Annotated in this window: 60 protein-coding genes and 5 tRNA genes (1 of these 65 running past the window's edge); 43 read left to right on the top strand and 22 right to left on the bottom strand. The window is 37.6% G+C overall.

The features are described 5' to 3' along the window. A protein-coding gene (locus tag LI241_RS02345; protein WP_227150982.1) for an ABC transporter permease crosses the window boundary here: on the bottom strand, positions 1-1341 show its 5' portion. Its footprint begins 1035 nt before the window's first position; the window shows 1341 of its 2376 coding nt (coding positions 1-1341); its start codon is at positions 1339-1341; its stop codon lies off the left edge, out of view. Between the two features lie 619 nt (positions 1342-1960). Between LI241_RS02345 and LI241_RS02340 the strand changes: the two genes are divergently transcribed. Then, positions 1961-2464: a hypothetical protein gene (locus LI241_RS02340; RefSeq protein WP_008979282.1), complete on the top strand. Its 504-nt coding sequence runs from the start codon at positions 1961-1963 to the stop codon at positions 2462-2464. Between the two features lie 2 nt (positions 2465-2466). On the opposite strand, the gene LI241_RS02335 is transcribed toward LI241_RS02340, so the two are convergent. After that, complete coding sequence (locus tag LI241_RS02335; protein WP_117548029.1) at positions 2467-3252, bottom strand: HAD family hydrolase; 786 nt, start codon at positions 3250-3252, stop codon at positions 2467-2469. A gap of 323 nt (positions 3253-3575) precedes the next feature. Between LI241_RS02335 and LI241_RS02330 the strand changes: the two genes are divergently transcribed. The 8 genes from LI241_RS02330 (at position 3576) to bilS (ending at position 10534) form a co-directional block, all read left to right on the top strand. Then, positions 3576-4376: a Cof-type HAD-IIB family hydrolase gene (locus LI241_RS02330; protein WP_117548030.1), complete on the top strand. Its 801-nt coding sequence runs from the start codon at positions 3576-3578 to the stop codon at positions 4374-4376. Between the two features lie 2 nt (positions 4377-4378). Then, complete coding sequence (locus tag LI241_RS02325) at positions 4379-5341, top strand: type I phosphomannose isomerase catalytic subunit (RefSeq protein WP_008690757.1); 963 nt, start codon at positions 4379-4381, stop codon at positions 5339-5341. Positions 5342-5398: 57 nt separating this feature from the next. Next, complete coding sequence (locus LI241_RS02320; protein WP_008690758.1) at positions 5399-6220, top strand: Cof-type HAD-IIB family hydrolase; 822 nt, start codon at positions 5399-5401, stop codon at positions 6218-6220. Positions 6221-6618: 398 nt separating this feature from the next. Then, positions 6619-7368 (top strand): DeoR/GlpR family DNA-binding transcription regulator, encoded by a 750-nt coding sequence (locus LI241_RS02315; RefSeq protein ID WP_008690759.1) that lies wholly within the window; start codon positions 6619-6621, stop codon positions 7366-7368. Continuing rightward, positions 7365-8282 carry a 1-phosphofructokinase gene (gene pfkB / locus LI241_RS02310; RefSeq protein ID WP_117548032.1) on the top strand — a complete coding sequence of 306 codons (918 nt, stop codon included), beginning with the start codon at positions 7365-7367 and terminating at the stop codon, positions 8280-8282. Before LI241_RS02315 ends, pfkB begins: the two co-directional genes overlap by 4 nt. Then, a complete protein-coding gene (rpiA, locus tag LI241_RS02305; RefSeq protein WP_227150984.1) occupies positions 8279-8950 on the top strand; it encodes a ribose 5-phosphate isomerase A in 672 nt (223 codons plus the stop codon). Before pfkB ends, rpiA begins: the two co-directional genes overlap by 4 nt. 3 nt (positions 8951-8953) lie before the next feature. Then, positions 8954-9910, top strand: coding sequence for a Gfo/Idh/MocA family protein (locus LI241_RS02300; RefSeq protein WP_227150986.1), 957 nt, complete (start codon positions 8954-8956; stop codon positions 9908-9910). 117 nt (positions 9911-10027) lie between these two features. After that, positions 10028-10534: a flavodoxin family protein BilS gene (gene bilS, locus LI241_RS02295; protein WP_008690765.1), complete on the top strand. Its 507-nt coding sequence runs from the start codon at positions 10028-10030 to the stop codon at positions 10532-10534. A 202-nt stretch (positions 10535-10736) separates the two neighbouring features. Here the strand turns inward: bilS and LI241_RS02290 are convergent, their stop codons facing one another. Next, positions 10737-11501, bottom strand: coding sequence for a DeoR/GlpR family DNA-binding transcription regulator (locus LI241_RS02290; protein ID WP_008690767.1), 765 nt, complete (start codon positions 11499-11501; stop codon positions 10737-10739). Positions 11502-11690: 189 nt separating this feature from the next. On the opposite strand from LI241_RS02290, the gene LI241_RS02285 reads away from it, so the two are divergent. From LI241_RS02285 to LI241_RS02265, 5 genes are all read left to right on the top strand, one after another. Next, entirely contained in the window at positions 11691-12110 is a 420-nt protein-coding gene (locus tag LI241_RS02285; protein ID WP_008690769.1) for a PaaI family thioesterase, read from the top strand. Between the two features lie 115 nt (positions 12111-12225). Then, on the top strand, positions 12226-12729 hold the full coding sequence (locus tag LI241_RS02280) for an NAD(P)H-dependent oxidoreductase (RefSeq protein WP_008690771.1): 504 nt from the start codon (positions 12226-12228) through the stop codon (positions 12727-12729). 73 nt (positions 12730-12802) lie between these two features. Continuing rightward, a complete protein-coding gene (locus tag LI241_RS02275) occupies positions 12803-13450 on the top strand; it encodes an NAD(P)H-dependent oxidoreductase (protein ID WP_008690772.1) in 648 nt (215 codons plus the stop codon). Between the two features lie 35 nt (positions 13451-13485). Then, a complete protein-coding gene (locus LI241_RS02270) occupies positions 13486-13806 on the top strand; it encodes a TfoX/Sxy family protein (protein WP_008690773.1) in 321 nt (106 codons plus the stop codon). Positions 13807-14055: 249 nt separating this feature from the next. Next, positions 14056-15264 (top strand): MFS transporter, encoded by a 1209-nt coding sequence (locus LI241_RS02265; protein ID WP_008690774.1) that lies wholly within the window; start codon positions 14056-14058, stop codon positions 15262-15264. 1099 nt (positions 15265-16363) lie between these two features. On the opposite strand, the gene LI241_RS02260 is transcribed toward LI241_RS02265, so the two are convergent. Together LI241_RS02260 and LI241_RS02255 are read right to left on the bottom strand one after the other, a co-directional pair. Then, positions 16364-16449, bottom strand: a tRNA-Leu gene (locus LI241_RS02260). A gap of 373 nt (positions 16450-16822) precedes the next feature. Next, positions 16823-16908 (bottom strand) — tRNA-Leu (locus LI241_RS02255). Positions 16909-17189: 281 nt separating this feature from the next. Between LI241_RS02255 and LI241_RS02250 the strand changes: the two genes are divergently transcribed. Continuing rightward, positions 17190-17573, top strand: a complete 384-nt coding sequence (locus LI241_RS02250; RefSeq protein WP_117548042.1) for a hypothetical protein — start codon at positions 17190-17192, stop codon at positions 17571-17573. Between the two features lie 98 nt (positions 17574-17671). After that, positions 17672-17821, top strand: a complete 150-nt coding sequence (locus LI241_RS02245) for a hypothetical protein (RefSeq protein ID WP_008690778.1) — start codon at positions 17672-17674, stop codon at positions 17819-17821. A gap of 78 nt (positions 17822-17899) precedes the next feature. Here LI241_RS02245 and LI241_RS02240 read toward each other — a convergent pair whose 3' ends face one another. Genes LI241_RS02240 through LI241_RS02230 form a run of 3 tightly spaced genes read right to left on the bottom strand, consistent with a single transcriptional unit; the run spans position 17900 to position 21436 of the window. Next, positions 17900-18916, bottom strand: coding sequence for an aspartate-semialdehyde dehydrogenase (locus LI241_RS02240; protein ID WP_117548043.1), 1017 nt, complete (start codon positions 18914-18916; stop codon positions 17900-17902). A 25-nt stretch (positions 18917-18941) separates the two neighbouring features. After that, the gene (locus tag LI241_RS02235; protein ID WP_117548044.1) at positions 18942-20258 is read right to left on the bottom strand and encodes an aspartate kinase; all 1317 of its coding nucleotides are present in this window, start codon (positions 20256-20258) and stop codon (positions 18942-18944) included. Beyond that, positions 20258-21436: a homoserine dehydrogenase gene (locus LI241_RS02230; RefSeq protein ID WP_008690782.1), complete on the bottom strand. Its 1179-nt coding sequence runs from the start codon at positions 21434-21436 to the stop codon at positions 20258-20260. Before LI241_RS02230 ends, LI241_RS02235 begins: the two co-directional genes overlap by 1 nt. A 117-nt stretch (positions 21437-21553) precedes the next feature. On the opposite strand from LI241_RS02230, the gene thrC reads away from it, so the two are divergent. The 6 genes from thrC to LI241_RS02200 all read left to right on the top strand — a co-directional run bounded on the left by thrC (position 21554) and on the right by LI241_RS02200 (position 26311). Further along, entirely contained in the window at positions 21554-23056 is a 1503-nt protein-coding gene (gene thrC / locus LI241_RS02225; protein WP_117548045.1) for a threonine synthase, read from the top strand. Beyond that, positions 23049-23930: a homoserine kinase gene (thrB, locus tag LI241_RS02220; RefSeq protein WP_117548046.1), complete on the top strand. Its 882-nt coding sequence runs from the start codon at positions 23049-23051 to the stop codon at positions 23928-23930. The genes thrC and thrB overlap by 8 nt, the downstream gene beginning before the upstream one ends. After that, positions 23930-24364 (top strand): ACT domain-containing protein, encoded by a 435-nt coding sequence (locus LI241_RS02215; protein WP_008690788.1) that lies wholly within the window; start codon positions 23930-23932, stop codon positions 24362-24364. Before thrB ends, LI241_RS02215 begins: the two co-directional genes overlap by 1 nt. 414 nt (positions 24365-24778) lie before the next feature. After that, positions 24779-25513 (top strand): TIGR01906 family membrane protein, encoded by a 735-nt coding sequence (locus LI241_RS02210; RefSeq protein WP_008690791.1) that lies wholly within the window; start codon positions 24779-24781, stop codon positions 25511-25513. Next, complete coding sequence (locus tag LI241_RS02205; protein ID WP_333485610.1) at positions 25506-26072, top strand: Maf family protein; 567 nt, start codon at positions 25506-25508, stop codon at positions 26070-26072. Before LI241_RS02210 ends, LI241_RS02205 begins: the two co-directional genes overlap by 8 nt. Before the next feature lie 165 nt (positions 26073-26237). After that, positions 26238-26311 (top strand) — tRNA-Thr (locus tag LI241_RS02200). A gap of 138 nt (positions 26312-26449) precedes the next feature. Here the strand turns inward: LI241_RS02200 and LI241_RS02195 are convergent. Next, positions 26450-26540, bottom strand: a tRNA-Ser gene (locus LI241_RS02195). A gap of 208 nt (positions 26541-26748) precedes the next feature. On the opposite strand from LI241_RS02195, the gene LI241_RS02190 reads away from it, so the two are divergent. The 3 genes from LI241_RS02190 (at position 26749) to LI241_RS02180 (ending at position 28698) form a co-directional block, all read left to right on the top strand. Then, on the top strand, positions 26749-27210 hold the full coding sequence (locus LI241_RS02190; RefSeq protein ID WP_117548048.1) for a hypothetical protein: 462 nt from the start codon (positions 26749-26751) through the stop codon (positions 27208-27210). Between the two features lie 262 nt (positions 27211-27472). Continuing rightward, complete coding sequence (locus LI241_RS02185; RefSeq protein WP_227150988.1) at positions 27473-28258, top strand: DUF2812 domain-containing protein; 786 nt, start codon at positions 27473-27475, stop codon at positions 28256-28258. A 98-nt stretch (positions 28259-28356) separates the two neighbouring features. Further along, positions 28357-28698, top strand: a complete 342-nt coding sequence (locus LI241_RS02180; RefSeq protein WP_008686853.1) for a hypothetical protein — start codon at positions 28357-28359, stop codon at positions 28696-28698. A gap of 110 nt (positions 28699-28808) precedes the next feature. On the opposite strand, the gene LI241_RS02175 is transcribed toward LI241_RS02180, so the two are convergent. From LI241_RS02175 to LI241_RS02160, 4 genes are all read right to left on the bottom strand, one after another. After that, positions 28809-29021 (bottom strand): zinc ribbon domain-containing protein, encoded by a 213-nt coding sequence (locus LI241_RS02175; protein ID WP_008686854.1) that lies wholly within the window; start codon positions 29019-29021, stop codon positions 28809-28811. A gap of 149 nt (positions 29022-29170) precedes the next feature. Continuing rightward, a complete protein-coding gene (locus LI241_RS02170) occupies positions 29171-31420 on the bottom strand; it encodes a hypothetical protein (protein ID WP_008686855.1) in 2250 nt (749 codons plus the stop codon). A gap of 26 nt (positions 31421-31446) precedes the next feature. Further along, positions 31447-33519, bottom strand: a complete 2073-nt coding sequence (locus LI241_RS02165) for an RND family transporter (protein ID WP_008686857.1) — start codon at positions 33517-33519, stop codon at positions 31447-31449. A gap of 23 nt (positions 33520-33542) precedes the next feature. Continuing rightward, positions 33543-34136: a TetR/AcrR family transcriptional regulator gene (locus LI241_RS02160; protein WP_008686859.1), complete on the bottom strand. Its 594-nt coding sequence runs from the start codon at positions 34134-34136 to the stop codon at positions 33543-33545. 494 nt (positions 34137-34630) lie between these two features. Here LI241_RS02160 and LI241_RS02155 point away from each other — a divergent pair, with 494 nt between their 5' ends. Beyond that, positions 34631-35353 (top strand): ABC transporter ATP-binding protein, encoded by a 723-nt coding sequence (locus LI241_RS02155; RefSeq protein WP_117548052.1) that lies wholly within the window; start codon positions 34631-34633, stop codon positions 35351-35353. Then, complete coding sequence (locus LI241_RS02150) at positions 35346-36053, top strand: ABC transporter permease (RefSeq protein ID WP_117548053.1); 708 nt, start codon at positions 35346-35348, stop codon at positions 36051-36053. Before LI241_RS02155 ends, LI241_RS02150 begins: the two co-directional genes overlap by 8 nt. A gap of 217 nt (positions 36054-36270) precedes the next feature. On the opposite strand, the gene LI241_RS02145 is transcribed toward LI241_RS02150, so the two are convergent. From LI241_RS02145 to LI241_RS02130, 4 genes are read right to left on the bottom strand one after another with little or no spacing between them, the layout of a single operon-like run. Next, positions 36271-37035, bottom strand: a complete 765-nt coding sequence (locus LI241_RS02145) for an ABC transporter permease (protein WP_117548054.1) — start codon at positions 37033-37035, stop codon at positions 36271-36273. Beyond that, positions 37032-37940: an ABC transporter ATP-binding protein gene (locus LI241_RS02140; RefSeq protein WP_117548055.1), complete on the bottom strand. Its 909-nt coding sequence runs from the start codon at positions 37938-37940 to the stop codon at positions 37032-37034. Before LI241_RS02140 ends, LI241_RS02145 begins: the two co-directional genes overlap by 4 nt. Continuing rightward, positions 37937-38137, bottom strand: coding sequence for a PLD nuclease N-terminal domain-containing protein (locus LI241_RS02135; RefSeq protein ID WP_008686870.1), 201 nt, complete (start codon positions 38135-38137; stop codon positions 37937-37939). Before LI241_RS02135 ends, LI241_RS02140 begins: the two co-directional genes overlap by 4 nt. Further along, positions 38125-39240: a helix-turn-helix domain-containing protein gene (locus LI241_RS02130; RefSeq protein ID WP_119983305.1), complete on the bottom strand. Its 1116-nt coding sequence runs from the start codon at positions 39238-39240 to the stop codon at positions 38125-38127. Before LI241_RS02130 ends, LI241_RS02135 begins: the two co-directional genes overlap by 13 nt. A 226-nt stretch (positions 39241-39466) precedes the next feature. On the opposite strand from LI241_RS02130, the gene LI241_RS02125 reads away from it, so the two are divergent. Both LI241_RS02125 and LI241_RS02120 read left to right on the top strand, forming a co-directional pair. Further along, positions 39467-39542 (top strand) — tRNA-Val (locus LI241_RS02125). 329 nt (positions 39543-39871) lie between these two features. Next, entirely contained in the window at positions 39872-40438 is a 567-nt protein-coding gene (locus LI241_RS02120; RefSeq protein WP_119983306.1) for a sugar O-acetyltransferase, read from the top strand. A 101-nt stretch (positions 40439-40539) separates the two neighbouring features. Here LI241_RS02120 and LI241_RS02115 read toward each other — a convergent pair whose 3' ends face one another. Beyond that, positions 40540-40962 carry a hypothetical protein gene (locus LI241_RS02115; RefSeq protein ID WP_227150990.1) on the bottom strand — a complete coding sequence of 141 codons (423 nt, stop codon included), beginning with the start codon at positions 40960-40962 and terminating at the stop codon, positions 40540-40542. Positions 40963-41170: 208 nt separating this feature from the next. Between LI241_RS02115 and LI241_RS02110 the strand changes: the two genes are divergently transcribed. Continuing rightward, entirely contained in the window at positions 41171-42709 is a 1539-nt protein-coding gene (locus LI241_RS02110; RefSeq protein ID WP_117548059.1) for a nitrite/sulfite reductase, read from the top strand. A gap of 162 nt (positions 42710-42871) precedes the next feature. On the opposite strand, the gene LI241_RS02105 is transcribed toward LI241_RS02110, so the two are convergent. From LI241_RS02105 to LI241_RS02090, 4 genes are all read right to left on the bottom strand, one after another. After that, positions 42872-43279 (bottom strand): DUF2000 domain-containing protein, encoded by a 408-nt coding sequence (locus LI241_RS02105; protein WP_117548060.1) that lies wholly within the window; start codon positions 43277-43279, stop codon positions 42872-42874. Positions 43280-43367: 88 nt separating this feature from the next. Next, a complete protein-coding gene (locus LI241_RS02100) occupies positions 43368-44315 on the bottom strand; it encodes a DMT family transporter (protein ID WP_117548061.1) in 948 nt (315 codons plus the stop codon). After that, positions 44305-45132: an AraC family transcriptional regulator gene (locus LI241_RS02095; RefSeq protein ID WP_008686884.1), complete on the bottom strand. Its 828-nt coding sequence runs from the start codon at positions 45130-45132 to the stop codon at positions 44305-44307. The genes LI241_RS02100 and LI241_RS02095 overlap by 11 nt, the downstream gene beginning before the upstream one ends. A gap of 131 nt (positions 45133-45263) precedes the next feature. Further along, on the bottom strand, positions 45264-46589 hold the full coding sequence (locus tag LI241_RS02090; protein ID WP_117548062.1) for a 6-phospho-beta-glucosidase: 1326 nt from the start codon (positions 46587-46589) through the stop codon (positions 45264-45266). A 316-nt stretch (positions 46590-46905) separates the two neighbouring features. On the opposite strand from LI241_RS02090, the gene LI241_RS02085 reads away from it, so the two are divergent. The 13 genes from LI241_RS02085 to cls all read left to right on the top strand — a co-directional run bounded on the left by LI241_RS02085 (position 46906) and on the right by cls (position 57587). Continuing rightward, a complete protein-coding gene (locus LI241_RS02085; protein ID WP_008686887.1) occupies positions 46906-47208 on the top strand; it encodes a PTS sugar transporter subunit IIB in 303 nt (100 codons plus the stop codon). A gap of 64 nt (positions 47209-47272) precedes the next feature. Further along, on the top strand, positions 47273-48697 hold the full coding sequence (locus LI241_RS02080) for a PTS sugar transporter subunit IIC (RefSeq protein ID WP_008686890.1): 1425 nt from the start codon (positions 47273-47275) through the stop codon (positions 48695-48697). 63 nt (positions 48698-48760) lie between these two features. Beyond that, a complete protein-coding gene (locus LI241_RS02075) occupies positions 48761-49075 on the top strand; it encodes a PTS lactose/cellobiose transporter subunit IIA (protein ID WP_008686891.1) in 315 nt (104 codons plus the stop codon). Positions 49076-49117: 42 nt separating this feature from the next. Then, the gene (locus LI241_RS02070; RefSeq protein ID WP_008686893.1) at positions 49118-49300 is read left to right on the top strand and encodes a hypothetical protein; all 183 of its coding nucleotides are present in this window, start codon (positions 49118-49120) and stop codon (positions 49298-49300) included. After that, positions 49294-50673 (top strand): glycoside hydrolase family 1 protein, encoded by a 1380-nt coding sequence (locus LI241_RS02065; protein WP_008686895.1) that lies wholly within the window; start codon positions 49294-49296, stop codon positions 50671-50673. Before LI241_RS02070 ends, LI241_RS02065 begins: the two co-directional genes overlap by 7 nt. Before the next feature lie 67 nt (positions 50674-50740). Continuing rightward, the gene (locus tag LI241_RS02060; RefSeq protein WP_008686897.1) at positions 50741-51220 is read left to right on the top strand and encodes a DUF3284 domain-containing protein; all 480 of its coding nucleotides are present in this window, start codon (positions 50741-50743) and stop codon (positions 51218-51220) included. 25 nt (positions 51221-51245) lie between these two features. Beyond that, positions 51246-52331, top strand: a complete 1086-nt coding sequence (locus LI241_RS02055; RefSeq protein WP_008686899.1) for a DUF871 domain-containing protein — start codon at positions 51246-51248, stop codon at positions 52329-52331. Positions 52332-52356: 25 nt separating this feature from the next. Then, on the top strand, positions 52357-53031 hold the full coding sequence (locus LI241_RS02050) for a GntR family transcriptional regulator (protein ID WP_008979241.1): 675 nt from the start codon (positions 52357-52359) through the stop codon (positions 53029-53031). A 402-nt stretch (positions 53032-53433) separates the two neighbouring features. Continuing rightward, entirely contained in the window at positions 53434-53904 is a 471-nt protein-coding gene (locus tag LI241_RS02045) for a hypothetical protein (RefSeq protein WP_008686903.1), read from the top strand. A gap of 244 nt (positions 53905-54148) precedes the next feature. Further along, complete coding sequence (locus LI241_RS02040; RefSeq protein ID WP_008686904.1) at positions 54149-54346, top strand: hypothetical protein; 198 nt, start codon at positions 54149-54151, stop codon at positions 54344-54346. 37 nt (positions 54347-54383) lie between these two features. Continuing rightward, positions 54384-54506 (top strand): hypothetical protein, encoded by a 123-nt coding sequence (locus tag LI241_RS15775; protein WP_008686905.1) that lies wholly within the window; start codon positions 54384-54386, stop codon positions 54504-54506. Positions 54507-55069: 563 nt separating this feature from the next. Continuing rightward, on the top strand, positions 55070-56029 hold the full coding sequence (locus tag LI241_RS02035; protein ID WP_008686906.1) for a hypothetical protein: 960 nt from the start codon (positions 55070-55072) through the stop codon (positions 56027-56029). A gap of 19 nt (positions 56030-56048) precedes the next feature. Next, positions 56049-57587 (top strand): cardiolipin synthase, encoded by a 1539-nt coding sequence (gene cls / locus LI241_RS02030; protein ID WP_008686907.1) that lies wholly within the window; start codon positions 56049-56051, stop codon positions 57585-57587. Positions 57588-57671: the final 84 nt, after the last annotated feature.

Below are 57671 nucleotides of genomic sequence, written 5' to 3'. Positions count from 1 at the left end.
ACAAGTTTCTTGTTGCATATTGGCATAGCTTATTTTTATATCACTGCGTATGTGAAAGGCGCGTACACTTGTTACATGGGGGATGCTCTTAAGTCCTGTTATATCCAGTTCACGTATCTTTTTTGATTCTGGATTTACGTTGAATGAAGCACGATAATCGCCAATTCCTCGTCGCTTTTGATAGTCTTGCCATTGCATATAGGCATTTGCTTGTGTTTGTATGCATAGGAGGAAGGTACTTAAGACGATTACATGCAATACTATGATAATAACAGTGTGATGCGATAATGTAGTAAGATTTCGCCAAGCCAAGCGCCATGGCGTGATCTTTTTCCATGGATGGCGTATCGTCAGCTTATGTATATGTGTTTTCTTTATCATTTTTTCTTGTTTGCGATTCGTCAATAAATTGGCGAGTAGGATAGTTAGCAACAAGCCAAGAAGAAAAATACCACCAACGTACCAAGAAGCAACAACTTCAATGTGTAGTGCATCATTTAATAGATCACTTCCTAAGGCACTGCCTCCATAATATAGCAAATAGGCACAAAGAATTGGCAGACGCAAGAGATAGATGAAAAACCAAAAGCGAATCCATCGTATTTGCTTACGCGATGCTCCCAATTGTTTTAGGATGTGATCTTCTTTTTCATAACTCATAAGAATATCTCGAATGATGAAATACATAAATACAAGAATCATACACAACGCAAACATCATCCCTATTAAGAAACGACTGCTATTGCCATTTAACCAAACCATATTATCATAAGCATAGGTATTGATAGCAGAAACACCTGGTATGGAAGGATAGTCTTCGTTTACGCGTACATCTTTTAACCATAAGGAAGAAAGACTACCTTTCGCTTTGACAAAAGCAGCAGATAAAGAATTGCTGTCTTGCACATTCCACATCGAACGATAGGGCTTTATGATTCCTGTTAGATAAAACTTATGCATTTTTCCATCGCTTAACAATAGCTGTATCGATTGATGAAGCTGATAGGAATAACCTAAATAACTCAACACATCGGCCTCGATGATGATATCATTGTTCTTTTGCGGATAGCTGCCATCTAATAGTTCTAAGTGAAACAAGTCCATGGCTTCTTTTGTATATTGAGAAACTTCTCCAATTTGGGCATAGCCATCTTGATTTTTTACCATGATCTGTCCTAAAGATGGCAAAGGTAAGACAGTATCTAAATGTGCTTTTTTAGCAGTTTCCACATCTTTTTGTTCTACGTTGAAAATAACGCGATTCCACTCTCCATAATGAGCAAAAGCTTGTCTTTGTTGTGTGCGTATATAGCTTAGACAACCATTTCCAATCAGTAACATACAGAATGTCAAAAAGAAGAGCGCGCTACGATGAACTCTTCTTTTGGGATTATGCTTAATTTCGTCTTTAGCAAAGGTGCGATAAAAGGACATTGTTGTGTACGATTTCATGTATACATTATACACTGGTTAAAAATGTAAGATCATATTGTTAATGATTCTTAAGAAAAAATATAGTGTATTATGTTGCTTAATTATGACCTTTGAATGTCAGCTATCTTGAGCTATTTAATGTATTTTGTTATAGATAAGGAAAAGGAAAGTGAGGTAAGATGGGGAAGACACCGTTTCGTATACAGGGGAAGAGGTATACAGCGTACAATTATTTGAAGAAAATACGACAGTTAAGATAAAAGAGAAGATTACAGAAACAGCCGTTCTTACGTATTTGCATACAAAAAGTGATGCTAAAAGTTCATATGTAACGGTTAGCTTGAATTTTCTAAATGAAAACGGCGATGTTGTGCATGTTTATAACATCGTGTCACCAAAAAATGAGATAAAAGTTTATGAATAAAGGCTCGTTACGGAGCCTTTTCCTTATGTGTATTTGTAAAAGACACCTATATTTATGGTATACTAATAATGTATATTAACAAAATAGCTTGAAGGTGATGAAATGAAGAAAATAGGATTGGGGATGAGTGCTGTAATTGTGGCAATTGGCTTATTTCTGTTTTGGCGATATGCTACATATGGACATTCTCAGGAACAGCCTGCCTCGAATGTACATATGCAACAGGTATTAGAAAAGTTTTATCAAAATCCGGGTAATTATAATTTCTTTGATAAAGATGGTAACAGCATGAATGCCTATATTATGAGTCGTGAAAAAGCCTTTCAATTACACCCGCAAGATGTCACAAAAGAAGTTGCACAAAAAGTCAATGATTATTCAGAAGAGGTCGTTCAAGAGCTTTTAGAATTACATAGTGATGAAGAATGGATACATGCCTTTCAAGAATATTATAAAAAACCATACATATATTCACTATATGATAAAAAAGGCGATTCTATGAAAGAATACGCCTTGAATCAAAAGGAAGCTTTTGAAAAATCCCCCCAAAAAACCATTCAGGATATTAAAAAACATATTAATGAAGTATATAAAATCGTAGAATAGTTTTATTTATCATCAATATAATGATGCATAAGGAGATAATCACGCAGAGAAGGCTCCCAGCTGGGACCAATCACTTCATCTGCGTATTTTTTTAATTCTTCATGTCCATTGCCCATGACAACACCAATTCCTGCCTCTTGGATCATTTGCAAATCGTTCATAGAATCGCCAAAGGCCAAGTAAGCATGAGCCGGCAATTGCCAGTATTTCATCAGATGAGCGATACCTCTTGCTTTGTTTACACTTGTCTTCATAAAATCCACACATGTTAAAGATGGATGCTGCACTTCTATGCCTTCAATACCATCAAACATATGCCAGTCAAAGCCAGGTTTTTCATAGGCACTTAACGCAACTAAAGGTTCATGATCCCACTCTCTCACAATAGGTACTTGACAATGAAATTGGTCAAACGCGGCTTTGGAATAGGCATTTAACGGTTTTGTCATAAACTCATATTTGCCATGAGAATTAATACATATATCATATTCCTTCCCTAAGGCAAAGATGCGCTCACATTGCGCTGCTGTAAAAGTATCTTCAAAAATGATGTTCATTTGTTCATTATATACACTGACACCCGCACCACCAACATAGCCATCCCAGGGAAACAGTTGCAAGACTCCTAACTGCTCTGCCATTTCTTTTGCGCGTCCACTACATAAAGCTACCTTATAACCATTTGCTTTTAATTGTTTGATCGCATCCATCGTTTCCGATAACACCTGATTGCTGTGATGGTCAAAAAAAGTACCATCAATATCAAAAAACACTGCTTTTATCTCCATCCTATCCCTCTTCTCATGGTTTTATTTTAGCATGTAAGCGATGCTTGTACAATTCTCATTTCAGCAGAAAATAGGGAGGAAATGCAATATGGTCGGAAAAAGAACAGAAAGCGTTTATCCATCTTCATAGCGAATTCATGCTGTTGCTACGCATCTTATAATTGTTTTCTTATGCAAAGAAACGATTCTTTATCTGATGCAGATGGAAGCTGTTCATGATCGGTTAGCTATGCTTTTCGCTACACTTGCTTTTCCTGAATTCCTTCTTAAATACATTGCAATCAAACCATATTTCTCCTATAATTAAACCATGGAGGATGAATATGGTAAAAGGTTTGGTATTGTATGATTACGATGGTACGCTGGTAGATGAGCGTGATGCGATTTATGTACCAAGTAATATCACAAAAAAGACGATTTCCCGATTGCAGGATATGGGATATCTGTGTGTATTAGCCACAGGAAGAGCATTGAGTTATATCCCAAGCGGTGCGAAGGATTTGCATCTGGATGGTTATGTCACATGTAATGGGGCATATGTCACGGTGCATGGTAAAGTGATTCATAAAGTTATCTTTGAAGATGAGGAGCTTGCGGCATTGATTGCTTATATGGATGCGCATGGTATTAATTACATACTGGAAAGTAATGATTTCTGTTATGTAAAAGATTTAAAGGATCCAAGTTATCTGCATTTTATGGATAATTTTCAGCTTCCGAAAGACAATTTTGTCCAGTATAAGAGTTTGCAGCAGGTGCATGGATGTATTTCTAAGATAACCTTAGCATTTGGCAATCGTTCATCCTTGCAAAAAAGCGAGCAGTTATTACGTCCGCATTATCAGATGAGCCTACATCGAAATTGTGACACCTTGGATATTGGGAAAAAAGCGGTGCATAAGGGTGTTGGCGCAAAAGCTATCATGGAGCATTATGGAATACCTTATGAGGCAACTTATGCTTTTGGTGATGGTGATAACGATGTGGAACTACTTGCCAGTGTGCGGTATGGCATAGCTATGCGCAAACACGATCCACTGCTGGATGATGTTGCTTATATGGTAACAGGCACAGTCAAAGAAGAAGGTATATTTGAAGCATTAAAGAAATTGGAGGTAATTTAATTATGGCAATGGTACGATTGCTCCCTGCATTTAAGGATTATTTATGGGGAGGCACAAAGTTAAAGGAAAACTACAACAAAAAAAGTGATTTAGACATTGTCGCTGAAAGCTGGGAACTTTCTACGCACAAGGATGGGCAAAGTATTGTCGACAGTGGTGAGGATCAAGGAATGCTGTTTGGCGATTATTTGCAGAAGTTGGGAAAAGAAGCACTTGGTACAAAAGGTGCGGCTTTTGAGAATTTCCCTATTTTAATTAAATTTATTGACGCAAAGGGGAACTTATCCATTCAGGTTCATCCAAATAATGAATACGCAATGCGCGTAGAAAAAGAATATGGGAAAACCGAAATGTGGTATATTCTGGATGCAGAAGAAGGGGCTTCCCTGTATTATGGAACAAATAAAGAAATCACAAAGGAAGAATTCCGTGAACGTATTGAAAATAATACATTACTAGATGTATTAAAGAGTGTCCCTGTACACAAGGGAGATGTATTCTTCATTGAGGCTGGTACCATTCATGCCATCGGTGAAGGTATCGTGATTTGTGAGATTCAGCAAAATTCAAATACGACCTATCGCGTATATGACTTTGGCCGTGTTGGTGCTGATGGAAAACCGAGAGAATTGCATATTGATAAAGCTATTGATGTATCAAATCTGACTCCATTAGAAAGTGATTTTAAGCCTTGTGGTGAAGTTAAGACATATGATGGCTATCAGGTAGCCATGATGGCATCCTGTGATTACTTTACGACTTATATTTATGAGGTAAAAAGTGAATGCAGTGTCAAGGTGGATGAAGAAAGCTTTGCTTCTTTCGTTATCGTTGATGGGGAAGGAACGATTGAAAGTGATGATACGATGCTGAGTATCCGCAAGGGAGACAGCATTTTCGCAACAGCTGGAACAGGCAGTGTAAGAGTAAAAGGAAATTGCCGTTTCATTCTGTCAAGAGTATAAGAGAGAAAGCCTTGCGCAGTTTTGCTCGCGTAAGGTTTTTTTTGAAAGGAGATTTGTATGGGTTATAAATTAATTGTTATGGATATGGATGGCACTTTGACAAACAGTAAGAAGGAAATATCTGAGGAAACCAGAACAGCTTTGATAGAAGCTCAAAAACTTGGAGCTAGCATCGTGTTAGCCAGTGGGCGACCAACACCAGGTTTATATCGAGAGGCCAAGATTCTAGAAATGGATCGTTTCAAAGGGTATTTGTTAAGCTATAATGGTGCGCATGTCTGTGATTATCCCAATCAGCAGGTTATCTATAACAAGACCATAGATAAAAAGTATATTCTTCCAATTATCAATAATGCTAAAGCATTGAATCTGGGTATTATGGTGAATAAAGGTGAATATGTAGTTGTCGATGATCCGCATACTTATCAATTGGAATATGAGGCACATGCGACGAATATGAAAACAATGGTGGTAGATGATTTACGGACATTTGTTGATTTTGAGCTAAATAAATTTTTAATCAGTGCACCCCCTGAATATCTGAAGATGCAGTTTGAGGATTTTAAGCTGCCCTTTGGCGATCGCCTGAGTATTTATACATCTGCTCCTTTCTATATTGAAGTGGTATCGAATGGAATTGATAAAGGAAAGGCCCTGGCAGGAATTGCAGAACGTTTAGGAATTCAAAGAGAAGAAATCATCGCTTTTGGGGATGAGATGAATGATCTTACAATGCTGCAGTATGCCGGACATGGAGTAGCCATGGGGAATGCTGTAAAACCAATTAAATTGATTGCAAATGAAATTACGGCTAGTAATGATGAGGACGGAATTGCCAAGTCTTTGTACAAAGCTTTTCCTGAAATCAAACATCGTTAAGAATGAAAAAAAGCACGATTAGCGAAATCGTGTTTTTTTGTGGAATATGATTTTCTTTTCAATATGTGTAAGAAAAGAAGATTATCATCTGCTATGCAATGCGATAAACGAAGAGTGTACAATGGATAGAACTGATAAAGTAATCAACAAGAAAAGGAGTTTGGGAAAGTGCTATGTAAAGTGATACATAAGAATAGAGCATATCCAAAATGCTTTTAAAAGCGAGAAAACAGTGTGTACTACATAGGAACATCATAAAACAACATTCTTGCAGAAGGAAGCAATATATGCTTGAAATTGACGGATATCACACGAATTCATGATTAATTTTGATTGATATAGATTGACATTGACTGAAATAGGCGATAAACTGTAGTTACTTAGGAGGTAATTAGGATATGTTAGCAGAAGAGCGATTTGCGGCAATACTACAGTTGCTACAGGAAAAGAAGACGGTAACAGTGAATGAACTGACGAAAACTTTGCATATATCAGAATCAACGATACGAAGAGATCTGGTGTCGTTGCATAAGATGAAAAAACTACGTAAGGTCCATGGAGGAGCAACCTTATTACAAAAGGAGTATGCACCGATAGAGAACGATGTCACACAGCGTTCCCAAGAACATATAGAGGAAAAAAGACGACTGGCACAATATGCCGCAACCTTAATAGAACCTCATGATTTTATTTATTTGGATGCTGGCAGTACGATCTTACATATGGCAGAATTTATAGAAGAAAAAGATGCTGTCTATGTGACGAATAGTTTATATCTAAGTGAACGTCTGGCAATCAAGGGGATGAAGGTTTTTATCTTAGCCGGGGAAATAAAAGCAAAGACCATGGCCGTTGTTGGTTTGGGTGCTGTCAGTGCCTTACAAAAATATAATTTTACAAAAGCGTTTTTAGGTACAAATGGCATTACCATTGAGAATGGTTTTACGACGCCGGATATGGAAGAATCTTATGTAAAATGTGAAGCGATGAAGCATGCTCAAAAATGCTATGTTTTAGCCGATGCATCAAAATTTAATCTTTGCACGGCAATGAGCACTGCCGATATCAGTGATGCAATCATCATCACTAGTAAAGGAATTCCTGATGAATATAAGGAAGAAACAGAAGTTATCGAGGTGGCAATATGATCTACACCGTTACTTTAAATCCATCAATTGATTATGTCATCACACTGGATGCCTTATGTAAGGGAGCAATCAACCGCACCAAGGAAGAAGATATTATCTATGGAGGGAAAGGAATTAACGTGTCGATGATGCTTGCACATTTAGGTATACCCTCCACTGCTTTAGGATTTTTTGCTGGTTTTACGGGAGAGGCGTTAAAAAAAGGTATTGAGCAGCAAGGAATCAGGACAGATTTTATTCCTATAGAAGATGGTTTTACCCGCATCAATGTCAAAATTCATGCGCAGGAGGAAAGTGAAATCAATGGACAGGGGCCTCTTATTACCTCGGCCCATTTGCATCAGCTATATGCAAAGCTGGAACTCTTACAGCCAAATGATATCTTAGTATTATCAGGGAATTTACCAAAACAAGTGCCAGCAAATATTTATGCAGTGTTGATGGAGAAACTTCATGATAAGCAAATTGATGTAGTTGTGGATGCTTTTGGTGAACCACTACGTCAGGCATTACCACAGCATCCATTCTTAATTAAGCCCAATCATCATGAATTACAAGAGCTGTTTCAGTTAGCGGACTTACAAGAACAAGACCTTGTCACATGTGCACGGCAATTACAAATGGAAGGAGCTAGAAATGTTATCATATCCATGGCAGATAAGGGGGCTATGTTGGTAAGTGAAACAAATGAAGTGTATCGTATAGCGAGTCCAAAGGGAAAAGTTGTCAATTCGGTAGGTGCTGGGGATTCCATGGTTGCAGGTTTTTTGTATGGTTGGTTAAAGGAAAAAACGTATGAAAAAGCTTTGCGTTGGGGTGTTGCTTGTGGTAGTGCCAGTGCTTTTTGTAAAGGTATTGCCCAAAGAGCATTTGTGATGGAACAATATCAAAAAATGGAGGATGACTTGTTATGAATAGTAAAGAAAGAACTGCGTTTGCGGCATTAACCTTTATTAAGGATGGAATGCTCATTGGTTTAGGTGGGGGAACAACGATTGGGGCATTGGCAAAATTTATCATAGAAAAACAATTGGCGGTAAAGGTTGTAACACCATCTTTTGAAACAGAAAAGCTTTGTGTTCGTTTAGGATTGCCACTGCTGCCGCTGCGTATGGTATCACATGTGGATGTCGCATTTGACGGTTGTGATGAAATTGACCGCCATTTGCATGCGTTAAAGTCTGGTGGAGGCATTCATACAAGGGAAAAGCTGATTGCGCATATGGCAGATGAGTATATCCTTATGGCAACGGAAGACAAATTGAGTGATACCTTACGTTTTACATGTCCGATCGTTTTAGAGTTGTTAGAAGATAGCTATGCCTATGTGAAGCGCAGGGTTGAAGAATTAAAGGGAAGTTTTCATCCTCGAACAAGTGATGGAAAATTCGGGCTGCTAATGAGTGATCATGGTAATGTATTAGCAGATGTGCGCTTTCCTAACGTACAAGACAGTGTGCAATTGAACCAAGAGCTAAAGAAAATTGCCGGTGTGATTGATACAAGTCTGTTAACAGAAGAAGTAACGAAAGCATTGATTGGCAAAGAGGATGATTTTCTTTTGTTGGAGAAGGAGGTTTAAGTGATGAATTGGGGTATTTTAGGACAGGGTGTCATCGCTCATCAAATGGCACAGGCATTATTACAGGAACATGGGACTATCTATGCGGTTGCAGGACGTCATCCGAAAAAGGTAGAAGCGTTCGCAAAGCAATACACAATCGCGCACGCTTATACGATTGATGAAGTAATGCAAGATGAACATGTGGATATCGTCTATATTGCTACACCACATTCCAATCATTTTGAATATATCATGCAGGCACTTCAACATCATAAGCATGTCTTATGTGAAAAAGCTATTACAGTAAATGCACAACAACTTGAAGAGGCTATGGCTTTCGCAAAGAAACACCAGCTGATTCTGATGGAAGCGATGACTATTTTTCATATGCCGATCATGAAGAAAGCGAAAGAACGCATTGAGAGTGGAAAACTTGGAAAATTAAAAATGTTGCAGATAAATTTTGGCAGTTGTAAAGAATATGATATTACCAATCGATTCTTTGCGAAAGAGTTGGCAGGTGGAGCCTTATTGGATATCGGAACCTATGCAATAAGCCTTGCCCGTTATTTTCTGCATGCACAGCCGCATATCATTAAAACAGATATGCTTCCTTTTGAAACCGGAGTAGATGAGATGAGCGGTATCATCTTACGCAATAAAGAAGATGAAATGGCGACCATTACCTTAACAATGCGCGCAAAGCTTCCTAAACGCGCTGTTATAGCGGGTGAACTTGGTTACTTGGAGTTATGTGAATACCCTAGAGGAGATAAAGCGACGTGGAAAATGACACAAGATGGTCATGAAGAAATAATGAAGGATGGAGAAAGTGCATTGGCATTGTGTTATGAGATTCGTGATATGGAAGAGGCCGTAAGAACTGGGCAAAACGAAACTTTGCAGTTGAGCTATGATGTGACAAAGCTTTTATGGGAAGTAAGAAAACAATGGGGCATGATATATCCATTTGAATAACTACTGCATGAGCATGCTATGTAAGAAATCGTGGTGATGCGTATCATAAAGAAAATGATGTTTCCAATCCTGTAAAAAGTGTTACAATATTCATATAGGAAAAAGGAGATGGCGGTAATGAAGTACGCTGTTGTGTATTGTAGTCACACAGGAAATACAAAACGTGTGGCAGAGGCGATTGCGCAGGTTATTCCGGCAGAGGATATGCTTTATTTCGGAATTCCGGATATGGATGCGACAAAAGATGCGGATGTTATTTTTGCCGGATTCTGGACGGATAAAGGCAGCTGCCCAAGCGCATTGTTAGATTATTTTTCATCCTTGCATAATAAACAAATCGTGTTATTCGGTACATGTGGCTTTGGCGGCAGTGCAGAATACTATGATATGATCTTACAGCGAGTCAGTGCATTTATTGAAGATGATTGTACTTATGTGGATGGTTTTATGTGTCAGGGAAAAATGCCGATGGAATTAAGAGAACGCTATGAGCGAGCAAAAGAAGATCCAAAGAAAATAGAACGGATTCTCGATAATTTTGATATGGCACTATCACATCCAGATGAAAATGATCTGCGCCAGGCCAAAGCTTTTACACAAATAATTTTACGATCCATTGCATAAACGAAAACACAGGAAACCTTAAGGAGAGCTGTTTAGAAAGCATATCCATACAACAGGTTGCCTGTGTTTTTTAATTCAACTTAGGGAAAACAAACAAAAGGTATTGGCAAAGACTTTGAATCTTCTTAGAAAATAAAAGTAAGCTAGCTTTTAGGATTATTCTTTATTTGTATGTGGTGATCATTCAACTGGTTTTAGAAAATCATTCTTTGCATACATGAAAATTATCCGGCAATTGCTCAACGGTGGTTGGCGCATTCATGAAAATTGTATCAAAGTCAGTTGTGTGTGCCCAGGTGGCTAAGGCTTGTACCTGCAGCTTGCTGGCATCGGCCAATATATGTGCTTTGCGACAGCGTTTTAATACAGCAGCTTTCACAGCACTGATATCTAAATCAACAGCCATGACTTCTTCACTTTCTAAATCAATACCGCTTGCTGAGAAAAAAGCCTGATCGAAATGAAATCGATTAATATCTTCAATGGCTACAAAACCGACGCTCATATCATAATCGGGAATATAATGACCGCCGATCAGAAACAATTCCCCTTTAAAACGTTTCGGCAATTTTCTTACCAAATAAGTACTGGCTGTTACCAATTTGATGTTTTTATCTTTCAGATAGGGCAGCATGGCAACTGGGGTTGTACCGGAATCAAGGTAAATACATTCACCATTCTTCACGATCTCAGCCGCTGCTTTTCCAATCAATTCTTTTTCAGCTAAATGAATGTTTTCTTTATTCATTACCGGTAAATCGGTACTGCTGCTTAAAGTCTGTGGTAATTCTTTACGAATCGCTCCACCGCGTTCACGCTGAATCAATCCCTGTCGCTCTAGCTCCATTAAATCACGGGTGATCGTAGATTTACTGGCGTTTAAAAATTCCATCAATTCACTAATGGTGACAAAAGATTGTTCTTCAATTACTTCCATAATGCGAAATAAACGTTCTTTGCTGAGCATAAGATCCCTGCTTTCTTTTCTTTATCATACGACACAAAGGAAGTTTTCGTCAATGGATGTCTTCAAAAGAAATCAAATTGATTCATTTTATTGGTAAATATGTGCGTATCAAGAACTTCTAACGTTTTGTATCCCTTTTATAATTCCTTGTTATCATGCTATACTATAGCTGAGATAGGAGGTTTTCTTATGGCATCAATGGAAGACTTGAAGAAACGTTTAAACTCCTCCAGCCAGTTTTTACAAAGCAACGATATGCATGTTGTTGAAGTAAAAGAAGGCTATGCTAAGGTGGAGATGATTATAGATGAACAGATTTTGAATGTTCATGGCTTTGTTCATGGCGGAGCATTGTATTCCTTAGCTGACACAGCTGCTGGAGCAGCTAGCTTTGCGACAGGGCGCGATAGTGTTACGCTTTCGGGTACCATCAATTATATAAAACCGGGAAAAGGTGGTAAGCTGATTGGCATCGCACAGGAAATATCTGCTGGAAGAACGACAGGTGTATATGAAGTGTTTATTTTTAATGATCAAGAAATCTTATTATCACGCGCAACATTTACGATGTTTTTCTTAGATGGGGAGCGCTATCGTAAGCAAAAATAAGGAAGTGTTGTTTCTATTCTTGAAAGGCTAATGCGCTTTTATACTAACAGATGGAATAGAATACTAACAATTAAGGATACAAACAGATGAAATGAAAATGATAAGGGGAAATGATATGAAGGTAATACTGCATGATTTAGCACAAGCGGAATGGAGCACGCTTGCTCTTCCTGTAGATAATAATACAAGAATCATCGATCATACCAAGGTCATCCATCCATGCGTGGGCTGCTTTGGTTGTTGGACGAAAACACCGGGGCAGTGTGTTATACAAGATGAATATCAAAAAATAGGTGCTCTTTTTGGTAACACAGACGAGTTGATGATTATTAGCCGATGTTCGTTTGGCAGCTATAGTTCTTTTATAAAAAATGTTATAGATCGCTCTATCGCATATTTTCTTCCTTTTTTCGAGATACGCCAAGGGGAAATGCACCATAAAGTAAGATATCATAATACGATACAATTCCGTGTGTTTTTTTATGGAGAAGATCTATCTGAAAATGAAAAGAAAACCGCTAAACTATTGGTAGAAGCAAATGTGCAAAATTTTAACGGCATATTAAAACAAGTTTGTTTTGTAGATAGTTATGAGAAGCTTAAAGAGCTAGTGATATAAGAAGTAACTAATTTTTATATTCATCATTTTGACATCAATATGCATTTAAAAAGTCGTAGGGAATGAGAAAGGTATGGAAAAAGATATGATTCTATTACTGAATGGTAGCTTACGCAAAAGCAAGAGTAATTCAAATCATTTTTTAAATTTATTAAAAACGCAACTAAAAGATTCATATGAAAGCGTACAACTTTATCAACGAAAAGATCTAAATGTTATGAAAGATCTGCTTCAAAAAGCGGATGCCTGTGTGATAGGTATGCCGGTATATGTAGATGGTGTTCCTGCCCAAGTCATGGAGTTTATGGAACAGATGTATCTTCGATATCAAGGACAGTTTGCACAATTACCCGTTTATGTAATAACTAACCTTGGTTTTTATGAAAGTGAACAAGGGAATGTTTTGCTGGAAATTGTAAAGAATTGGTGCAGCAAGATGGGATTTTTCTATGGAGGAGGACTTGCCATAGGAGCCGGTGAAATGCTTGGCACTTTAAAAAAGGTTCCTCTTGATCAAGGCCCCAATCAACAACTAGGAAAAGGCATCCGCCAGTTTGCTGAAGCTATTTCTGATAAGCGATGCATCGAGGATATTTATGTGGAACCAAGCTACTTTCCAAGAAGATTATATATCTTGGCGGCGCATCGAAATTGGTATAAAATGAGCAAACAAAATGGCTTGCAAAGAAAAGCATTATACCAAAGACCGGCAGTGAAATAAGCATACCGTACCATATAAAAATGAGAGGTGAAAGCATGCCATCTAGTAAAAGCTTTTTACAATATGTTTTAGAACAATTGTCTGCGCTAGAGGATATCACATATCGCGCAATGATGAAGGAATACATCATCTATTACCGTGGAAAGATCGTAGGCGGTATTTATGATGATCGATTACTTGTAAAACCGATAAAATCAGCAGTGAAGTATTTGCCGACAGCTACCTATGAACTGCCATATGCAGGGGCGAAAGCAATGCTATTGGTAAATGAAGTTGATGATAAAACTTTTTTAATGGGCCTTTTTGAGGCAATGTATGAGGAGTTGCCAGAGGTAAAAGGGAAAAAGAAAAAATAGTAATTTATTTGCACTTCATATTTATAAGATAGCGGATCATCGTGATGGTGAATCGCTTTTTTAATGAAACGCTACATTCTTACTTTATAGTGATAAGCATCTTTGTACATCAGCAGTATGGCCTTTACAAAGATTTCCTTATCATAAGAATGTTTTAGGATTGCATGTTGTAGGAAAAGTAGTGTATCATAATGCTGTTATTTAGATAGAAAGCAACAGTTAAGCAATAACTACAGATGAGGTAACAATATGCAAATCAGACAAACATTTCAAAAGTATCATTTTGTCGTTTTCTTTATACTGGTTGCAATGGAAAGCATGGCTGCGAATTTTGCCCATCCCATCACACCGACATTGATTCAACAATTACAGCTGCCGGATTATTCTTTTGGTTTATTGTATGCCGGCATGGCATTTACGAATTTCTTGTTTTCGCCATTATGGGCAAATCAGGTACATCATTTAGGCAGTAAGCGTGTATTGGGCATATGTTGCGTGGGCTATGGCGCAGGACAAATGCTGTTTGCTCTTAGTAAAACACTTCCTTTGATCATGGTTGCACGTTTATTATCCGGCTTCTTTGTTGGTGGTATCATGGTGAGCTTTTTGACTTATATCATTGCCCATGCCACACTTGAACAAAGAGGTCGCTATCTTGCTTTATCTGCCACCATCCCAACAGTTTTTGCGGCTTTTGGTTATTTGATAGGCGGTATCATGGGTGTTTATTCCTTGTTTGCGACTTTTGTTATGCAAAGTCTGACCTTGGTGGCAGCCGGAGTTCTTTTTGCTTTGTTTTTAAAAGCTGATCCCGATAAAGCAAAAACGCATACTATTTCTTTTAAAGATATCAATCCTTTTCAAGCCTTTTTGGATGCACGCCACTTTTTAAACGTGGCCATGGTGCTATTGTTTTTTGTTGTCTTTCTAACATCTTGTGCAACCACGGCATATGATCAAAATTTCAACTATTTCATTAAAGATCAGTTCGGTTTCCCATCTTCCTACAATGGCGCATTAAAAGCAGTTGTTGGTTTTGTGTCTTTATTCGCAAATACGACAATCTGTATGTGGATCATGAAACGTGGAAATGTAAAAAAAGCCCTGCGCTATGTTTTAGCGGGAGCCGGCATCTTACTTGTGATGATGACCTTTACCACGCACATGGTTCCATTCATGGTTGTCAATCTGCTTTTCTTTGCGTTTAATGCCATCTATATTCCACTATTACAGGATGTATGTGCTGGGGAAGGTAATACGGAAAACAGTCATCAGGTCATGGGTTTTTATAATGCGATGAAAAGTCTTGGCATGATTGCCGGAGCTTTGTTTGCAGGATTTATTTATGGTGCAGGAGCTCGCTTATCATTTCTTTTTGCAGGTCTTTTCTTTCTCATCAGTACCTTGATTTTTCATATCTTCAAAGCTATTGCGAATAAAGCTACTGCAAAAGCATAGCAAGTATGCTGTTTATCATCTTGACATATAAAGGCACGCATTAGGCAGCATTTCTTCTTGAAGCAATTGTTCATAGGCTTCTAGCTTGCGCATGAACAAGGCGAAAAGCTGTTCGATTTTTGCTAATTCCAGTGTAGTGCCTATGGAATGACAGGTTATCGTGTAGATATCTTGCTATGTGAAAGCTGATAGCTGAAGGGAAGGAAAATGACGTAACATGGTTAAAATTACTATTACCCTTTGTAAACCGTTTTCTTAGATAAACTAGTTTCTTGAATACATTTTTTTGGTTTTTCCTCTGGATTATCTATTTGCCATTGTTTTACATAGGTAGTCACAATAATCAAAAATGTAATACTTGAAAAGATAAAAATTGACCAAGTATTTGCTTGGTCAATCTAACCTGATTCACTTATTAGAATTAGAAAATAGTAAATTTAATACCCATAGTTTACAAAATAAATATAATCAAAATAGCATATACAATACAAGTAAAATAAGCAAGATATAGAAGGGGATGTTTAATAATTGATTTTTCTCTTGCTATATTGATTAAGTTAGAAAAAACTATCAAAAATAAACAAAATTGAAAATAATTTATTTGTAAATTTATATCAAATTTTAATAAAATTGCTATAATTGCTACAATGAGACTTGCAAAACTTGAATATCTTAATATTGCTGAAAATAAATTTTTCTCATAATTTTTTTTATTTATAAAAGTTAGTTTGACGAACCACAGTATAATAACTAGTAAATCTATTGATATCAGTAACTGTTCCTCCTGATCCATAGACAAGTCATTATACTAAAAACGTTTATAACCAATCTTTTAATTTTTATCCTCCTTTTTTATTCTATAATTTAAAATTATAATAAAGTTCCCATGTTTCCCCCTCTTTCTAACATTTACAGTATACAAAAGAATATTAAAAAATATAAGACTCATTTATTTGCTATATTTATGGTATGATATGAAAGTAAGCACTAAACATAACTCAGTTTTTACTTTAAAAAAATTTCACCATTTACATGAGATAATTCATGTAAGGAAAAGAGTATAAAAAAAGCGCTGATATAGAGCGCTTCACTCACGATATGGCGCAGGAGAAGAGATTTGAACTCTCACGCGATTGCTCGCACTGCCGCCTGAAGACAGCGTGTCTGCCGTTCCACCACTCCTGCTTAATTGAGTGCTTATATATAATAAACTATTTTAAAACATTTGTCTAGTAGAAAATGAAAAAATTATATCCGTAAAACAGTTTCTTTACAGTATATAACGGCGCGAAAAAACGTAACGAAATTTAGCTATTTCGATTGCGCAATTGTGCATAAATAAAGGCTATATAGCAGATGATATTTGATGAATTCATGAATCACACAGGATGTAGGAAAAGCCTTTGATAAGTGTCGAATGCTCTTACATAAAGCTATGTTATAAGGATGTTTTGGCATCACCGAAAAAGAAAGTAAGTAGAAAAAAAGTCCTTTTGAAAGGACTTGCTCTTTCATAAGATATTTAAGGTAACCCTAAAACATCTTTTTTGCTTTTCATTGGTGCAGCCGATGAGACTTGAACTCACACGAGCATACGCCCACTACCCCCTCAAGATAGCGTGTCTGCCATTCCACCACGGCTGCTCATTTATGCTTTATAATAATACTATATTTTTTTTGATTTATCCATAGTTTTTTTAATTTTCTTATGATGCATTCCATCTTATAAAAAAACTATTCATAATGAAAAGAAGATAAAACGGTTTTACGCATTGCTTGTTGCAGTGCAAAGCTTGCGACGATAACGAACAAGATATGTGAAAAGCCTTACATCATAAAATTCGTCTAGAAATCACATGATGCACACACTCATCACATATTTATAGTAGATAATAGAATCCGAATAAAAGAAAGGTTGAATGTTAATGTCAAAAAATAAGATTAAAATCTCGAAAGCTAGTATCGTTTTTTATGTAGCATCTGTTGTATTTCTGGGAATTGCCGCATTTTATTTCTATATTACGTATGAATCGGTTGTTACCTACAGTCAAAGTGCCAGCTTAGAAATCAAAGATATGCTAAATGCTTATTTCAGCAATTGTGCCCCTTTCTTCGCATATGCTTTTGGTTGCTATGGTATCGGTTTTATTATCTCAAAAATTGGAAATCTAAATCAAATACTTGCATTATGCTTGGATGATGCTATCGCAGAAACACAGGATCAGGATGTTGTTCCTACACAAACTGAAGAAACTATGCAGGATGTTGAATGTGATGCAAATCGCGAAATTGCTACCGAAGAAGCCTAATTTCTAACGGTGCGTACTCTTCATAAAATCTTCATATAAAATTAATATTATAATCAAGAAAAAGGAGTATCCTAACAGTATGAATGGAGGGATACCGGATGAAAGAAGTTATCGAAACGTTTTTGCAAGGAAAATTAACAGCATTCTTTTGTATATTGCTGGCACTGCCATTTCTTATTATGATGGTATCCTTATCACGACGCTTTCAGCCCATGCTGATTGAAAAGGATTCCTACAAAAACGAATAGTAAAAAACCTGTATGATCGTGGTATGGCAGAATGACATCTGTGCATATTTATGAAATACAGGTTTTTTCATGTCTTAATTATTTTTCCATCTGTGCAATTACCAACTCGGCAATTTGCACAGCATTCGTTGCCGCTCCTTTTCTTACTTGATCGCCGCAGCACCAAAAACTTAATGCGTTGGTATGGTTGCTCATATCTTCACGGATACGGCCGACGTATACCAAATCCTGATCGGTGGTATCTAATGGCATAGGATATTTTTGATGTTTGGGATCATCAACTAATTTTACACCTGGAGCAGTTTGTAACAAGGCTCTGGCTTTTTCAACGCTGATTTTTTTATCGAATTCAACCATGATTGATTCGGAATGAGAACGATATACCGGAACCCGAACACATGTACAGTTCACACAAAGATCAGGATTGTTCATGATCTTTCTTCCTTCATTTTGCATTTTCATTTCTTCACTGGAATATCCCGCTTCATTAAAGCCACCTATCTGAGGAATCAGATTATAGGCAATCTGATATTGGAAAGTAGAAACTTCTACTTCTTTCTCATGGGCGATTGCGCCAACTTGCTGATTCAGTTCTCGAATACCGTTTACGCCGGCTCCGGAAACCGCCTGATACGTTGATACGACCATGCGTTTTGCCTTTGCGTAGCGATGCAGTGGTGCTAAAGCTACCAAAGCAATGATCGTTGCGCAGTTTGGATTGGCGATGATGCCGTTATGTGAAGCAACGGCTTCTGGATTTACTTCTGGTATCACCAATGGTACATTGGGGTCTAAACGATAGGCCGAGCTGTTATCCACAACAACGGCGCCAGCTTCTACAGCTTTCGGTAAAAAGCGCTTAGCAATATCATTCTCCGCAGCACCTAACACGATATCCATCCCTTGAAAGCTTGACTCGGTTGTTTCCTCAATGCGATACTCTTTCCCATTGATTTCCATTTTTTTACCGGCACTGCGCTTGCTGGCTAATAAATGTAATTCATTGATGGGAAAGTTTCGTTCCATTAAGATTTTGATCATTTCCTGACCAACGGCACCTGTAGCACCTAAAATAGCCACATTATATGTTCTCATATACAATCCTTCCTTTCTTTCTATCCTATTCAATAACAAAGGAATTGTAGATAGCCGAAATGGTTTTCTCAAAGTCCTTATCTTCTACACCAACGACAATGTTGATTTCATCACTGCCCTGCGCAATCATACGAATGTTGATATTATGCTTACCTAATACGGCAAACAAACGTCCGGAAATACCGGGACGATACATCATCTGACGACCAACAGTCGCGATCAAGGCGATGTGGTCAATGACTTTCACATTATCCGGATTGCAGGCTCTTTTGATATCGCCTACAATATCGTAGATGACATCCTTGACATCATCGCTATTAACAACGATACTAAAGGAATCAATGCCACTTGGAATATGTTCAATGGAAATGCGGTAATTTTCAAATACTTCTAATGCACGTCGAATGATGCCGACTTCATCGGACATATGATTTTTATAAATAGCCACCACCGTGAAGTTTTTCTTGCCGGCGATACCGGTGATGATCTGATCAGAATCTTTTTCTTTGATTTCCTCGACGATGATCGTTCCGCCTTCTTCCGGATGATTTGTATTTAAGATATTGATAGGTATATTTTTTTCTTTGACTGGAAAGATGGCTTCTTCATGTAGGACACTGGCACCCATGTAAGACAATTCACGCAATTCGCTATAAGTAATCGTATGAATACGTTTTGGGTGTGTCACGATGCGTGGGTCAGCCATCAAAATGCCGGATACATCTGTCCAATTTTCATACATATCGGCATTTAATAGGCGTGCTAATATAGATCCTGTAATATCACTTCCTCCACGTGCCATTGTTTTTACTGTACCATCTGGCAAAGCACCATAAAACCCTGGAATGACAAAGCAGTCATGGGATTTTAGAAAATTATCCAAACGATAGTTTGTGGCATCAAAATCAATCTTGCCATCATAGCGGAAGGTGATGATATCTTTGGCATCAACAAAAGGGAAACCTAAATATTCCGCCATTAATTTTGCGGTCAGATATTCACCACGGCTTACCAGATAATCCGTAGACATCGATTTGCTTAGCTCACTTTGTAACTTAGCCAAATCCTCTTCGATAGGGTATTGTAGTCCTAAATCGGTTTTAATAGAAATAAAGCGTTCTTTAATCAAATCGAATAAGGATAGATAATCTACACTATATTTCAGATGAGCTTCTATCAGATATAATAAATCTGTTACTTTGTTGTCTTTTTTATGCTCTTTGCCACTTGCGCTGACGACAACAAAACGTCTCGCTTCATCACTTTCAATAATATGCTTAACCTTTGCAAACTGTGCGGCATTAGCGACAGATGACCCTCCAAATTTAGCAATCTTTAACATTATAATTCCTCCCTATGATCATGGATGCTTGCCATAAAGGCTGTAGCATCGTGTTTTAAGATTTCTTTCATCAGTTCATGCATATGGGCAACCTCGACATTTTTTACATGTAGATATTTATCAAAGGTACTGCTGTCATAAGATAAATGATGTAACATCGGACGTAAGGATTTATCACAGCGTACAATATAATCACGGTTACACAATGTCGTATCGTACTGCATTTCTTTTTGGAAATGCAAGACGCGATGGGCTTTGCCTTCCAGGATATCAAGGATATCTTGTACTACAGCATTGGCCGTTGCCAGTTTTCCGGCCCCTTGTCCAAAAAACTTTAAATCACCAATCGTATCACCATGCAAGGTAATCAGATTGTAATTATCCATCGTATTTGCTTCCAACTGATTTTCTTTAAATAAAATAGGCTCTACGACACAGCTGTAGGTGTTTCCTTGGCGTTTGGTTTTGGCTATCAGACGAACAGCCATACCTAAGGATTTAAAATACTGGACATCTTCTTTGGTGATGGTGCGGATCCCAAATACCGGAAAGTTATCAGGGACATGATAATCATAGGCAATGGATGCGGAAATACGCAGTTTATTGCAAATATCAAAGCCATCGATATCCGCGCTAGGATCAGCTTCGGCATATCCTAAATGTTGTGCTTCCTTTAATACTTCATCAAAGGTTGCCTGGTAACGCTGCATATGATCTAGAATGAAGTTGCTGGTTCCATTAAAAATACCGTGAATGCGATTGACCTGATCAATACGCAAGGCTTTTTCCAGACCTTGAATCCATGGAATACCACCTCCGGTGCTGGCTTCATAATAGAAGTTTACATCATTCTCACTGGCACATTCGTGAAATTCTTTTACATAGGCTGCGACAACCGCTTTGTTTGCCGTGACGACATGTTTTCCGGCCTGTAATGCCTGTAGGATATAAGTATGGGCCGGCTCTAAACCTCCCATGGTTTCTACGACAACATCCAAAGCAGGATCGTTGAGTATGGTTTCAATATCATCACACATATAAGGAAGGGTTTTAGGTTTTCCTTTCCGTATCAGAATGTGTGTTACATGCAAAGCTTTCGTTTCTGGTGTTGTGGCATGCTCAATAATTTCATAAACACCACTGCCGATCGTTCCAAAACCAAGTATTGCTATATTCATGGAAATCCTCCTTTTTAAAATTTTTTGTCTTTTTAATAAAAACACTTGTTTTTATATTGCGAACATTGTATCATAGTAAAATAAGAATTGCAAGATGAAAAAAGGAGAATTAAAGATATGGAAAAAAGGATGCAGAAAATATATACAAGTACTCGTAATAAAGATATAAAGCGGACACCGAAAGAAGCTATCTTAGCTGGTATGGCGGATGATGGCGGTCTATATGTATACGATGGATTGGATGAAGTAAAGCTGCCAATCCGCGATATGATGGAAATGTCGTATGCGCAAATGGCTGAAACTATTCTGTCTGCATTACTTCCGGATTTCACGGAAGAGGAAGTGAAAAAATGTGTACAGGATGCCTATGCCAATCGTTTTGATAACGATGATATTACCCCTCTTCATATTGCCAAGGATGTACCTGTTTTGGAATTGTTCCATGGACCTACCTGTGCTTTTAAAGATGTGGGATTGCGTATGTTGCCACAATTAATGTCAACTGCTATTCAAAGCTGTAAAGGCAAAGATGTGATGATTTTAACAGCAACCAGTGGTGATACGGGAAAAGCTGCTTTGGAAGGCTTTAAAGATGTTGAGCATATTGGTATCACAGTGTTCTATCCGGATCATGGTGTCAGCAATATGCAGAAATTACAAATGGTGACAACAAGTGGACAAAATACAAAAGTTTGTGCTATTCAGGGAAACTTTGATGATGCGCAATCGAATGTAAAAAAGATTTTCCAAGATCAAGAGATGAAAGAGCGTCTGAATGAGATGAATACGACATTATCTAGCGCAAACTCAATTAATATCGGCCGTTTGATACCGCAGATTGTTTATTATGTATTTGCTTATAAGGAAATGGTACGCAAAGGTAAGATTCGTTTCGGCGAAGAGATTAATTTCTGTGTACCAACCGGTAATTATGGCAATGTCTTAGCCGGCTATTATGCAAAATGTATGGGACTTCCCGTAAAACGTTTCCTGGTTGCCAGCAATGCCAACCATGTGCTGTATGATTTTTTAACCACGGGTATTTATGATCGTAACCGTTCTTTCTTTAAAACCATATCACCAAGTATGGATATTTTAATTTCCAGTAACCTGGAACGTTTGTTGTATTATAAGAGCGGAAAAGATGCAGACTATATTCATGAACTGATGAAGTCTTTAGAAGAAAAAGGTTCTTATCAGGTACGCAGTGATATATTTAAAGATATTCAAAAAGATTTTTACGGTGGCTATTGTGATGATGAAACATGTGCTGCGATCATGAAGGAGTTTTATGAGGAAAAGGGATATGTATTAGATCCTCATACAGCTGTTGGTTATAAGGTGATGAAGGACTATCAAAAAAATGATGCGACACCTTGTGTCTTACTGGCAACGGCCAGTCCGTATAAATTTGCTCCGGCAGTGGAAAACGCTATTTTCCAACAGAGCAATGAGGATGAATTTGCTTGTATGGAAGAATTACAGCGAAAAAGCGGTGCCCGTATTCCGGATTCTTTATTGTTGCTGCAAGGGGCAAAAATTCGTCATGAGGATGTAATTGATAAAGAGGATATGCGTGATTACGTAGAAAAAACAGTAAAGGAGATGTTCCATGATTAAGGTAATTGTGCCGGCAACCAGTGCTAACTTAGGTGTAGGATATGATTGTTTGGGTTTGGCATTAGATGAATATGCAACTGTTTATTTTGAAGAAATCGCTACAGGATTAGAAATCATAGGCTGTGAAGAAGCTTATTGTAATGAAGATAACTTAATTTACCAAGCCTTTTTAAAGGGGATGCAGTATTTACAGAAAAATTGTACAGGATTGCGCATTACCATGGATACCAACATTCCTTATACAAGAGGATTAGGCAGCAGTGCCACCTGCATCGTTGCCGGATTGGCTGGGGCAAATGCACTAGTAGGAAGTCCTCTTAATAAATATGAGTTATTTGATTTGGCAACACAGATGGAAGGGCACCCGGATAATATTGCACCTGCTATCTTTGGAGGTCTTTGTGTCAGCTTTATGGAAGAAGGAAAGCCGAATATGATTCGCTATGGCATCAAGAAAGATCTGTTGTTTGTCACATTGATTCCTGATTATGAAGTCAATACCAAGGCAGCACGAGAAGTCTTACCAAATCAGATGAGCTATGCGGATGCTACATATCAGATGGGGCGTTGTGCGGCTTTAGCAAAGGCGATGGAAATCGGTAACCCGCTGATCTTGCGGAAAGCATGTACAGATAAGATGCAGGAACCATATCGCAAGCATCTGATTCCACAATATGAGGATGTAAAAAAACTATGCCAACAACAAGATATGATTACAATGTTCATCAGTGGCAGTGGATCTACGATGATTGCGTTGACACAGGAAGAAACAGATGCGAAGAAACTCATAGAACAAATACAGATGCTATATCCTACATGGGATTGTCGTTTGTTGCATGCGACCTATGATGGCGTACAATGTGAGGTGATATAATGGAAAAATATTATATAGTAGATAGTGCGATTTTACCGGATGTGCTAGATAAAGTTATAGAGGCCCGCAGCCTTTTACAAAACGGGGAAGTCAAGCAGGTCAGTGAAGCTGTGAAACGTGTCGGTATCAGTAGAGGCACCTATTATAAATACAAGGATTATGTATTCCTTCCGGATAAAGGAATGAGTGCTCGTAAGGCAGTCATCTCTTTGATGTTGCATCATGATAAAGGTATTCTTTCCGAGGTGCTGAATGTGATGTCAAAAACCAATGCTAATATCTTGACCATTAACCAAAACATTCCGATTCATGGCTGGGCAAGTGTGGTTATTTCCTTTGATATCAGTGAAATGAATTCTGGTATTGATGATTTAATGCAGTTGTTAAATGAATGCCGCGGTGTTTCTAATCTGCACTTACTGGCTGTGGAATAAAGTATTCGCTATCGTATGAAGATAGAACGATGTTGATGGGTTAGAATTATGTTTATAATCTTTATAGGATCTCTTTGCTATCCTTCCTATGGTGATTGCATGGTGTGATAGAAGAGATCTTTTTTTATTCGTATGGAGGATACCTTTTGGTAAGAAAACTTATTTTTAAAAAGATCAAAATGCTTTTTCTTTAAAGAAGTCTTTATATTCATAATATGGATTTTGCACAAAGGTTAACCTTTGATATAAACGAGAAATAAAAATATTTACTATCAATGAAAAGAACTTATCGTTATATAACATGTAGCAGTAAATGTTATATCATTCTTACTGAAGTGAGGAATTACAAGTTTGCTTTTTCATTAAAATATGGTACGATATAATATAGCTAAAATTAAAAAAAGAGGGTTGTTTATGAACGTGGTACTTAATAAATTAAATACAATTGCCTCCTATGCAGCAGCAATTTCATTGGTCATCATTTTACTGGTAACCAGTGTCAGTATCAATTGTTTTGATTCTGATTTCTATAAGAGTGAATATAAAACATTGCAAACAGCACAGGATTTAGGCATGACGCAAAAGGACTTGAATCTTGCGACAAATACATTATTAGATTATTTGCAGGATAAGCGTGATAATATCAATGTCGAAATTACCGTGCAGGGTAGTAAGGTAGAGGCCTTTAACAGCAAAGAGGCTGCACATATGGTGGATGTTAGAAGTCTGTATCATTTTGCCCAAATCTTGCGAAACATGGCTTTTGTGATTTTGGTGGTAAGCTGCATTTATCTGCTTGTGCGATTAAAGAAAGGTGCATGGACAGTGTTAAGTATTAATTATATGAAAGCAGCGATTCTATTTGCAATCTTTTTTATCATGCTGGCAGGTTGGGCATATGTTGACTTTGATGCTTTCTGGACAGCATTTCATCATGTGGCATTCCGTAATGATTTATGGCTATTAAATCCTAGTACAGATCTGATGATCAATTTATTTCCGGCAGCCTTCTTCAGTAAGTTGGTATTCCGTATCGTCATGATGTTTGCAATAGGCTTTATAGGCTGTTTTGTGGGGGCTTATATCTATTTGCGTTATCAGTTGAAACATTATCAAGCGGAAACACAGGAGCTTTCTCATGATGCGTAAACAACTGATTTTGGCAAGTGCTTCTCCCAGACGTAAGGAACTCATGCAAGATAGCGGTCTGCCATTTCAAATCATTCCTTCAAAGAAGGAAGAAATTGTACCTCTTCATCTTCCTGCTGCACAGGCAATCGAGCAATTGGCATTACAAAAAGCCAGTGATATCTTTACGCAACATCCAGATGCAGTTGTCATTGGCTGTGATACGATGGTCATATGGGAAGAGGAAAGATTAGGGAAACCAAAGGATCAAGCAGATGCTTTACGGATGTTAAAAATGCTTAGTAATCAGACACATGAAGTTATAACAGGCGTAGCCTTGTTAAGTAAAACGCATACGATTCTTTTCCATGAAACAACGAAGGTAACATTTTATGATCTAGAGGAGGAGTTGCTTACTGCTTATGTTGCAAGCGATGAACCTTATGATAAAGCAGGAGCTTATGGCATTCAGGGAATGGGAAAGCTGTTGGTAAAAAGCATTGAAGGTGATTATTTTAATGTGGTAGGTTTACCGATTTCCAGAGTATATCGTGAACTTCTACCATTGCTTCATGAGTAGGATGTAAAATAAGCAATAGGAATATCTTATACATAGCATAGATGATTTGAGAAATGTAAAGAAACAATCTTGTAATTTTAGAAAATGAAAAAAATGTGCTTTACCTGTTGAAAATTCTGACGATGCCTATTATAATATAATAGCTTTGAGATAAAGCACATAGTTGCCGACATAGTATAGTGGTAATACAGAGCAATGGTAATGCTCAGCGCGCAGTTCAATTCTGCGTGTCGGCACCAGGTAACAATGCAAACTGTAACATATCTGATTTCTTGGAATGTTACAGTTTTTTTATGTAGAATGAGTAAATGATCAGAACCTAATGAGGCATAGGTAAGAATAAGAAAAAAAACGTCTTGCGACGTTGTTTATTTCAATGGCGGAGTAGGAGAGATTTGAACTCTCGCGCCAGTTTCCCGACCTATACCCTTAGCAGGGGCACCTCTTCAGCCTCTTGAGTACTACTCCAGTTCTGATTTGCATACATTTCGTTTGCCATAAAAGTATATCATAGTCATTTTTAAAAGTCTAGTCCTAAAATCAAAAAAATAGGCGCTCCTCCTACCTGTTTTCGGCCTTACAAAAAAACAGCCAAACCTGTAAATTTTGAACATTTTCATCACTATTTTACAGATTTCTCATGTTTGTGTCGTATACAAAGGTAGGAGGTGTTCGTATGTATAAAACCATTAAGCTGCGCATTCGTGCAGATCGAGAACGGAAACAAGTATTGCTTGCTTATGAAGATATTTATCACAGTGCTTTACGTAAATATGTATATCAGATGATTTTAGAAGGGAAACCTATACGCTATGATGTCAAACGTATCCATAAAGCGATTCCTAAAGAAAGTAAATGGCAGCTTTATCAGACAGCACGCAATCGCTATGCGTATTTCCTTAAGCATCATGATTGGGAATTTCATAAGTCCAGTATATGGAATCAGCGCAACTTTACCGTTTCGCAAGATACGCTTGTCTTATCTTTTGGTAAAGGTTTTATTGTGAAACAGCTCGTAGTAGGGTTAGCATGTGAAAAGGTGGAATGGGAGAAGGTTAAAGAAGGGATGATTTGTCGTATGGATATTGTTCATGATGAACAATATTGGTTTGCCAATCTACTGCTACAATTACCGTGAATGGTTTCACTTTATCATCACTTCTTTGATTACCGTCGTAAGAATTATCTTTCATTAGCTATGGGAATACATAATAGAAAGACGTAGCAGCGATTCCTTATGAACGCTTAACGCTTTTACGTTCATTCTGTTTCGGATGTACGCTTGTTTTTTAACGGCAAGCTCCTTCTTTATGTATATGAAAGGGAATGTCTGCCATTATTTGACACGCATGCATTTACATGATAAATTAAATAAGTACCTTTTCATAAGGAGGCAGGCTATGAAAGAAGAAAAAAAGCTTACATCAACATCAGATGTGGATAAGATGAAGGAAAGTGATGAACTGATTCCGGAAGAGAATCTGGAACAGATGATGGAAGAGTTGAAAGAAGAATTAAAGGAAGATCCAGAACCACAACAAGATGGTTCCCTGGAGGATCTTTCATCAGATACCATGGAAACCGTTACGAAGGAAGTAGAAACAAAGCCTGAAACGTTAGTAAAATATCGCATTTTCTTTGTTTCTGATATGGATGAAGAAGCGCGTTATTTGCATGAGATGTCTATGAGTGGGTATCACTTTAAAGAAAAAAAGGGCATTCGCTATACCTTCGAACTGGGTGAAGTAAAAAACTACTATTACCATTTAGGCTATTATGAGCATGGTCTGCGTGATGGAGATCGTTATGTGGAGAACTTTAAAGAGGCCGGATGGGAAAGCATTTATCATGAAAAGAGTGAATTTGATGGAATGTTGCATTATTTCCGCACCCTAGAGGAACCCGGTGCGCCTGAACCGGAAATCTATAGTGATCGTAAATCACGTAATGCTTTGTATAAACGACTGTTATCCAGCTGGCGCAATTTGATTACGATGATTGTTATTCTTATGGTTTTCATGTTAGGTATTTTGTTTTTCTTACTAACACATCCAACGATATATCAGGGTATTTTTATGACTATTTTCACAATTGTCGCTATTCTATTGATTGGAACCTTTATCCTTTATTTAACGATTTATATGAAAGTAAAGAAGAAGTTATTAGAGTTTAAATATCAATCATAATATCTTCTGGGTATAGCAAAGATATCAATAAAAATGAAACGTTATCCGACGTTTCTTTTTTTAAGGAAGAGTGCTATACTTTTGTACAAGAGGTACTTATGAAAACAATTTTATGCTTTCTTTTTAGCTTAGGTATATTTTTGCAGGTGGCAATGCTGGTGAATGCCGGGGTGCTGTTTTTATTGTATTTTATACTTCGGCTTTTTCACGTAAGTAAAACACAGATTCTTTCATGGTATAACCGATATCCGAAAACAGCCTTATTTATCACTTCGCTTGTGGCAGAGAGTAGTACACTTATCATATTATTGCCGATTTGCAGAGAATGGTTTGGTTTTATAGGGTATAAGCTTGAGGATGAAACGTTATTGCTATTTGCGTTATTAGAAATCCTGCCATCTTTCTATAAATTTCATAAGGTGAAAGCATTTATCGATTGAGCTTATCTTACCTTCATAGCAGGCAGTTATAATGCAAAAGATGAATCATATGGTATCACTTTTGGGTATATGTTTATGAAAGAGCAAAAAAAAACATCGTATGATGTTTTTTAGCTGCCAATTAAGAAGTCAAGAATATTCCATCCGGCATCTGTTTCGCTCTTGTATAATTCTGTAAAACCGCAACGCGTGCAGGATATGGTTACGAATTTTTTATTCTGAACATCAAATAATTTCGCAAAATTGCCGCCGGTTGCCTGAAACTGGTCGCTTTCATAAGATGTATTCCCACATTTAGGGCAGACAAATTGTTTCTTTTCCATTATAAGAACCTCCTTGAATATAAATATTATAGCATTTATCAATAAGATGGCAAAGATGAAATCATTAAGAAAAAGTAAGGAGTTTTGATTATCAAAAGAATGGCATATAAAAGGAACGATATCTTTTTGATAATCGTTCTTTAGTTTTTTTATAACAATTTGGCAAAGAAATTGGTGATCTTATCGAAGAAGTTATCTTTACTTTCTTCTTTTGTGGCTTTCTTTTCTGTTTCTACTTTCTTCTCATGTTTTAGTTCTTCTGTCTTATAAATGAATTTTACTTTTGCTGTACTCTTTGTAGGGGCACCTGCAAAGGTATGCTCATTTTCAGCTTCTTTGACGATTTCATTTTTAATAGATAGCAGCTGATTCAGATCACTCATAGATACATTGACTTCATGTTTCATTTTATCAATGCCATCCATTTTAAAGGTTTGCATACCTTTGTTTAATTCACCTGTTTTTTCGGCTAATGTGGTTGTAGCAGCGTGCAGCTGTTTTGCCCCTTTGCTAAGAGCTGTTGAACCATTTTGCAGCTTAGTAACGCCGGCATTGGCTGTTGTTAAGCCATTTACTAAGGTTTTTGATCCATTATATAATTGCGAAGCACCGCTGCTGGCAGATACCATGTTTGTATTTAAAGTCTTAATTCCGGTTTTTAATTCACCTAAATTGGCAGTTGCTGTTTTTAATTGACTGGTGCCGGCAGCTAGGGTAGCTGCACCTTCTGCAGCATCTTTCATACTATCCTGCAGCGTACCTAAATCAGTCAGCGTTGTTTTTACTAAAGAAACTGCACCGTTTAATTGAGTGGCGGCGGCATTTAATTCCGGTGCTTTTTCAGACAGCTTTGCACTTCCTAACGCAGCCGCTGCACTCAGATTACTGACATTGTGACCAGCACCATCAGCATCGCCATATAAAGCATTTTGAACACCGGAAGCATAACCTTCGGCATAAGTTGTATCTGTACAAATAGCTTTGAGTGCGTTGATTTGTTCCTGGGTCATATTTGACTTGGTTGGATCAGCGTTTTGAGCATAGAGGGTACAAGCCGTTGTCTTGGCAGCTGTTGTTTTAGCGGTTGCTTGTGCACTGGCTGCTTTCAGAGTGTCGCCATTCACAATGGTATTAATGCCTTGTATTGCCGTGTTAAGTTTCAAAGCACTATTCGCTAGTTCCGTCAATTGTGTAGGATAGGCGGCTAAATCATCTACTAATGTCTGCATCTTTTTTAAATCTACTGCCTGAATCTTGGTGTTGCCTTCACGCAAACCGGTGGATAATGTCTGCATGCCATCATTCAACTCAGATATACTGGTGACTAAGGTTGGCAGATCTTTTGTGGCAGTGGTCAGTTTTTTGGTGCCATCTTTGGCAAGAGAAAGGCCATTGCTTAAATTTTTCAAGTTGGCAGATAATTCTTTAGAACCTTTGGTTAATTTTGTAGTACCACTCTTTAAGTCATTTACACCAGTGCTTAAAGCCGGAATACTATTTACCATTTCTTTAACCTTGCTGTTTAAGGTGGCTGTGCCTTCAGCAAGCTGACTGGTTCCATTTGCTAACTTAACACTTGCCTCACTCAACTGATCAATGCCATCCAGTAATTCATCAAGTGAATTAATATCTTTCAATTTATCAAGAGGAACTTCCGGTGTTAAGGCAATCATGATAGGCCCCATCTCAAAGTCCTTTGTTTCACACTTGATGACGTATTCATCTTGGATTTTTAAGCCTTTGGTATCGTTAATACCACTACTTTTTAAGGTGTCTTCCAATCCTGGCAAAGCAACGATACCAACCATTTGATTATTGCCTTCATTCAAAATTTTTCCATTTTCACAAGTGACGTTGGAAAAGTGATCTGTGGACAGATCAATGACGCCGGCACCGATATATAAAGGATGAATATTGGTTGTTTTGCCATTGATATTCACCTGACGTGTCTGTGTGTTTTTCATGGTTATATGAATTTCCAATGGACCGCTTTTTCCAATGAGATCTTTACCATCTATTGCTTGACCATTTAGTTTATAGGTGACATTTACCTTTACTGGCAATTGTTTCGTTGTTTTTCCTTCATAATACACATCATTGCCATCAACATTCCATGTATAGGTATTTCCTTTCACAGAGGGCTGATCATCACTTTTTACATTCTTGACATCTTTAAGATCAAGTGATTCTTTAATGTTTTTAATACCATGATCATTATGCAGCCAGCTGCTTACGATTTCTTCATCAACACTTCCATCTGGATGCAACATCGCATAGACCGTTTCATCCTTTGTTGTTTGTGTATCATCGCCATCTTTGGCATACAGTGTTGTCATACAAGTATTTGCCATCATCAGACTCAATGCGGCACAAGTAACTGTTTTTACATTTTTTTTCATGTTCCTCAACCTCTTTCTTTCCTTATTTATTTCAAATTGGCTTTTGGCCAACCTTTTGTTGTTTTTTCAATCGCTTTATGGAAGATAATCAACAAGGCAGGCAATACCAGAAGAATTACCAGCATAGAGATAACAGCGCCTCGTGAAATCAGCGTACACAAGCTCTTGATCAGATCCATCTTCGCGATGAAGGATACACCGATACAGGCTGCGAAGAAGGATAAACCGGATGTGATAATACTTGGGGCCGATTTGGCTGCGGCTTCACGCGCTGCTTCAATGACCGGTTTGCCATTACTTAATTCTTCTTTATAACGCGTTGTCATCAAAATTGCATAATCAACCGTAGCACCTAATTGAATCGTTCCGATAACGATGCTGGCAATGAATGGCAACACACTACCGGTAAAGTATGGAATACCCATATTGATACAGATAGCAAATTCAATCGACGCAACGAGGATTACTGGCAATGCTAAAGATTTAAAGGTAATTACAATAATTAAGAAAATAGCTAATACGGATAGGATATTAACCATCTTAAAGTCAATATCCGTTGTTGTGATCAAGTCTCGCGTTAAGCTTCCTTCACCAGCAATCACGGCATGTTTATCATATTTGTGCATGATGTTGTCAATCTTATCTAACTGTTCGTTTTCTTCATCCGTAGCCGCACGATACGTTGAGTTGACCAAGATCATTTTTTTACCGCCATTATTTAAAATGGTTTTAACGGCTTCCGGCTCTAATTGTGTCGGAATTCTTCCGCCAATCAGACTCTCATAGGAAACGACACTGTAAACACCGTTTAGTTTTTCCACTTCATCACAGATTTCTTTAATTTGATAGTTTTCTAAATTTTCATCCACCAGTAAGAAGTGGGTGGTTGTCATATGGAACTGATCCTTTAATTTATTTGTCCCAATGATGCTGGCAAAATCCTGCGGCATGTTGGCGCTCAAATCATAATAGACTTTGGTATGATTTTGTGCATACCCCATCGGAATGAACAAGACTAAGAAAATTACCAGAATGCCTTTATAATGCTTTGTTAAGAAGGCAGGCAGTTTCTTAGGTTCCTTCAAGATGATTGGATGTTTCCATTTTTCAATATACTTATCAAAACGCATTAACAGCGATGGCAGGATGATGATCGTGGATAAGACACCAAAGATAACACCTTTTGCCATGACAATACCAATATCTTTTCCTAAGGTCAGTTGCATGGCACATAATGCTAAGAAACCGGCAATGGTTGTAACTGAAGATGAGGTGATGGAAGTAAAGGTTGCCTGAATCGCATTTGACATTGCTTCATCACGATTACTTGTTTTATTCTTTTCTTCCTGATAACGATGCAACAGGAAGATAGAGTAGTCCATGGTAACACCTAACTGTAAGACAAGCGCTAAGGCTTTTGTGATATAAGAAACTTCGCCGAGGAATACATTAGTACCAAAGTTATAAGCAACCGGGAAAGCAATTCCCAAGACGAAGATAAAGGGGGCAATGGATGACTCCAATCCCATAAATAAGACAATCACACACAAGATGATGGCCGTGACTCCATACAATGGTGTTTCTTTTTCACTTAAATCCTTAATATCTTCGGATACGGCAGAGAAACCACCCAAATAGCACTGCTTTTCACTATAACCTTTGATCTTATGAATGGCATCCATCGTTCTTTGTGATGCGCCATCTTCCTCAAAGGTAATAACCATCAGAGTTCCTTTATCCGAATACAGCATGTCTTTGACATCTTTTGGCAAGACCTCCTTCGGGATACTGATATCTAAGATATCGCCTCGCCATAAGACATCCTTTACACCATCAATGCTTTGAATCTCTTTCTTTAATTCCGCAACGTTTTTATCCGGCATATTTTCTACTACCAGCATGCCGGTGCTGGCAAGGTTGAAATCATCTGATAATGATTTTTGTCCTTTCATGGATTCTACATCCTTTGGCAGATAACTCAATAAGTCATAATTGACTTTGGTACGTGCATAACCGATCGCACTTGGAATCAGCAGCAGTACCGCAATTAACAGAATCAGATTTCTTTTTCTAACAATGAAATCAGATAACTTCTTCATACCTCCACGCTCCTATCTTTCTTTTAAGATCGTTTGATCATTTTGCGAATCGTCGTATATAGCATCGGTTTTAAATTGTCGATGCTATCCGGCTGTTTTAATACAATAGAGGAATAACATACGGTTGAAACAAGCTCTAGAATCATAAAAATCAGTTGATAGGCTTCCTGTTCTTGATAACCTAAACTGATTAAATAGCTGAGAAAATCCTCCAGATGATTCACGACCTCATATTCATCATCGCCAAGCTTACCGCCGATAACGCTCCAAGATAGATTTTTCTGGATCATCTTAATGCTGCTGGGATTGGCTTTGAAAAATTCTATGACATAATCTACAAGAAAGATCAATTCTTCGATCTTATCATCAATCTGTTCCTCTTTGGCTTTCATTAATGCTTCATCAATGATGGAAGAGCTTTTCTTCACGATTAGATGATTGATAAGTTGTACCTTATCATGAAAGTAAAGATAGAAAGTGCCCTTTGCTACATGAGCATCCTGGACAATTTGGTCGATGGATATGCGGTTAAAATCCTCTTTCGCAAATAGGCGCAAGGCAGCTTCTTCAATCCTGCGGCGTTTCTCATTCTTATTCATCAGAACCTTGTTTCGCATATAGTTACACCTCTTTTCCTGAATGACTTTAAGTCATTTTTTTATGACCGTGAAAAGGATATGGCAAAAATGACGAACAGTCAATATTTTATATGCAGTAGAAAAAGAAGTTCTTTAGACAGTTCTTTTTATTTGTCTAAATACTATGCGTGAAAGGGGTTTCTGGTTATAAAAGGGTGAAAGCGATACTAGCGTAAATAAGAAATATATTAGTTCTTAAAAAATGAAATACGTTATGGCGATGAAAGGAGAATAGATGGTTGTGCGTGAATATATACAATAAGTTATTATGATGGTTGTTAAAGAAAGCATATTGGTAGATGAAGGTATTTGCTGATATAGATTTGAAAATTGTATCAACATTGGTGATTTCGGTTAGGTTTTCGGTAATAAAAGTTATTTGAAAATTACGCAGTACGTGATTTGTTTGTTATGATGGTACATAAAGAATAAGACATTATACGGTAAGCTTTATTCTTGAAGGAGGGAATATCATGGAGGATATCATCGTCACAAAAGATTTAACAAAGGAATACAGAGGATATAAAGCAAATCATGCGATATCGATGTGTGTAAAAAAAGGGAGTATTTATGGGTTGATTGGGCGAAACGGCGCCGGTAAGACAACATTCATGCGAATGCTGTTGGGGTTAAGTAAACCAACCAAGGGAGAAATTCAGCTATTAGGTAAAAAGGGTAAAGAAATGAATCAGGAACGAAGCCGTATCGGTTCCATCATAGAAACACCTGCTTTTATAACCAGACTTTCTGCATATGATAATTTAATGTTGCGTGCTGATTTGTTAGGGTTAAAGGATAAAAAGAAAGCCATCCATGAGGCGCTAAAAAAGGTTGGCTTATATGAAAAACGCGGACAGAAAGTGAAAGGTTTTTCGCTAGGAATGCGGCAGAGTTTAGGTATTGCTTGCGCTATCTTAGGAGAACCGGAATTATTAATTTTAGATGAGCCCATCAATGGCTTAGATCCGATTGCGATTGCGAATGTGCGTAAGATTTTATTGGATCTGAATAAAAAAGGTACGACCATTATTATTTCCAGTCATATCTTGGGGGAAATGGAAAAGGTTGCCACATGTTATGGGTTTATCGTGGAAGGTAAGTTAGTAAAAGAAATCAGTGAAGAAGAAGTCAAAAACAACAAAGTAGATTTAGAAAAATTCTTCATTAAAATTGCCGGAGGTGAGTTAGATGCATAAGGTAGTAAAGGCGGAGTTATTTAAGCTAAAACGTAATAAAGCATATTGGTTTATCTTATTGTTATCCTTTGGTATTTATCTGGCTTTAGGTCTTATGACGGATGAGAAAATCAGCTTTCAAGATGCGATTGCTTCCTCAGCAAGCATTGTACCTTTGTTTAGTGCGCTTGTTGCCATCAGTGTAGCCCAGGCCGATTATAACGATGGAACAATGAAAAATGTCGTTAGTGCAGGAATTAGTCGTACTAGCATTTATATAGGGAAATTATTGGCTGCCTATATTGGCTGTATGGGAATCTTTTTGATTGAAGCCATCATGTCGGTAGGCTTCAGTGTGTATGGCGGAGCAACGGTAACAATGGATGCTTTCTTTATCATTAAAGCTGTGTTGTTACAGGCCGTAGTCGTATTGAACTATACGGTTATCTTCTTTTTATTGGGAAGTATTATACATAGCGCCGCGTTAGCTGTATCTTTATCCTTTGCATATTATTTGTTTGGAGCTTTTGCCTTTGGTTATGTTGGAAGCTTTTTACATATCAGTGGACTTGCCGATTATGAATTAGGCAGCGTTGCTACGGCAATCGAACAAGTAAATGTTAATACAGTGACGATGTTGCATTTAGGAATCGTAACGATTGTTATACTTTTCTTCGCATATGTCGGAGCTTTCTGTTTCAATCGACAAGAAATCAAGTAACTGTTTTTCACCAAGATACTTTAAAAAAGGAAAATCCCTTTTGTGATGTTTGACTTCACAGAAGGGATTTTGTTTTATAAGAAGAAACCTTTTGATAGTGATCCTGTCGAGCATTCTTAGCACATATCATGAAGCTAGCACATATCATGAAATTGGTGGGTGTTTATGAATGGATGAAAAAGAGTATTTGTATTTACAACTTTACAGCATATGCAGCTTATAGCTGTTGATGGCGAAATATCACCACGGCACTAGATAAAGAAATACCAATCAAAAGTAGGGCAAGAAGAATAGGCACTAAATAATCGGCTGGAAGACTTTGTCCTTGTAGTAAAGAGATAGAATTTGTTATAAGAATAGCAGGCTGTATTTCCTGTAATGGAGGAAATAAAGACATGCCCATACAAATAAGGAAGAACCCTCCAGTACATAATAAAGAGCCAATACTTGTTTTCGTAAGTACACCACCTAATAATAACAATGCCAACAGCAAGCAACCAAACAACCATATACAAAAGATGCCTAACAATAAGTGTGGCACATTTGTCAAAGGCCAAAACATGAAGTTATACAGATATGTGACAAGAAAGCTGATGCCATAACAACATGTCCATACTAGTAAAACACTGCTGTACTTCGCTAATAAAATGGTGGTTCTGGATAAACCTTTTGTTAATAGATGAATCAATGTTCCTTTTTGCAATTCATTAGAAATCATGGTGCTAAAAACAATTAATAGGATGATAATACCAATTTGCGAAATGTTTTTATAAAACTGCGCCCATGAATCCATCACTTCAGGTTGTGGTAATTGTATTTGGATGCCATCTGGCAAAAGACTTGCCGCAACTTCAAGAAGATACCGCGCACTGATAGGGTTCAGAAATCCTAAAGCCAGAAACACCATCATAAGTACAAAGAGCTTGTAGCTGCGTAGATAGTCGTAAAATTCTTTCTTTAAAAAAGCTAGATAGGCATTCATTTTACCACCTCCATATATAGGGATTCCAAGGTCGGTTCAACGATTTCCATACGGCGCAAGGAAAGTTTTTGCTGCAATAATTCCTGATGAAGCTTGCTTTGCAGCAGTGACATATTATCATGTGTGATCTGCAACTCTGTATCCGTACAAATCTTGGTGCTAAACTGCGTTTTGGAAAGAAAATGCTGCATGGATTCAGGATTCATGAATTCTAGTTGCATTCTATTACTGGCCTTTTCCTTGATGGATTGCATACTGCCATGTCGTTGGATAATGCCATCATGAAGAATAGCGTAGGAATCACAGACACGCTCTACATCGCTTAAGATATGAGTGGAAAAAATAATAGTTGTATGATCCTTAATTTGTGTCAGTATGGATAAGATATCCTTACGTCCGATGGGATCTAAAGCAGACGTCGGTTCATCCGCAATAAGCAAATCCGGTTCATTCAACAGAGCTTGCGCAATGCCAAGACGTTGTTTCATACCGCGAGAAAATGTTGCGATACGCTTCTTGCGACTTTGCCATAAACCAGTCAATGTTAAGAGCTCTTCACTTTTTCTTTTACAATCTGCGGCAGACATATGTGTGATTGATGCACAGAGCTGTAAATACTCATAAGGGGTTAAATAATCATAAAAGGCAGGAACATCACTTAGATAACCGATATGGCGATTGGCTTTTGTATTACCAAAACTTACCGTTTCTTGGCATACCTGAATCTCACCGGCATCCTTTGGCAGCAAACCTAATATAAGCTTCATAGTAGTTGTTTTACCGGCCCCATTTTGTCCGACAAAGCCTAAAATACTATGTGCAGGGACGCAGAAGTCCACTCCTTTTAAGACTTCATGAGAGCCAAAGGTTTTTCTTACTTGATGAAGTTCCAGTACATTCATCATTCTTCACCTCTTCCGAATACGAAATAGATAATAGGCCCGAAAAATTGCAGTAATAAGACAACGAAAATCCAGATATATCGATTACCAAAACGATAATGAGGGTGACGTAGAACATGAAATAATGCACTAAAGGCTAAGATCAATTCAATGATGATTAGAGGTAAAAGCAGTGGTAAATGATCAATTAAGGTCTGCATGTGGTTTCCTCCTTTTTCTGCATTAAAATGCGGATACAATGTTGAAAACGGGGATCGTTTTTCATCGGTTGAAATTCCGGTAACTCGTTGATAATCTGCAATAGCGATTCAATGACAATCGTGCGATTGCGTGGTGGCTGCGTATCTAAGGCAATCTCTTTCAGCCAACTGTTTAATTCGGTGAAATAATCATCTTGATTCTGTAATTTATCCATATTCGTTGTAGCAAGGATATCAGCAGAATGTGTCAATTCCTTAAAAGCTTCTTCATAAAGGTGATGATGGGCATATACCTGTGCGATGGCAAGAAGGGATTGAAAGGCTGTATATGGATGGATATGCGATATCTGATACAGTTCCAAAAGACTTTTTACTTTCGCAATGGTTTTTTCGCATGCTGTTAAATCATCTATTCTCAGCATCATAAAAGAGATGGAATCTTGAATTAGAAACAACAAATGCTGATAGGCAGATGTCTGCAAAATACGATATGCCTGTTCCATATTTCCCAATTTCTGATGACAAGCGGCAGTAAGTTCACTGTCTTGCGCAATCGGACGTGGGATTTCTCCTAACAGCTGTAAGGCATCCATGGGTTTATCGCTGGCAATGTATGCCATAATTTCCAAGGTGAGGGTTTCTTTTGTCAAGGTCGGATCCTTACATTCTTTTTCTACATAGTGACAAAGTTTTAAAGCCTCATCTAAGATCTTTGCAGGGTCTTTAAATAATGTGGCATGATTCAAATACAAAACAATCATCTTATATAAGAAAGGGAAACATGCGTGGTACGTATGCAACAATTCTTCACAATGCTTCAAAGCCTCATCACTGTCGTGGGCGATTTCATCAGATAATTGATGATAGAGTTCAACAATAGCTTCTTGTGTCAACTGAGGCTCATATCCCATGAGTTCATCTACAGTGACATTGAATAAAGTGGCAAGCTGAGGAAGAAAAATGATATCTGGATAGGATGTGTTGGTTTCCCATTTTGAAACAGAAGATTTACTGACGCCGATCCAGTTGGCTAATTGATCTTGTGTGATGTTGGCTTTTCTGCGTAAGGCAGCGATATTTTCTCCAAGTTTTAGTGGTTTCATAAATTCTAACCTTCTTTCTTGGTTTCATTATAAGTGGAAGATAGGTATAAAACAATGGATTATGTCGCAACAATAAGAAGAAAAGTTGCTTAATAGGAAACTTGGCAAAATGATTGATCGTTGTGATGCAGGTGGAATACGTAAGATTATAGTACAGATAATAGTGCTATTTTTAAAATATATCTTGCATGATTAGTTGTTTTATGGTAATATATGAATCACCGATGGAGGTTTAGCTCAGTTGGGAGAGCGTCTGCCTTACAAGCAGAGGGTCGGGGGTTCAAGTCCCTCAACCTCCACCATATATAAACAACCCACGGCACTGCTTGAATGGCAGCGCTTTTTTAATATTGAAACCTCCAACAGCAAATAGGGAACTAAAGATCGAATGAGAAAAATAACATGAGTTTGTACAAGCTCAGGATAAACAACCTATGGTACTGCTTGATTAGGAGTGCTATTTTATTATCGAAACATCCATCAGCAAATAGGGAACTAAAGATTGAATGAGAAAAATAACATGAGTTTGTACATAAGCTTAGGATAAACAACCTATGGCAGTGCTTTTTTAAAACCAGCCAAATGGGAACAAATTATGATATCATAATACTAAAAGAAAGAGGTGTGTTATATGGCAAAGATACTTTATGATGCAAATTATGATAAAGAACTTGTCGCAAAACGCAATCAATGTCATGATCTGTGTCACCAATATAATCAGCTACTGCCTACAGCTGTGAAAGAACGTAAGAAAGTCTTACAAGCTATCATAGGGGAAATGGAAGATGACCTAATTATTGAACAACCATTTTATTGTGATTATGGGACCAATATCCGCTTAGGGAAACAAGTGTATTTGAATATGCATACCATCATGCTGGATGCTGCTGAAATATATGTAGAAGATCATGTGTTTGTGGGACCAAACTGTGCTTTTTATACAGCGGGTCATCCTTTCTCTATAGAAGATCGTCGAGCAGGTTTAGAGTATGCATTGCCTATACATGTTGAAGAAGATGTTTGGATTGGTGGCAATACGGTAGTAATGGCAGGAGTCACGATAGGAAAAGGTAGTGTGATTGGGGCAGGCAGCGTAGTCACAAAAGATATTCCACCATATGTATTAGCCGCTGGAAATCCATGTCGCATCATTCGTTCTATAAAAGAAGAAGCAAAAATAAAAAGCGATTGCCAATAACTTGTGACAATCGCTTTTTTTACGCTTAACTGAAAGCTACTATACGCTACAACCTTCTGATTTGCTTATGAAATATTAGAGAAATACTCTCTTTATCCCACTTATTGTTTGTCTAATTGTTCTTGAAGATACGCAGCGGTTGCTTCATCCGCAAATTTCAGCAGATGAAGATAATTGTTCTTGGTGATGTATTCAGTTATTCCCACATTCTCATAAGTCTTTTTCAATAATAAGGAATACAAAGGCTGATCATCAGCATCATGCAGATGAGCGCTGATTTCCATAAAGTAGAAGTCCTGATATTCCAAGGAGATGAAATCAAAGATTTCTTCTAGATTGTTACATGCAAACAGCTGTTCCTTTAGTTCTGGAGTCTTATATGTTTCCCAATCCTCTTTGTTGGTAAATGTTATATTTTGAAAAGGGAAGACATAGGTTGTATGATCATCTTTTTTCGTTTTTATATCCCCATAGCTTAGGGTATATCTCCATAAGAATTCTTTGTGGTTTTGCAGATCTAACATAGCCATTCCTTCTTTCTTTCTCATACACTTCCTTTATTATAAAGAAATTCATGATACTATACAAGTGAGTTCTTTATGAGGGATAGAAAATGAAATGATGTATTTTGGATAGATAAGAATATTTTATCTTATGAAAATATTTCCTTATTTGTCCTTTTTCTTGATGTATGCTAAGATATCGAGGTATGACACTATGGAGGTAAAGTAAGTGAAAGATGCGTTAAGAGAGGAATTGCGTGAAGAGATACGATTGTTTCATGAACAGACACAGCAATTTATAAATAAGCAAATCAGCGTGAAGGATTTTAAAGGATTCAGCGGTGGTTTTGGCAGTTATGCACAGCGTGGTGCACAGATGTTTATGTTACGTCTGCGTATGAACCAAGGGGTAGTAACGAAGGATAAATTAAAGTTTTTATGTGATACCAGTGAACAGCACGGTGTTACCAAACTGCATTTTACAACTTGTCAGACGATTCAGATGCATGATTTAAGTGGAACTGAGATTCCCTATATCATGTCAGATGCTTTGGATCATGATATTGTATGTCGTGGCGGCGGTGGTGATTTTCCACGTAATGTTATGTGTTCACCACTTAGTGGTGTAGATCCGGATGAGTATTTTGATGTACGCCCTTATGCGGAATGTGTTGGGGATTATTTATTAAGCATTGTTAATAAGTTTACCTTGCCAAGAAAGCTAAAGGTAGCTTTCAGTAGTTCGGATAAGAATGAAACCCATGCCAATTTCCGTGATTTAGGATTTTGTGCAAATGCCGACCATACTTTTGATGTGTATTGTGCCGGAGGCTTGGGAAATAATCCTCGCATGGGTGTGAAGGTTGGTCATCATGTACAGCCGGATACGATTCTGTTTTATGTATCTGCCATGGTGTTGATGTTTATGGAACATGGCGATTATGTAAACCGTGCGAAAGCAAGAACACGATATTTACAGGATACACTTGGGGTAGATGGATTGGTTCAGGATTATCAGGATAAGGTAGAAAAGGCGTTGCGCGGGGAAAATTTGATGGTACATATTGAAGAACCTGTGCTGAAGAAAACAGGGGATAAAACACTGTCTGATCGTCGTGTGATTGCCCAGAAACAACAGGGGCTATATGCTGTGTATTATCATCCACTTGGCGGCTGTCTGGCACCTCAGAAATTATGTCAGATCTATGAAACCATCAAGGATATGGAAGATGTAGAATTGCGTATCACACCACAACAAGGAGTTTATATCATCAATTGTACAGCCGATGAGGCGAAAGCGGTGTTGGCTATCACAGAGGATGGAGCACGCAATCGTTTTGAGGAAAGTGTTTCTTGCATTGGCGCATCCATATGTCAGGTAGGCTTGCGTGATTCTCAAGGTACTTTACGTGAAGCTATCATGTACTTTAGAGAAAAAGACTATCCTGCAGATGTCTTACCGCGTATCTTTATCTCCGGTTGCACCAGCTCTTGTGGAACCAATCAAATCGGAGCTATTGGTTTTCAGGGTACAGTCAAGGTGATTGATAAAAAGCCATATCCGGCTTTTCAAGTAAGTTTGTATGGGAATGATCATGCCAAAGATACCCGGTTTGGGGATGTAGTAGGTGCTGTATTGGCAGATGATCTTTGTTTGTTTTTACAGGCGATTGCCGATCATGTCAGTGCGCATGGTGAATCTTATGAGGCATGGATTGCCCATAACGCTGATGAAATGGAAGCCATTTTAAAGGAGTATATCAAATAGATTAGGACAAAGAATATAAAATAGCGTAGAAGTGTTTTATGCATAAAGAATGGTATTAAGTATTTTAACTTCATGCATATAAAAAGATGATGTAGATCCTACTCCCTAAACGGGGAAGACAGGAAACACCATCTTTTTTATTCTAGCAATCGTTTAGATCCCTTAACGAAGTAAGGGCAGACTTCCACTTAAACGGTTAATACTTTTCTTAGGGCCTAACAAAGCAATACCATAATATTCGATGGTTTCTTGTGTAGCCTTTTTCATCTTTTGAATATAGTCGTCATAGTCTAAACAACTTTGGGCAATGTTGGTAAAGTCAACGAAATAAACATCTTCCATCGTTTGGACCTTTTGGTAGATCGAAGCTAAAGTTTCCTGATTGGTTTTAAGAATGGGCAGTGGGTACTGCACAATGCCGGGATGTTTTCCCTCAGTGCTATCATAAACATCCTCACGCGCTAATGTCGGCGCATGTTTACCTAAGGATACGCCAAGAATAGCCGCTGTATTGGCCATGATGCCAAGGGGCAAATCTTCCCATAAGATACATACACTTTTAATTTCCATAATGTTTTTTTGTATACGATCTATCTTGTAAAGCTATCGTATACTTACTCCTTCCTTTTATTACTTTTATATAATGTATTTCATAAGATCAGCAGATGTCTTTTGGGACACTTGTTTTTGCTTGTTTATGAATAGATAATGCGGTGCTTTCTTTCTTTTGCAAATCTTGTGATAAAAATAAGCCGCATATAGTAAAGATGATTCCTATCAGTTTTTTCATACTGATGGATTCTTGTAAGATAAGAAAAGATGTTAATGCGGTAATGACAGGTACTAAGTAAATATAGACACTTGTCTGTATAGAACCTAAAATAGATACTGCCTTGTTCCAGGTCACAAAGCATAATGCCGAGGCACCAAAGCCTAAAAATAGTAAATTGCCGAGTACAGGCCAACCACCATGCCAGATTTGTGAAACGTGAAAGGTATCTTGCGTTAGAATGATTGGCATCATGAAGAGTAAACCATAAAAGAAGGTTCTGCGCGTTATGCCAATGGTTGTCATATGAAAAGTAGAAAGTTTGCGACAGAGCAGAGAATAGATGGACCAAACAAGAGCTGCTAGCAAAGCCAATACATCGCCATAAGGATGCAAGGATACACCGGCATTATCCGGTATGCTGATAAGTAAGATACCAAGCATTGCCAAAGCAAATCCTATATAAAAGAAGCGCCCTTTGGAGGATTCCTTCATGATCTTTGAACTTAAGAAAGCAGTAAAAAAAGGAGCAATCGAGATAATGACACCGACATTGGTCGTTTGTGTATACAGCAAAGCGATATTTTCTAACAGATAATATAAGGTAATTCCGCAAAGCCCGGCACCTGCAAACCATCGTTCCTGTTTTTTATCTTCTAGTGTACAACGATGCGGATACATGATCCATAGCGTGAGATAGCCAATCACAAAGCGGGTAAATAAAATCTGTAAAGGGGTCATGTCGGCTAATAAAATTTTAGTTGAGATAAAGGTAGTGCCCCATATGAAAATGGTGAGAAAGGCACATAGATGTCCTTGTTTTCGATTATTCGTCATGCATAGCTCCTTTCAGGAAGATACGCTGGTATTGTTTTGGTGTCAGTCCGATAAACATTTTAAAAAAATTGGTAAAATGACTCTGATCACTAAAACCGGCTGCCATTGCGGCATCTTTCAAAGAGAGTCCTTTTTCTAACATCTTTTTTGCCTGATGAATACGAACAGTTTGTAAATAGCGATAACAGGATACTCCGGTTTGTCGAGTAAAGGCATTTAATAAATAAGATTTACTGAAATGCGATAGTTCGCTTAGCGTTTGCAGTGTAATGTTTTCTGCATAATGTTCTTCCATATATGCGCATAATTTTTGTATTGGTTCCTCTAGCGGTGCATCTTCTTTTTCTATTTCCATATAGTTTTCCATGAGTGGCTGCATCAAAAAGTATAATGCTTCTTCTTTCTCTAGAGTACAAGCCTGTTCCATGATTGCCTGATAAAGTGAGGATAACTGCTGGGTATATTCACAGTTTTTAATAAGCGGTGTCGTGAAATGAGGAAGCTGCTTTGTTTGAAAGAGCTCTTCCATGATCGTTTGCATGACCTCGGGCTGAATATTAACAGCTCGATAATCCAAAATGGAATCATCAAGTGGAGCACAATGATGATTATCTAATGGATTGAATAAAATCATATCGCCTTTTTCACATACATATTCTTTATGACGGCACCACATCTGACGCTTGCCGCCTTCAATAAAGCCAATGACATAATACGGATGAAAATGGTTTGGAAACTTTTGCACAATGCCATGCAGCTGATAAGCTTCAATTTGCAAATCATTATCAAACCATACTTCACGGTGTTCCTTTTCCATAGAATACTTCCTTTCCAATGTCCTTATTTTATCATGAAGCGATAAGTATTTCTTGTAGGATATCACATAAATGCCATTTTGGCATAAAGAAAAGAGCCATTCCATAAAACGGCTCTTTTCAATGTTAAACATTACTTTTGAAACTGTGGTAAATAAGCTTTATGTGCTTCTAACAATTCATCGATGACCACATTGGCCAGTTCATCACTTGGACATAGAGGGTTCATATTTAATGCGGTCACTGCCAAATCACGGTTCCCTGTGACAGCAGCTTCAACGACCATGCGTTCAAACGACTTCATCATTTGTACATAACCATTAATGGTACATTTTAATTCACCGGTTGCGATAGGTTTAGGACCATCCGCGGTTATCCGACAGGCTACTTCAACAGCACTGTCATGAGGCAGATTGCTTATCGCTCCGTTGTTTCTTACATCTACGTACTGAATATCACCGGTATCATTATAAATAGACTGAATTAAGTTGCATGCGGCATCAGAATATCTAGCACCGCCACGTTGTTCCAGCTGTTTCGGTTTGACATCTAGTTCTTGATGGCTGTACAGGGCAAAGAGTTCTTTTTCAACCTGTGATACAACTTCGCCACGCACCGTACCTTCTTTCCATTGTTCCAGCTCTTCGTCCAGCTGTTCCTTTGTAAAGAAATAGTAATTATGATAGGGACATGGTATGGCATGTAAACCGCGTATAAAGGAAGGAGAATATGGCAAAGAGATAAAGTTTTTCATTGCAAGCGTATCTTCAGCAGTCACATTTGCATACTTTTCCACGATAGTATCCATGACAGAACTGCCATCGACAAAAACATCAGTCGCAAAGATAAAATGATTTACACCTTGTAACTCTAAGGTTACACGGTTTTCTTCAACACCGAGAATCTTGGCAATGCCAGCAACCATATTCACAGGAACATTGCATAAGCCAATCACCTTTTTAAAATCGGTATAGCGCAGTATGGCTTCAGTGACCATACCGGCAGGATTGGTAAAGTTGATCATCCATGCATTTGGGCATAGTTTCTGCATATCTTTGACAATGTCAAGAATGACGGGAATCGTACGGAAAGCTTTAAACATACCGCCGGCACCATTGGTTTCTTGACCAATCATACCATGCGATAATGGGATTCGCTCATCCTCCACGCGTGCAGGAAGACGACCGATACGCATCTGTGTTGTTACAAAGTCAGCATCCTTTAAGGCTTCTTGACGATCATAACTGAGAATGACCTTCATAGGAAGATTGGCTTTTTTAACCATTCGCTGCGCAAGAGCACCGACGGTTTCCAGCTTTTCTCTGCCTTCTTCAATATCAACTAACCAAAGTTCGCGAATCGGTAGGGTATCATAACGTTTAATGAATCCCTCCACTAATTCTGGTGTATAACTGCTGCCGCCTCCAATTGTTACAATTTTAACAGTATCTTTCTTCATAAATGCCTCCTCATCGTTGTAAAGTGGACTATACCATTTGAATGAATTGACCGTATAATCCCAAGTGGTCTATACCATAATAACATACCTGTGTAAGCGTGTCCATACGAATGTGAGGTTTTTCTTAACTTTCTTTCTTATGATGTTATTGATTCAAATAAAATCCTTTCTTTATTGTATTTTATGCGCATATAGTCACAAATATGATAGCTCAAAACTTTTTTTAAAAAAAGAAAGAAAACGGTTGCATAAATTTTTAAACGTGTTATCATAAGTGTGTAAAGTGGTATATACCAAGTGGAAAGGAGGAATTCACATGATTAAAATTCTGCTTGTTTGTTCTGCCGGAATGTCAACCAGCTTGATGGTAAACAAAATGAAAGATGCTGCCGCACAAAGAGGTATCGAAGCTGAAATTTGGGCAGTAGGTGATGCAGAAGCAGCAAATAATATTGGCAACGCTGATATTATGATGTTGGGACCTCAGGTTAGATTCCTGGAGTCAAAAATGAAGGGTATTGCCGGAGAGAAACCGGTAACTGTTATCGACATGCAGGCGTATGCGATGATGAACGGTGCGAAAGTATTAGATCAAGCACTGAAACTGCTGGGGAAATAACACAATTACCAGCTTAAATTTAACTCAAACTCAAAAACTCAATTAGTGAAAGGAAAGAAAAATTATGAATGCTTTTATGGATTGGATGGAAAAGCACTTTATGCCAATTGCTGCTAAAATCGGCAGTCAAAGACATTTAGTTGCTGTCCGTGATGGATTTATTTCCATCATGCCGGTTACCATGGTAGGTAGTTTGGCAGTATTGCTAAACGTATTCCTGCGCGATTTACCAAATACATGGTGGGGTGAAGGCAATGAATTTGTTGCTAATGTGCAGCAAATCATCAATGTAAACGGAAACGTTTACTTTGGCTCTATTGTTATTTTAGGTTTGTGTTTCACATTCTCATTAGGATATCATCTGGCAAAATCTTATGATGTCAACCCAATCGCCGGTGGCGTTGTTGCATTTGCTGCCGTTGTTACTTGTATGGGACAAAGTGCTATCTTTGATTATGAATTACCAGGTGTTGCAACTTCTGCACTGGATGCTTTAAAGGGTGCCGGTTTAGATGTTGCCTTAAATGATGCCGGAAAAGCCGTTGTTTTACATGGTGCCAGCGGTTGGGGCTATTTAGGTTCCAGTTATACAGGTGCTAGTGGATTGTTTACTTGTCTGATTGTTGGTATCTTATCTAGCATGATCTATATTAAATTAATGATTAAGAAAATTACGATCAAGCTTCCTGATTCTGTACCTCCAGCAGTAAGTAACGCATTTGCTGCTATCATTCCTGGTGTCATTGCTATTTACGTATTTGGTATCGTAACACAAATTTGTGTTGCTTGCACTGGCTCTTATCCAAACGACTTGATCGTTGAATATATTCAGAAACCTTTGCTTGGCTTATCGCAGGGATTCTTCAGTGTTATTCTGATTGTCTTCTTGGTACAGCTGTTCTGGTTCTTTGGTCTGCATGGTTCCAATGTTATGGCACCAGTTATCGAAGGTGTGTATACACCTGCGTTGCTAGAAAACTTGGATTTCTTCAATAAACATCATACAACTGTCGGTATGCCTTATGATTGGACACGTGGCTCCTTTGATGCTTATGCACAAATGGGTGGTTCCGGGGTAACCTTAGGTTTACTGATTGCCATCCTGATTTTCTCTAAACGAGATGATTCTAAGGCCGTTGCAAAATTAGCAGCTCCTATGGGTATCTTCAATATCAATGAACCTGTTATCTTCGGTATGCCAATTGTATTGAATCCGATTTATATCATTCCTTGGCTGATCGTTCCACCTATATGTGCAGCTATCGCTTTAGGCTTTACAATGGCTGGCATTATTCCTCCTGTATTTGTTCAGGTACCTTGGGTTATGCCTGTTGGTATCTACGCATTTATGGGAACTGGCGGTAACATTCTTGCTGCATTGGTTTCAATCTTATGTTTGGGCGTTTCCTTTGTATTATGGACACCATTCGTTATGTTGGCAAACCGTATGCAAGCAAAAGAAAACGAAGGTCAGTTTGACACAGAATAAGCAGTACACTTGCAGGGAGGGGAAAATCCCTTCTCTGCTTTTTTAAAAAAGGAGAATATAACCATGGAAGGTATTGAACTAATTTGTTTCCAGATCATTTCTGCAGTAGGTATGGCAAGAGGAAGCTACATTGAAGCAATTGATCTGGCAGAACAGGGTAAATTCGACGAAGCTGAAGCAAAAATTAAAGAAGGCGATGAATTCTTCACCGGTGGACACAGTGCACATGCACAGCTGATTCAAAAAGAAGCAAACGGTGAAAACACAGAAGTTGTATTACTGCTGGTTCATGCAGAGGATCAATTGATGTCTGCTGAATCATTTAAGATTCTGGCAGAAAAATTTATCGCATTAAATAAAAAAATTGAAAACAAATAAGGAAACTTATCAACATAAATGATGAAGAAAGAGGTAATACGTATGGAAAAGTGGGCATCTTGGCAGGTCTTTATGATCGGTATCGGATTATTATTTATTATGTTTTCACAACAAATGGCAAATCCATTTCCAATGATCATTGGAGGATTGTCGATTGTTTTGTTAGGTGTCATCATTCTGAAAAAGTCTGCCCAAAAGGAAAGGAGGAAGAATGGGAAATGGTAGAATTTCCAAAATCATTCTTCTTCGGAAGCGCAACCAGCGCTACACAATGCGAAGGTGCTCATACATCGTATGATAAAGGAGCAGATATCTGGGATCTTTGGTATGAACAAGAACCATTTAAATTTCATGATGAAATTGGTCCAGGCACAACTTCCACTTTTTATGAACACTATCAAAGTGATATCCAGCTTTTAAAAGCAACCGGACACAATTCTTTTCGGACATCTATCAGCTGGTCGCGCTTGTTCCCAAAAGGATATGGTGAAATCAATGAAGATGCTGTTCGCTTTTATAAAGATGTATTTCAAGAATTAAAGGCGAATGGTATTGAACCTTTTGTGAATTTATATCACTTTGATATGCCAGCAGCTTTGCAGGAAATCGGCGGTTGGGAAAATCGACAGGTAGTTGCATATTATCAAGTATATGCAAAAACTTGTTTTACCTTATTCCATGAAGAGGTAAAACATTGGTTTACCTTTAATGAACCTATTGTCCATGTGGAATGTGGTTATTTAAGTTGTTATCACTATCCATGTAAGGTAGATCCCAAAGCGGCAGTTCAAGTAGCATACCACACAGCACTTGCCAGTGCCCTAGCCATTCGGGAATATCACAAGATTGATAAGGAAGGCAAGATCGGTATCGTGTTAAATTTGACTCCGGCATATCCTCGAAGTGATCATCCGGCAGATGTAAAAGCGGCTACAATCGCCGAATTGTTTGCGAATAAGAGTTTTCTGGATCCTTCTGTTAAGGGTGAATATGATCCCATGTTAGTTGAAATTATTCGTAAACATGACTTAATGCCAACATATACACAAGAAGATTTGCAAGTGATTAAAGAAAATCGTGTTGACTTCTTAGGGGTTAATTATTATCAGCCGGTGCGGGTTTGTGCAAAAGCCAATATGCCTAATCCGGATGCTCCTTTTACACCAGAATATTACTTTGATCATTATGAAATGCCGGGAAGAAAGATGAATCCTTATCGTGGATGGGAAATTTATCCAAAGGGGATCTATGATATTGCGATGAATATTCGTGATAACTATGGCAACATTGAATGGATGATTACGGAAAATGGTATGGGTGTGGAAAATGAAGAACGCTTCCGTAAAGATGGAAGAATTAAAGATGACTATCGTATAGCATTCTTTAAAGACCATTTAACATGGCTGGCAAAAGGCATAAAAGAAGGCAGTCATTGTATCGGTTACCATGTCTGGACCTTTATTGATTGTTGGAGCTGGCTGAATGCCTATAAGAATCGTTATGGTTTGGTAGAACTAAACCTTGCAACACAAGAAAGAATCATTAAAAAAAGTGGTCGCTGGTTTAAAGAACTGGCAGAACACCATGGCTTTGAATAGATTTGTAATACAAGAGAGATTTATGTATAATACCTTTATAAATAAGCGTTTTTAAGGAGTGAGCAAGATGATACAGGTACAGGAATTGTTATATATTGATGCAGCTGATTTCTTCAAGCACATCGCTGAATCTGTTGCGTACGATATTTCTGAAGCAACTGGGAAAAAGGTACGTGTCAAACAGCTTCATAAAGGGTTTTCTTATAAGAAAACGATGAAGAATAAAGTAGGACGCAAAGGGGAAGTGGATATCAATATCACAGAATGGGATCCACCGCATATTTACAAAGCCGAGTTTTCCTCTTATGGAGGGGTGAACACGTTAAGCTATGAGATTGAAGATTTAGCAGACGGTCGTATCGGAGTAACCTATAGCGAAGATTTTAAAGGAAGAAACAGAAGCAGTGACTGGAACTTCAAGCTTATGAACTTGTTTTATAAAGGTAGAGCAAAAAAACGTGCAACACGACTGTTAAGAGCCGTTGAAAAATATGCACAAGAAGAAAAAGCAAAAGAAAATAAAATAGAAGATAACCAAGAAGCATAGGCTGTCAACTCAAAGGAGGCTAATCATGGCTAGATTAGGAATCTGTCTGTATCCGGAGCATTCCACTTTGGAAAAGGACAAAGAGTATATCACACTGGCGGCAAAATATGGTTTCAAAAGGATCTTTACATGTTTATTAAGTGTGGAAAAAAGCAGGGAAGAAATCGTCAAAGAATTTCGCGAACTGATGGACCATGCACACACTTATGGCATGGAAGTTATCTTGGATGTCGCGCCTTTCGTCTTTGAACGTTTAGGCGTATCCTATGATGATCTTTCTTTCTTTAAAGAAATGCATGCAGATGGCATTCGTCTGGATGAGGGATTCGATTCTTTGAAGGAAGCACAAATGACCTATAATCCAGAACATTTGAAAATTGAAATCAATGCCAGTTTAGGTACAAAATATTTAGATAACATCATGAGTCATTATCCCAATTTGGATACGATCATCACCTGTCATAACTTTTATCCACAGCGTTACAGTGGATTGAGTTATGCACACTTTGCAAAATGCAGTAGCGATATTAAGGCGCAAAATATTAAGGTGGCTGCTTTTATTTCTTCACAACAGCCCAATACCTTTGGACCTTGGCCGGTCAATGAAGGCTTATGTACCTTAGAAATGCATCGTGATTTACCGGTTGATGTTGCCGCAAGACATTTATTTGCGACACGTTTGGTAGATGATGTTATCATTGCCAATTGCTTCGCCAGTGAAGAAGAATTGGCTATATTATCCAAGATTGATCCGGGTAAATTAACCTTTAAGATTGATTTTGAGGCGGATTTACTTCCTACAGAAGAGAAAATCTTATATGAACATCCACACTTTGTCAGAGGTGATATGAGTGAATACATGGCACGAAGTACCATGCCTCGGGTAACCTTTGCGAAAGAAAGTGTGCCACCAAAGAATACAAGAGATTTGAAACGTGGCGATGTTGTCATTATCAATGATAAGTATGCACGTTACAAAGGGGAATTGCACATTGTCTTGAAAGATATGCCAAATGATGGAAGGAAAAATGTTATTGGACATATTCCAGCCAACGAAACCATGTTATTGGATTATATTAAACCATGGCTGACTTTTGGCTTTATGAAATAAGATAAAAGCTTCATCGGAAAGGGAGGTGAATGACTTGGCTACCCCACGTTACCTCGAAATTAAGCAACAGCTATTAGATGAGATCAATGGGAAACCAGTGAATTCACCGATAGCATCTGAGCGCGAACTGGCAATTCGGTTTGACGCCAGTCGTATGACCGTCCGCAATGCTGTAAATGAGCTTGTGGAAGAAGGTGTGTTATATCGCGACAAGAATAAGGGTACATTTGTCGCTGACCGTAAACTGATTAAGAAAAATCTAACTTCAGAATTATTACAGGAACATGATGCCATGGATTTCAGCGTTATTTATTTTTCTGTAAAAAAGGCCGAAGAAATGGCGCCTTACCTAGAAATAAAAGAAACGGATTATATGTTGAGAGTAGTACGCGTCAATAAGATTAATCATCGTCCATTGAGTGTAGAAGAGGTATATTTCATCCGAAGTTTGGTGAGCGACGATGAAATTAACCATTTAAAAGAGCTGCTGAATCTGAACAGTTATATTGAACAGGGGACGGTAACCCAACGATTTCATCCAATGATCGTGCCTGCACAATATGCCAATCAGTTAAAAATAAAGATTACAACACCAATCATTATGGCAGAAAGTACGATTCGCAGTAAAAATGGTAAACCTCTGGTTTACATAAAAACGTTTTATAACCCTTTCGAAAAAACAATCGAAATTACTTCATAATACCTGTTCTGCAGGTATTTTTTCTATAAAAAAGATTAAAAATCTGATCATCTGCATAAACACAGGGACTTTAAGCAATATGAATGAAAAGGCAAAAGAGATTTACCACTAATTTACTAGATTGAAAGAACCTTGATACGTCAAAGAAAATAGCATTTTATACAAGATATGAGATGTCTTTTCGTTGCTGTAACACAGCATAACTTGTCCTTTTTCTGCTTGATTATCTATCATTTTTTAGAGCATGCATTGTCAAGAGCTTGTTGCGTAAGCAATGCTTGCACTCTTGAAAAAACATGGGATAAAAAAATATATATAACATATAGCAGAAAACGGATGACGGTCTATATTGCAAATGTTATAATATTGTCAATTACCTTATTTATACGGGAGAAGAATATTATGGATTTTGCTATATTTAGATTGTTTATACGGGTTTCATTATTTGTTATAGCTTTAATTGCTTGTATTATCTATCTTATCAAAAAGAGAAAGCTTGTTTATGCGATATTTTTTGATAAAGAAGCGATAAAAAAAGAATATACTGGAAAAAACGATATAATATTTCTTCGATTGGCGAATGCCGTCTTTATGATAATTGCCATTCTTTTAATCTTATATTTGAAAGATTTTGTTTTAGATATGCCTTATATCATAAACAAACAGTATAGCTATGCAGAAGGATATGTGACTGAACAAGCTCATGGTGGTGCGGATGTATCTTCTGAAAGAAGAAGTATTTTTCTATATGATGAAGTTACAAATGATGAAATCGAATTTACAGTATTTTCTGGGTATGTTGATAAACATACTTATTTAAAAATACAGTATCTTCCACATACGAAATATGGTGCTATTTTAGAAGATAAATAACATACAATTTTTTCTTTTTTGGTAATGTGATGCTATTAGTTGAACAGACGGAGTGAGCCTGCGGCGAGCGAAGATTAAGCCCCCGTTATCTAAAAAAGGGGGCAGAAAAAACAAAAGACAATGGACATTCACAAACGGAAAAAGCTGTATTTACAAGGTAAAACTGCATTTTATAAGGTGTGATATAAAAAGTATCTATTTCACACGGCAAATATATATAAACTTATTGAGGAGGATTATGTAAATGAATATTGCAATGATTTTAATAGGTGGTCTTATTTTTCTTTCTTTTCCAGTTATTGTTTTGCAAAAAATCAAAAAAATGAAACAAGAAAATACAGACGAGGCAAAGAAAAAATTAAATTTATTTCTTATTTGTATGATGCCCGTTCCAGTAATAGCTATTGTACTTATTTTACTTGGTCTTAAAGCATTTATATAGTAAACATCAAAGCTTTATAAGTGAAATGAGGGATTCTATGGATAAAAAGGAACTTATAAAACTTTATTTACAAAATGTGGATAAAATGTTCGGATATGCCAACATGGACGCATATATTGATGAGCGATTAAAGAAATATATGAAATACTTGTCAAAGTGAAGAACCACTATTGTTGTTGAATGATTTTGAAAAAATTGATTTACCGATTATGTATTTAACAGCAGGTAAAAAAAGACTTTTGGATATTGAAAATTATAGGCAAGAAGTGGTAAAGAAAATACAAGCACTTCATTACGATCAGAGTAGTTGGTCTTAGGATAGACTGCTTTTTCTATACATCTTTTTATTGACAGGCAATTATCAAGATACGGTAGTTGCCTTTTTTGATTGGAGGAATTTTAGAATGAATGATAAAAACTTTATTGAAGAATTAAGGCAAAAACGTGCCACCCAAATAAATAAACGGTTTTATTACTTGTGGTGTTAACTGTCTAAGTAGAAAATGATACTACATCTGATAACATATGGATGTCAAAAGAGTAGAACTCACTCGAAACGGTGAACTTGCTTTTTTCTATTCCTTTCGACAAATGATATGAGAACGGTTCCATTCTTTATGAATTCATACAAATGATGTGAATTGTCATGGAAATATAGCACGGACACTATAAAAATATGCAGAATTTTAGTATAATGAAAGATATTGCGCAGGAGGTAATCATATGGAACAAGAGCTGTTTGAGAAATATACGAAAACATATGGAAAACGCTTTACAAGAAAGCAAAAACATAAATTTGCAAAAGCTTTGCATGAAGACATGACGCAAGCCGGTTATGAAAAGACGATGATAAAAGGCAGCAAGCTCATCGTTATGAAAGCTGAGGATTATTTTTATGGCAATCGCAAGCGTATGAAGACGGTCATCGTTGTGCCATATGATACACCGGAACGTAAATTCTGGCATAAGGTCTTTTACTTTCCTCTTGATGGAACGAAAACCATGAATAAAACCTTAATTGCTACTTATGTACCGATTATCTTATTATATGTATTTATTTTAGCGGGGCTGTATATTGGTGGAAATTTTCTAAGTGCGCCCACAATGGCAAATTTAATGTCCTTTCTGATGTTTGTACTGGTAATCTTTTTGATCTATCTGATGGTACATGGCATCGGTAACCGCCATAATGTGAATCGTAATTCCAGTGCAGTGGCGGCTGCGGTGGCATTAGCTAAAAGTTTGGATAAAGATGAACGTCAACGTATTGCGTTTCTGTTTACGGATAAAAATAAAGGGAGCTTTTTAGGAGCGAGATGTGCTGATGAGGACTTTGTCAAGGATGGTAAGAATCCAAATGTGATTTGCTTAGACTGTATCGGTAAAGGGGATACAACAATGATTGGTTATAATCCTAGCAATCGTAAGCTGGCAATGGAAATTGCTAAGTGTTATCCAGAAAAAGGGAAACAAATAGAAACTATTAAGCTAGATGAATCTATGCGTGTACAAACTGCAATGTCTTATTTCCGTAAAGCCGTTGTGATTGCCAGTGGTACTCTTGATGAAGATCATCGTCTGTATGTGATGGGAACAGGGACCGGTAAAGATCGGGATGCTGATGCCACACAGATAACAAAAATTATCAACATGTTGCAGGCTTATATCAAAAGCCAAAAATAAGTAGAGAAGGAGGGAATGTATGTTAAGAAAAATCTTATCCCTTTTACATAACAAAATATTTATTGTCGCTGTCTTGATTCTGATACAGTTGGGAGTATTCTTTGGTATCGTTTTTCAGCTGAGCGAATACTTTGTCTGGATTTATTTTCTCTTAATTGCATTAAGCTTTATCATCAGTGTGTATGTCATTAACCGCAATGATAATCCTACCTATAAGATGACATGGGTCTTGTTGATTATGGCATTACCGGTGTTTGGTGGATTGATTTATTTATTGTTTGGCGGTCAGAAGGTGCCCAAAGAATTGCGTATTCGTGATAATCAGGCATTTAGTGAATATAAGGAAATCATATGGCAAAATGCTGAAATCATGGAAGAATTGCAAAATAGTGATACAGCAGCATTTAAACAAGCGAATTATTTATGGAAAAATGCCGGCTTTCCTATTTATAAACATACAGAAACAACCTTCTTTCCGATTGGCGAAGATAAATTTACTGTAATGGTAGAAGAATTGAAAAAAGCGGAGAAGTTCATTTTTTTAGAATACTTCATTATCGCTCCGGGTGTCATGTGGGATACGATTTTGGATATTCTGATTGAAAAGGTGAAACAAGGAGTAGAAGTACGTGTATTATATGATGATGCCGGGTGTATTACGACCTTAGCACCTGATTATTATAAGGTGTTACAAGGCTTGGGGATGAAAGCAAAAGTATTCAATCCCATTAAACCAAGACTAGCCATTCAGATGAATAATCGCGATCATCGCAAAATCTTAGTTATTGACGGTAAGGTTGGGATGACCGGTGGTATTAATCTGGCCGATGAGTATATCAATGCGAAAGAACGTTTTGGGCATTGGAAAGATTGCAGTGTCATGTTAAAAGGTGAGGCAGTCTGGAATCTGACATTAATGTTTTTGCAATTCTGGAATTATGATGAAAAGATCAAAGATAATGTATTTGATTTTAAACCGGATTTCAATGAGTTTATAGATATTGAAAATGATGGCTATGTGCAGCCATACAGTGATTCTCCGACAGACAATGAGAATGTAGGGGAATATACACATATCAATATGATCAATGGTGCCAATCGTTATGTTTATGCGACAACGCCTTATTTAGTGATTGACAATGAGATGAAAACAGCACTGACCTTAGCAGCCAAGAATGGTGTAGATGTACGTATTTTAGTACCTCACATTCCGGATAAATGGTATGTATTTGCGGTAACCAGAGCCAATTATCAGCCATTAATAGAAGCTGGTGTTAAAATCTATGAATATACGCCTGGTTTTGTCCATGGAAAGACTTTTGTCGTTGATGATGATATGGCCGTTGTGGGAACTGTTAATATGGATTATCGTTCTTATTATTTACATTATGAATGTGGTGTCTGGTTCTATCGCAGCAAGGTTGTTATGGATGTAAAACAGGATTATTTACATAGTTTGGCAAAATCACATGAAGTTACCTTGGAAGAATGCAAGAATGTGAAACTGCCAGTGCGTATCATGCGTTCCATCTTGAATTTATTTTCACCAATGATGTAACATCAGATGAGGCAAGTAGTCTCATCTTCTTTGTGCGACAGGCAGTCGCTATATTTCAACCATGTACAGGCATGGTTGAAATTC

Origin of the sequence: Longicatena sp. 210702-DFI.1.196 (assembly GCF_020563125.1) — a bacterium.
GTDB classification, from domain to species: domain Bacteria; phylum Bacillota_I; class Bacilli_A; order Erysipelotrichales; family Erysipelotrichaceae; genus Longicatena; species Longicatena caecimuris.
This window is presented reverse-complemented; position numbering and strand designations above follow the sequence as displayed.

What these genes read in the sequence shown, in the direction of transcription:
- LI241_RS02230 (WP_008690782.1), bottom strand. Translation starts at nt 21,436, where the DNA reads ATGAATATAGCAATACTTGGTTTTGGAACGATCGGCAGTGGTGTTTAT.
- LI241_RS02320 (WP_008690758.1), top strand. Translation starts at nt 5,399, where the DNA reads ATGGGTTATAAATTAATTGTTATGGATATGGATGGCACTTTGACAAAC.
- LI241_RS02155 (WP_117548052.1), top strand. Translation starts at nt 34,631, where the DNA reads ATGGAGGATATCATCGTCACAAAAGATTTAACAAAGGAATACAGAGGA.
- LI241_RS02265 (WP_008690774.1), top strand. Translation starts at nt 14,056, where the DNA reads ATGCAAATCAGACAAACATTTCAAAAGTATCATTTTGTCGTTTTCTTT.
- LI241_RS02205 (WP_333485610.1), top strand. Translation starts at nt 25,506, where the DNA reads ATGCGTAAACAACTGATTTTGGCAAGTGCTTCTCCCAGACGTAAGGAA.
- LI241_RS02105 (WP_117548060.1), bottom strand. Translation starts at nt 43,279, where the DNA reads ATGGAAATTAAAAGTGTATGTATCTTATGGGAAGATTTGCCCCTTGGC.
- LI241_RS02145 (WP_117548054.1), bottom strand. Translation starts at nt 37,035, where the DNA reads ATGAATGCCTATCTAGCTTTTTTAAAGAAAGAATTTTACGACTATCTA.
- LI241_RS02325 (WP_008690757.1), top strand. Translation starts at nt 4,379, where the DNA reads ATGGCAATGGTACGATTGCTCCCTGCATTTAAGGATTATTTATGGGGA.
- LI241_RS02180 (WP_008686853.1), top strand. Translation starts at nt 28,357, where the DNA reads ATGAAAACAATTTTATGCTTTCTTTTTAGCTTAGGTATATTTTTGCAG.
- LI241_RS02120 (WP_119983306.1), top strand. Translation starts at nt 39,872, where the DNA reads ATGGCAAAGATACTTTATGATGCAAATTATGATAAAGAACTTGTCGCA.
- LI241_RS02085 (WP_008686887.1), top strand. Translation starts at nt 46,906, where the DNA reads ATGATTAAAATTCTGCTTGTTTGTTCTGCCGGAATGTCAACCAGCTTG.
- LI241_RS02290 (WP_008690767.1), bottom strand. Translation starts at nt 11,501, where the DNA reads ATGCTCAGCAAAGAACGTTTATTTCGCATTATGGAAGTAATTGAAGAA.
- LI241_RS02270 (WP_008690773.1), top strand. Translation starts at nt 13,486, where the DNA reads ATGCCATCTAGTAAAAGCTTTTTACAATATGTTTTAGAACAATTGTCT.
- rpiA (WP_227150984.1), top strand. Translation starts at nt 8,279, where the DNA reads ATGAATAGTAAAGAAAGAACTGCGTTTGCGGCATTAACCTTTATTAAG.
- LI241_RS02150 (WP_117548053.1), top strand. Translation starts at nt 35,346, where the DNA reads ATGCATAAGGTAGTAAAGGCGGAGTTATTTAAGCTAAAACGTAATAAA.
- LI241_RS02210 (WP_008690791.1), top strand. Translation starts at nt 24,779, where the DNA reads ATGAACGTGGTACTTAATAAATTAAATACAATTGCCTCCTATGCAGCA.
- LI241_RS02185 (WP_227150988.1), top strand. Translation starts at nt 27,473, where the DNA reads ATGAAAGAAGAAAAAAAGCTTACATCAACATCAGATGTGGATAAGATG.
- LI241_RS02075 (WP_008686891.1), top strand. Translation starts at nt 48,761, where the DNA reads ATGGAAGGTATTGAACTAATTTGTTTCCAGATCATTTCTGCAGTAGGT.
- LI241_RS02070 (WP_008686893.1), top strand. Translation starts at nt 49,118, where the DNA reads ATGGAAAAGTGGGCATCTTGGCAGGTCTTTATGATCGGTATCGGATTA.
- LI241_RS02040 (WP_008686904.1), top strand. Translation starts at nt 54,149, where the DNA reads ATGAATATTGCAATGATTTTAATAGGTGGTCTTATTTTTCTTTCTTTT.
- LI241_RS15775 (WP_008686905.1), top strand. Translation starts at nt 54,384, where the DNA reads ATGGATAAAAAGGAACTTATAAAACTTTATTTACAAAATGTGGATAAA.
- LI241_RS02135 (WP_008686870.1), bottom strand. Translation starts at nt 38,137, where the DNA reads ATGCAGACCTTAATTGATCATTTACCACTGCTTTTACCTCTAATCATC.
- thrB (WP_117548046.1), top strand. Translation starts at nt 23,049, where the DNA reads ATGATTAAGGTAATTGTGCCGGCAACCAGTGCTAACTTAGGTGTAGGA.
- LI241_RS02055 (WP_008686899.1), top strand. Translation starts at nt 51,246, where the DNA reads ATGGCTAGATTAGGAATCTGTCTGTATCCGGAGCATTCCACTTTGGAA.
- LI241_RS02090 (WP_117548062.1), bottom strand. Translation starts at nt 46,589, where the DNA reads ATGAAGAAAGATACTGTTAAAATTGTAACAATTGGAGGCGGCAGCAGT.
- LI241_RS02065 (WP_008686895.1), top strand. Translation starts at nt 49,294, where the DNA reads ATGGTAGAATTTCCAAAATCATTCTTCTTCGGAAGCGCAACCAGCGCT.
- LI241_RS02160 (WP_008686859.1), bottom strand. Translation starts at nt 34,136, where the DNA reads ATGCGAAACAAGGTTCTGATGAATAAGAATGAGAAACGCCGCAGGATT.
- LI241_RS02300 (WP_227150986.1), top strand. Translation starts at nt 8,954, where the DNA reads ATGAATTGGGGTATTTTAGGACAGGGTGTCATCGCTCATCAAATGGCA.
- LI241_RS02330 (WP_117548030.1), top strand. Translation starts at nt 3,576, where the DNA reads ATGGTAAAAGGTTTGGTATTGTATGATTACGATGGTACGCTGGTAGAT.
- LI241_RS02190 (WP_117548048.1), top strand. Translation starts at nt 26,749, where the DNA reads ATGTATAAAACCATTAAGCTGCGCATTCGTGCAGATCGAGAACGGAAA.
- LI241_RS02245 (WP_008690778.1), top strand. Translation starts at nt 17,672, where the DNA reads ATGAAAGAAGTTATCGAAACGTTTTTGCAAGGAAAATTAACAGCATTC.
- LI241_RS02240 (WP_117548043.1), bottom strand. Translation starts at nt 18,916, where the DNA reads ATGAGAACATATAATGTGGCTATTTTAGGTGCTACAGGTGCCGTTGGT.
- LI241_RS02235 (WP_117548044.1), bottom strand. Translation starts at nt 20,258, where the DNA reads ATGTTAAAGATTGCTAAATTTGGAGGGTCATCTGTCGCTAATGCCGCA.
- LI241_RS02335 (WP_117548029.1), bottom strand. Translation starts at nt 3,252, where the DNA reads ATGGAGATAAAAGCAGTGTTTTTTGATATTGATGGTACTTTTTTTGAC.
- LI241_RS02045 (WP_008686903.1), top strand. Translation starts at nt 53,434, where the DNA reads ATGGATTTTGCTATATTTAGATTGTTTATACGGGTTTCATTATTTGTT.
- bilS (WP_008690765.1), top strand. Translation starts at nt 10,028, where the DNA reads ATGAAGTACGCTGTTGTGTATTGTAGTCACACAGGAAATACAAAACGT.
- LI241_RS02095 (WP_008686884.1), bottom strand. Translation starts at nt 45,132, where the DNA reads ATGGAAAAGGAACACCGTGAAGTATGGTTTGATAATGATTTGCAAATT.
- cls (WP_008686907.1), top strand. Translation starts at nt 56,049, where the DNA reads ATGTTAAGAAAAATCTTATCCCTTTTACATAACAAAATATTTATTGTC.
- LI241_RS02340 (WP_008979282.1), top strand. Translation starts at nt 1,961, where the DNA reads ATGAAGAAAATAGGATTGGGGATGAGTGCTGTAATTGTGGCAATTGGC.
- LI241_RS02170 (WP_008686855.1), bottom strand. Translation starts at nt 31,420, where the DNA reads ATGAAAAAAAATGTAAAAACAGTTACTTGTGCCGCATTGAGTCTGATG.
- LI241_RS02060 (WP_008686897.1), top strand. Translation starts at nt 50,741, where the DNA reads ATGATACAGGTACAGGAATTGTTATATATTGATGCAGCTGATTTCTTC.
- LI241_RS02115 (WP_227150990.1), bottom strand. Translation starts at nt 40,962, where the DNA reads ATGTTAGATCTGCAAAACCACAAAGAATTCTTATGGAGATATACCCTA.
- LI241_RS02250 (WP_117548042.1), top strand. Translation starts at nt 17,190, where the DNA reads ATGTCAAAAAATAAGATTAAAATCTCGAAAGCTAGTATCGTTTTTTAT.
- LI241_RS02280 (WP_008690771.1), top strand. Translation starts at nt 12,226, where the DNA reads ATGAAGGTAATACTGCATGATTTAGCACAAGCGGAATGGAGCACGCTT.
- LI241_RS02165 (WP_008686857.1), bottom strand. Translation starts at nt 33,519, where the DNA reads ATGAAGAAGTTATCTGATTTCATTGTTAGAAAAAGAAATCTGATTCTG.
- LI241_RS02215 (WP_008690788.1), top strand. Translation starts at nt 23,930, where the DNA reads ATGGAAAAATATTATATAGTAGATAGTGCGATTTTACCGGATGTGCTA.
- LI241_RS02315 (WP_008690759.1), top strand. Translation starts at nt 6,619, where the DNA reads ATGTTAGCAGAAGAGCGATTTGCGGCAATACTACAGTTGCTACAGGAA.
- LI241_RS02175 (WP_008686854.1), bottom strand. Translation starts at nt 29,021, where the DNA reads ATGGAAAAGAAACAATTTGTCTGCCCTAAATGTGGGAATACATCTTAT.
- thrC (WP_117548045.1), top strand. Translation starts at nt 21,554, where the DNA reads ATGGAAAAAAGGATGCAGAAAATATATACAAGTACTCGTAATAAAGAT.
- LI241_RS02100 (WP_117548061.1), bottom strand. Translation starts at nt 44,315, where the DNA reads ATGACGAATAATCGAAAACAAGGACATCTATGTGCCTTTCTCACCATT.
- LI241_RS02080 (WP_008686890.1), top strand. Translation starts at nt 47,273, where the DNA reads ATGAATGCTTTTATGGATTGGATGGAAAAGCACTTTATGCCAATTGCT.
- pfkB (WP_117548032.1), top strand. Translation starts at nt 7,365, where the DNA reads ATGATCTACACCGTTACTTTAAATCCATCAATTGATTATGTCATCACA.
- LI241_RS02285 (WP_008690769.1), top strand. Translation starts at nt 11,691, where the DNA reads ATGGCATCAATGGAAGACTTGAAGAAACGTTTAAACTCCTCCAGCCAG.
- LI241_RS02035 (WP_008686906.1), top strand. Translation starts at nt 55,070, where the DNA reads ATGGAACAAGAGCTGTTTGAGAAATATACGAAAACATATGGAAAACGC.
- LI241_RS02140 (WP_117548055.1), bottom strand. Translation starts at nt 37,940, where the DNA reads ATGATGAATGTACTGGAACTTCATCAAGTAAGAAAAACCTTTGGCTCT.
- LI241_RS02130 (WP_119983305.1), bottom strand. Translation starts at nt 39,240, where the DNA reads ATGAAACCACTAAAACTTGGAGAAAATATCGCTGCCTTACGCAGAAAA.
- LI241_RS02275 (WP_008690772.1), top strand. Translation starts at nt 12,803, where the DNA reads ATGGAAAAAGATATGATTCTATTACTGAATGGTAGCTTACGCAAAAGC.